The sequence below is a fragment of the Syntrophus buswellii genome, assembly GCF_046097065.1.
Lineage (GTDB): Bacteria > Desulfobacterota > Syntrophia > Syntrophales > Syntrophaceae > Syntrophus > Syntrophus buswellii.
This window is the reverse complement of sequence record NZ_CP175563.1, coordinates 2,913,289-2,970,959: the sequence shown is the minus strand read 5'-3', so window position 1 is coordinate 2,970,959 and position 57,671 is coordinate 2,913,289. Positions and strand designations below refer to the sequence as shown.

At 55.2% G+C, this 57,671-nt stretch carries 50 protein-coding genes and 2 pseudogenes (2 of these 52 only partly in view); 37 read left to right on the top strand and 15 right to left on the bottom strand.

Annotation, left to right across the window (positions count from 1 at the left end; translation table 11 throughout):
- From ACJ77P_RS13370 to ACJ77P_RS13360, 3 genes are all read left to right on the top strand, one after another.
- Positions 1-65, top strand: the 3' portion of a protein-coding gene (locus tag ACJ77P_RS13370; RefSeq protein WP_408999433.1) for an integrase core domain-containing protein. It extends 247 nt beyond the left edge of the window; 65 of the gene's 312 nt are visible here — the last part of the coding sequence; the start codon falls outside the window, past its left edge; its stop codon occupies positions 63-65.
- A 436-nt stretch (positions 66-501) separates the two neighbouring features.
- Positions 502-1,482, top strand: coding sequence for a GTP 3',8-cyclase MoaA (gene moaA, locus ACJ77P_RS13365; protein ID WP_408998523.1), 981 nt, complete (start codon positions 502-504; stop codon positions 1,480-1,482).
- A 253-nt stretch (positions 1,483-1,735) separates the two neighbouring features.
- The gene (locus ACJ77P_RS13360; RefSeq protein WP_408998522.1) at positions 1,736-2,635 is read left to right on the top strand and encodes an HD domain-containing protein; all 900 of its coding nucleotides are present in this window, start codon (positions 1,736-1,738) and stop codon (positions 2,633-2,635) included.
- A 112-nt stretch (positions 2,636-2,747) separates the two neighbouring features.
- Here the strand turns inward: ACJ77P_RS13360 and ACJ77P_RS13355 are convergent, their stop codons facing one another.
- Positions 2,748-3,260, bottom strand: a complete 513-nt coding sequence (locus ACJ77P_RS13355; RefSeq protein WP_408999432.1) for a lipocalin family protein — start codon at positions 3,258-3,260, stop codon at positions 2,748-2,750.
- A 209-nt stretch (positions 3,261-3,469) separates the two neighbouring features.
- Positions 3,470-5,407 carry a hypothetical protein gene (locus ACJ77P_RS13350; RefSeq protein ID WP_408998521.1) on the bottom strand — a complete coding sequence of 646 codons (1,938 nt, stop codon included), beginning with the start codon at positions 5,405-5,407 and terminating at the stop codon, positions 3,470-3,472.
- Positions 5,408-5,804: 397 nt separating this feature from the next.
- Between ACJ77P_RS13350 and ACJ77P_RS13345 the strand changes: the two genes are divergently transcribed.
- On the top strand, positions 5,805-6,335 hold the full coding sequence (locus tag ACJ77P_RS13345; RefSeq protein WP_408998520.1) for a cob(I)yrinic acid a,c-diamide adenosyltransferase: 531 nt from the start codon (positions 5,805-5,807) through the stop codon (positions 6,333-6,335).
- Between the two features lie 3 nt (positions 6,336-6,338).
- On the opposite strand, the gene yedF is transcribed toward ACJ77P_RS13345, so the two are convergent.
- The gene (gene yedF / locus ACJ77P_RS13340; RefSeq protein ID WP_408998519.1) at positions 6,339-6,974 is read right to left on the bottom strand and encodes a sulfurtransferase-like selenium metabolism protein YedF; all 636 of its coding nucleotides are present in this window, start codon (positions 6,972-6,974) and stop codon (positions 6,339-6,341) included.
- Between the two features lie 18 nt (positions 6,975-6,992).
- Positions 6,993-8,168 (bottom strand): aminotransferase class V-fold PLP-dependent enzyme, encoded by a 1,176-nt coding sequence (locus ACJ77P_RS13335; protein ID WP_408998518.1) that lies wholly within the window; start codon positions 8,166-8,168, stop codon positions 6,993-6,995.
- Positions 8,169-8,420: 252 nt separating this feature from the next.
- Between ACJ77P_RS13335 and malQ the strand changes: the two are divergent.
- Both malQ and ACJ77P_RS13325 read left to right on the top strand, forming a co-directional pair.
- Positions 8,421-9,929: pseudogene (malQ, locus tag ACJ77P_RS13330) on the top strand (4-alpha-glucanotransferase); the annotation flags it as partial.
- Between the two features lie 184 nt (positions 9,930-10,113).
- Positions 10,114-11,085 (top strand): Tim44 domain-containing protein, encoded by a 972-nt coding sequence (locus ACJ77P_RS13325; protein ID WP_408998517.1) that lies wholly within the window; start codon positions 10,114-10,116, stop codon positions 11,083-11,085.
- On the opposite strand, the gene ACJ77P_RS13320 is transcribed toward ACJ77P_RS13325, so the two are convergent.
- On the bottom strand, positions 11,066-11,413 hold the full coding sequence (locus tag ACJ77P_RS13320; RefSeq protein ID WP_408998516.1) for a cupin domain-containing protein: 348 nt from the start codon (positions 11,411-11,413) through the stop codon (positions 11,066-11,068). The genes ACJ77P_RS13325 and ACJ77P_RS13320 overlap by 20 nt on opposite strands.
- A gap of 2 nt (positions 11,414-11,415) precedes the next feature.
- The gene (locus tag ACJ77P_RS13315) at positions 11,416-12,618 is read right to left on the bottom strand and encodes a deoxyguanosinetriphosphate triphosphohydrolase (RefSeq protein ID WP_408998515.1); all 1,203 of its coding nucleotides are present in this window, start codon (positions 12,616-12,618) and stop codon (positions 11,416-11,418) included.
- Between the two features lie 373 nt (positions 12,619-12,991).
- On the opposite strand from ACJ77P_RS13315, the gene ACJ77P_RS13310 reads away from it, so the two are divergent.
- From ACJ77P_RS13310 to ACJ77P_RS13210, 21 genes are all read left to right on the top strand, one after another.
- Positions 12,992-13,450, top strand: a complete 459-nt coding sequence (locus tag ACJ77P_RS13310; RefSeq protein WP_367359433.1) for a FecR domain-containing protein — start codon at positions 12,992-12,994, stop codon at positions 13,448-13,450.
- Positions 13,447-14,091: an OmpA family protein gene (locus ACJ77P_RS13305; protein ID WP_367359432.1), complete on the top strand. Its 645-nt coding sequence runs from the start codon at positions 13,447-13,449 to the stop codon at positions 14,089-14,091. The genes ACJ77P_RS13310 and ACJ77P_RS13305 overlap by 4 nt, the downstream gene beginning before the upstream one ends.
- Before the next feature lie 495 nt (positions 14,092-14,586).
- Positions 14,587-15,435, top strand: coding sequence for a TorF family putative porin (locus ACJ77P_RS13300; protein ID WP_408998514.1), 849 nt, complete (start codon positions 14,587-14,589; stop codon positions 15,433-15,435).
- Between the two features lie 147 nt (positions 15,436-15,582).
- The gene (locus tag ACJ77P_RS13295; RefSeq protein ID WP_367359430.1) at positions 15,583-15,762 is read left to right on the top strand and encodes a hypothetical protein; all 180 of its coding nucleotides are present in this window, start codon (positions 15,583-15,585) and stop codon (positions 15,760-15,762) included.
- Between the two features lie 59 nt (positions 15,763-15,821).
- On the top strand, positions 15,822-16,367 hold the full coding sequence (locus ACJ77P_RS13290; protein WP_408998513.1) for a MerR family transcriptional regulator: 546 nt from the start codon (positions 15,822-15,824) through the stop codon (positions 16,365-16,367).
- A gap of 579 nt (positions 16,368-16,946) precedes the next feature.
- A complete protein-coding gene (locus tag ACJ77P_RS13285; protein ID WP_367359429.1) occupies positions 16,947-17,363 on the top strand; it encodes a hypothetical protein in 417 nt (138 codons plus the stop codon).
- A 68-nt stretch (positions 17,364-17,431) separates the two neighbouring features.
- Complete coding sequence (locus ACJ77P_RS13280; RefSeq protein WP_408998512.1) at positions 17,432-21,241, top strand: beta strand repeat-containing protein; 3,810 nt, start codon at positions 17,432-17,434, stop codon at positions 21,239-21,241.
- A gap of 697 nt (positions 21,242-21,938) precedes the next feature.
- Positions 21,939-25,289 (top strand): CHASE2 domain-containing protein, encoded by a 3,351-nt coding sequence (locus ACJ77P_RS13275; protein WP_408998511.1) that lies wholly within the window; start codon positions 21,939-21,941, stop codon positions 25,287-25,289.
- A 553-nt stretch (positions 25,290-25,842) separates the two neighbouring features.
- Complete coding sequence (locus ACJ77P_RS13270; protein ID WP_408998510.1) at positions 25,843-26,730, top strand: Rossmann-like domain-containing protein; 888 nt, start codon at positions 25,843-25,845, stop codon at positions 26,728-26,730.
- Positions 26,708-27,292, top strand: a complete 585-nt coding sequence (locus ACJ77P_RS13265; protein ID WP_408998509.1) for an FmdE family protein — start codon at positions 26,708-26,710, stop codon at positions 27,290-27,292. The genes ACJ77P_RS13270 and ACJ77P_RS13265 overlap by 23 nt, the downstream gene beginning before the upstream one ends.
- An 83-nt stretch (positions 27,293-27,375) precedes the next feature.
- On the top strand, positions 27,376-28,161 hold the full coding sequence (locus ACJ77P_RS13260; protein ID WP_408998508.1) for an energy transducer TonB: 786 nt from the start codon (positions 27,376-27,378) through the stop codon (positions 28,159-28,161).
- A gap of 26 nt (positions 28,162-28,187) precedes the next feature.
- On the top strand, positions 28,188-29,201 hold the full coding sequence (locus ACJ77P_RS13255) for a FecCD family ABC transporter permease (RefSeq protein WP_408998507.1): 1,014 nt from the start codon (positions 28,188-28,190) through the stop codon (positions 29,199-29,201).
- On the top strand, positions 29,192-30,058 hold the full coding sequence (locus tag ACJ77P_RS13250; protein WP_367359422.1) for an ABC transporter ATP-binding protein: 867 nt from the start codon (positions 29,192-29,194) through the stop codon (positions 30,056-30,058). Before ACJ77P_RS13255 ends, ACJ77P_RS13250 begins: the two co-directional genes overlap by 10 nt.
- Before the next feature lie 84 nt (positions 30,059-30,142).
- Positions 30,143-30,577 carry a TonB-system energizer ExbB gene (exbB, locus tag ACJ77P_RS13245; protein WP_367359421.1) on the top strand — a complete coding sequence of 145 codons (435 nt, stop codon included), beginning with the start codon at positions 30,143-30,145 and terminating at the stop codon, positions 30,575-30,577.
- On the top strand, positions 30,558-30,938 hold the full coding sequence (locus tag ACJ77P_RS13240; protein WP_367359420.1) for a biopolymer transporter ExbD: 381 nt from the start codon (positions 30,558-30,560) through the stop codon (positions 30,936-30,938). Before exbB ends, ACJ77P_RS13240 begins: the two co-directional genes overlap by 20 nt.
- Positions 30,939-30,951: 13 nt before the next feature.
- Positions 30,952-31,719, top strand: coding sequence for a DUF364 domain-containing protein (locus tag ACJ77P_RS13235; RefSeq protein ID WP_367359419.1), 768 nt, complete (start codon positions 30,952-30,954; stop codon positions 31,717-31,719).
- Positions 31,720-31,841: 122 nt separating this feature from the next.
- Entirely contained in the window at positions 31,842-32,936 is a 1,095-nt protein-coding gene (locus ACJ77P_RS13230) for an ABC transporter substrate-binding protein (protein ID WP_408998506.1), read from the top strand.
- Positions 32,936-33,820: a class I SAM-dependent methyltransferase gene (locus ACJ77P_RS13225; RefSeq protein WP_367359417.1), complete on the top strand. Its 885-nt coding sequence runs from the start codon at positions 32,936-32,938 to the stop codon at positions 33,818-33,820. Before ACJ77P_RS13230 ends, ACJ77P_RS13225 begins: the two co-directional genes overlap by 1 nt.
- A complete protein-coding gene (locus ACJ77P_RS13220; RefSeq protein WP_408998505.1) occupies positions 33,817-34,887 on the top strand; it encodes an ABC transporter substrate-binding protein in 1,071 nt (356 codons plus the stop codon). Before ACJ77P_RS13225 ends, ACJ77P_RS13220 begins: the two co-directional genes overlap by 4 nt.
- A 210-nt stretch (positions 34,888-35,097) precedes the next feature.
- Positions 35,098-37,176: a TonB-dependent receptor plug domain-containing protein gene (locus tag ACJ77P_RS13215; RefSeq protein WP_408998504.1), complete on the top strand. Its 2,079-nt coding sequence runs from the start codon at positions 35,098-35,100 to the stop codon at positions 37,174-37,176.
- 423 nt (positions 37,177-37,599) lie between these two features.
- Positions 37,600-40,269, top strand: a complete 2,670-nt coding sequence (locus ACJ77P_RS13210; RefSeq protein WP_408998503.1) for a GNAT family N-acetyltransferase — start codon at positions 37,600-37,602, stop codon at positions 40,267-40,269.
- Positions 40,270-40,410: 141 nt separating this feature from the next.
- Here ACJ77P_RS13210 and ACJ77P_RS13205 read toward each other — a convergent pair whose 3' ends face one another.
- The 3 genes from ACJ77P_RS13205 to ACJ77P_RS13195 are packed head-to-tail and all read right to left on the bottom strand — an operon-like array spanning position 40,411 to position 42,611.
- On the bottom strand, positions 40,411-41,616 hold the full coding sequence (locus tag ACJ77P_RS13205; protein ID WP_408998502.1) for an MFS transporter: 1,206 nt from the start codon (positions 41,614-41,616) through the stop codon (positions 40,411-40,413).
- Positions 41,613-42,176 (bottom strand): UbiX family flavin prenyltransferase, encoded by a 564-nt coding sequence (locus ACJ77P_RS13200; RefSeq protein ID WP_367359412.1) that lies wholly within the window; start codon positions 42,174-42,176, stop codon positions 41,613-41,615. The genes ACJ77P_RS13205 and ACJ77P_RS13200 overlap by 4 nt, the downstream gene beginning before the upstream one ends.
- 3 nt (positions 42,177-42,179) lie before the next feature.
- Complete coding sequence (locus tag ACJ77P_RS13195) at positions 42,180-42,611, bottom strand: hypothetical protein (RefSeq protein ID WP_408998501.1); 432 nt, start codon at positions 42,609-42,611, stop codon at positions 42,180-42,182.
- 245 nt (positions 42,612-42,856) lie between these two features.
- Between ACJ77P_RS13195 and ACJ77P_RS13190 the strand changes: the two genes are divergently transcribed.
- The 3 genes from ACJ77P_RS13190 to ACJ77P_RS13180 all read left to right on the top strand — a co-directional run bounded on the left by ACJ77P_RS13190 (position 42,857) and on the right by ACJ77P_RS13180 (position 46,168).
- Positions 42,857-44,302 (top strand): UbiD family decarboxylase, encoded by a 1,446-nt coding sequence (locus ACJ77P_RS13190; protein ID WP_408998500.1) that lies wholly within the window; start codon positions 42,857-42,859, stop codon positions 44,300-44,302.
- Positions 44,303-44,468: 166 nt separating this feature from the next.
- The gene (locus ACJ77P_RS13185) at positions 44,469-45,260 is read left to right on the top strand and encodes a Rossmann-like domain-containing protein (RefSeq protein WP_367359409.1); all 792 of its coding nucleotides are present in this window, start codon (positions 44,469-44,471) and stop codon (positions 45,258-45,260) included.
- A 92-nt stretch (positions 45,261-45,352) separates the two neighbouring features.
- Positions 45,353-46,168: an XdhC family protein gene (locus tag ACJ77P_RS13180; RefSeq protein WP_408998499.1), complete on the top strand. Its 816-nt coding sequence runs from the start codon at positions 45,353-45,355 to the stop codon at positions 46,166-46,168.
- 228 nt (positions 46,169-46,396) lie between these two features.
- Here the strand turns inward: ACJ77P_RS13180 and ACJ77P_RS13175 are convergent, their stop codons facing one another.
- Complete coding sequence (locus ACJ77P_RS13175; protein WP_367359407.1) at positions 46,397-46,606, bottom strand: molybdopterin-binding protein; 210 nt, start codon at positions 46,604-46,606, stop codon at positions 46,397-46,399.
- A gap of 374 nt (positions 46,607-46,980) precedes the next feature.
- On the opposite strand from ACJ77P_RS13175, the gene ACJ77P_RS13170 reads away from it, so the two are divergent.
- The 5 genes and pseudogenes from ACJ77P_RS13170 to tsaA all read left to right on the top strand — a co-directional run bounded on the left by ACJ77P_RS13170 (position 46,981) and on the right by tsaA (position 51,305).
- Positions 46,981-47,235 (top strand): hypothetical protein, encoded by a 255-nt coding sequence (locus ACJ77P_RS13170; RefSeq protein ID WP_367359406.1) that lies wholly within the window; start codon positions 46,981-46,983, stop codon positions 47,233-47,235.
- Between the two features lie 281 nt (positions 47,236-47,516).
- Positions 47,517-48,266, top strand: a complete 750-nt coding sequence (modA, locus tag ACJ77P_RS13165) for a molybdate ABC transporter substrate-binding protein (protein WP_367359405.1) — start codon at positions 47,517-47,519, stop codon at positions 48,264-48,266.
- 7 nt (positions 48,267-48,273) lie between these two features.
- Positions 48,274-48,960: pseudogene (gene modB / locus ACJ77P_RS13160) on the top strand (molybdate ABC transporter permease subunit).
- A 1-nt stretch (position 48,961) separates the two neighbouring features.
- Entirely contained in the window at positions 48,962-49,999 is a 1,038-nt protein-coding gene (locus ACJ77P_RS13155; RefSeq protein WP_408998498.1) for a transposase, read from the top strand.
- 472 nt (positions 50,000-50,471) lie between these two features.
- On the top strand, positions 50,472-51,305 hold the full coding sequence (tsaA, locus tag ACJ77P_RS13150; RefSeq protein ID WP_367359403.1) for a tRNA (N6-threonylcarbamoyladenosine(37)-N6)-methyltransferase TrmO: 834 nt from the start codon (positions 50,472-50,474) through the stop codon (positions 51,303-51,305).
- On the opposite strand, the gene ACJ77P_RS13145 is transcribed toward tsaA, so the two are convergent.
- The 3 genes from ACJ77P_RS13145 to ACJ77P_RS13135 form a co-directional block, all read right to left on the bottom strand.
- Entirely contained in the window at positions 51,283-52,443 is a 1,161-nt protein-coding gene (locus ACJ77P_RS13145) for an alkaline phosphatase (RefSeq protein WP_408998497.1), read from the bottom strand. The two genes, tsaA and ACJ77P_RS13145, sit on opposite strands and share 23 nt — an antisense overlap.
- A gap of 162 nt (positions 52,444-52,605) precedes the next feature.
- Complete coding sequence (locus tag ACJ77P_RS13140) at positions 52,606-53,043, bottom strand: hypothetical protein (RefSeq protein WP_408998496.1); 438 nt, start codon at positions 53,041-53,043, stop codon at positions 52,606-52,608.
- A 332-nt stretch (positions 53,044-53,375) separates the two neighbouring features.
- On the bottom strand, positions 53,376-53,753 hold the full coding sequence (locus tag ACJ77P_RS13135) for a winged helix-turn-helix domain-containing protein (RefSeq protein WP_367359401.1): 378 nt from the start codon (positions 53,751-53,753) through the stop codon (positions 53,376-53,378).
- Between the two features lie 184 nt (positions 53,754-53,937).
- Here ACJ77P_RS13135 and ACJ77P_RS13130 point away from each other — a divergent pair, with 184 nt between their 5' ends.
- Positions 53,938-54,498 (top strand): cysteine hydrolase family protein, encoded by a 561-nt coding sequence (locus ACJ77P_RS13130; RefSeq protein WP_367359400.1) that lies wholly within the window; start codon positions 53,938-53,940, stop codon positions 54,496-54,498.
- 35 nt (positions 54,499-54,533) lie between these two features.
- Positions 54,534-55,103 (top strand): nitroreductase family protein, encoded by a 570-nt coding sequence (locus tag ACJ77P_RS13125; protein ID WP_367359399.1) that lies wholly within the window; start codon positions 54,534-54,536, stop codon positions 55,101-55,103.
- Positions 55,104-55,254: 151 nt separating this feature from the next.
- Here ACJ77P_RS13125 and ACJ77P_RS13120 read toward each other — a convergent pair whose 3' ends face one another.
- Positions 55,255-55,656, bottom strand: a complete 402-nt coding sequence (locus ACJ77P_RS13120; RefSeq protein WP_367359398.1) for a response regulator — start codon at positions 55,654-55,656, stop codon at positions 55,255-55,257.
- Positions 55,657-55,739: 83 nt separating this feature from the next.
- Positions 55,740-57,671: the 3' portion of an FIST N-terminal domain-containing protein gene (locus ACJ77P_RS13115; RefSeq protein WP_367359397.1), read on the bottom strand. The gene runs 444 nt beyond the window's last position; the window shows 1,932 of its 2,376 coding nt (coding positions 445-2,376); the start codon falls outside the window, past its right edge; the stop codon is at positions 55,740-55,742.

Sequence of the window (57,671 nt, the reverse complement as noted above, 5' to 3'; positions counted from 1 at the left end):
GAAAACATCAACGACAGAGGACCTATTCTGAAATCAATCCTTCAGGAGCAGCCTTTGTATGTTAAAACAAGTGGGTCAAAAGTCCATTTCCGACTGAGGCGGAACAGGGATACCCTCCTATTCACCGGAACTTAATCTGGACGAATACTTAGACGGAAACCTGAAAAACAAAGTTCATTCTGGGAAGCAGATTCGCAACCAAGAAGATATTGAAAAAAGCCCCGTTCATTTATGCGGACTCTCGTTAAACGGCCTGCTCATGTCCGTAATTATTTCAAGCACCCAAGAGTAGCCTATGCTGCGTAACGAACTTCAGATGTTTAATCGCCGGAGTAACAATGGAAATTATTTCGTCTTTCCCAATAAATTATGTTATTCATAACTTGACATAGAAGATGGCTCTGGCTATATAAGCAACAGGTCAACAGCCGTGTCGGCTCACAAGTTTTGCCGTGCTTTAAACATACGACAGAGAAGGGTTGGTCAAAGAACGTGGTAAACATGTTGGATTCTTACAATAGGAAGATTAACTACCTGCGCATTTCCGTGACCGACCGCTGCAATTTGCGCTGCAGGTACTGCATGCCGGAAGAGGGCATTTCCAAACTTGAACACGATAAAATTTTAAGTTTGGAAGATATTGTGAGATTGGTCAAGGTAGGGGCCGGGATAGGCATCCGCAAAATCAGGCTCACCGGCGGCGAGCCGCTCATACGTAGTCACATTACCCAGCTGATCGCCGGCATTCGCAAAATCCCGGAAATTGACGACATCGCCATTACCACCAACGGAGTTTTGTTTTGCGGTATGGCGGAAGAACTGAAAGCCGCGGGCCTGGATCGGGCCAATTTCAGCCTGGATACGATGGTTGCGGAAAAATTTGAATTCATTACACGGCGCAATCATCGGACAGAAGTCAAAAAGGCGATTTTCAAAGCCCTGGATCTGGGCCTGGAGCCGGTGAAAATCAATACGGTGGTCATAAAGGGATTCAATGATGATGAGCTGCTGGATTTTGCGAAGCTGGCCTATGATTTTCCTCTGCATATCCGGTTTATCGAATTCATGCCGATCGGAGATGTTCTGTTCTGGAACAGGGACCGCATGATTTCTTCCGAAGAGATTCGGGAGAAGATTGCCCGGAGATACGAACTGGCTCCGACAAAAATCAGCAAGGGAAGCGGCCCGGCCGTGTATTTCAAGCTGGCAGGTGGTCGGGGTACGATTGGCTTCATTACGCCCATGAGCCATAAATTCTGTTCCGAATGCAACCGTTTGCGACTCACGGCCGAAGGAAAGCTGCGGGGCTGTCTGTACGACAAGCGGGAAATCGATTTAAAAGCGGCCCTGGAACATAAATCCGATGATGAGGACCTTAAAAAACTATTCATTCAAGCCATTTCCCTCAAGCCATCCGAACATCACATGAATGAGGGCTGGGGAAAGGACAACCTGCGCAAAATGAGCCAGATAGGCGGTTGAGCTCGGCCGTCCCCGGATCATTCGGCCCGATAAACATCCGCATCGTTGTAATGATTCCCTCCTGAATCCTTCCTTTTTTTCTTCCTTTCGGATAACTGTGAATCCCCGTTGTGCTATGTGTAATATAATCATTTGATTTGATTAAAGAAATGTTTCATTTTTGACTTTACCGCAACGGGAAAAAGATGTAGTACTGTACCCGTTCTGTTTGGTGCGATTGACACATTCATTGGAAGGAATTTTAATTACAGTCATGCGATGCGGAACGTTCAAGGAGCCAGGCCTTTGCAGAAACGACCAGATCCAATTGCTGGAGGCTGACCTGAAGGATCATATCAGGAAAGAGGAGGCCGGATACAGTGGAAAACGCCAGGGAGAGGGCAGTCTGTGGCATCATCTTGTCCGGGTGGCGCATTTAGCCGAAAAGCTCGGCCGAAGTGAAGGGCTTGATCCCGCAGTCTGCAGACTCGCTGGTCTCTTTCACGACGCCGGCAAATTCTCAGACGGAACGTATCATCAAGGTGATCGGCCGGAAGAGGAGCGCTCCGTGGAACTTCTGATCGAGTATGCGGGAAGGTACGGTTTGAATCAACAGATTGTGGACGATATCAGCCGGGCCTTCGGGCAGCTGTACCGGGACGAAGCGCATCCATCCGCCTTGACGCGGGTGCTGTTTGATGCCGACAATCTGGACAAACTTGGAAGCCTCGGGATCGCCAACTATTTTGTCAAGTCAGGCCTCAAGGGAAACGGCATATCCCCGGACTCGCTTTATCGTTTAACGGCGGAACTCACCTACGCACGGCACGCACCGGCATGTATGGCCACCCCGGCTGGATATGAACTGGCCAGCCGCAAGGCGCCGGAAACCTATCAGTTCATCCTGAACCTGCTGAAATCGCTTCGAGACGATGGCATTTTCAACTTTAGCGTCGAAGCGGTCACCTTCGACCATCTCATCCTCGATGTCGTATCACCGTCCGAATGCGAGTGCCGCGCTGACCTTCAACGCCGTCTCTGGAAAGTCAAAGGCGTCAAATGCCTTGAGATCCATGTGGAGCATTTCTGCCCGCATTGTGAGTCGCGGCATGAGATTCGATTTTGCACCCCGAAGCTCAGGGCGCGGCGGCCAGAGGGCGATGTGGCCGTTTAGCCGCAGGTCACATACGTTCCCCCATCACAATCTGTTTCTGAAAAAGGGGGACTCTCCCCACTCCGGCGGAGTCCGAAGCAACCGTTCCCTTCCCCCGCTGTCCGAAAAGAGATCAATGGTGATCGACAAAAATGAGCTTTCCGGTATCAAACCCCACAGACGAGGCTTTGGCGATCAGGGCCTCTATGGTCTCCTTCTTCAACGTCGGGGTTCTGGCCAGAATCCAGAGGTACGATTTGTCCGGGCCGCTTACAAGGGCGTACCGGTAATGCTCATGGTCAAGATCAAAAATGACATAGGAGCCGTAAAAGGGACCAAAGAATGAAACTTTCAGGTAGCCCTGATCCGATCTCTTAACGAAATAAGCCCTCCCCACGGCTTCTTTCCAGGAATGTTCCCTCCCGGAGTACCCGCGGTTTAATACCCTGACGCCTCCGTCATGGCGCAGACTGTACTCTGCCGTTACCCTGGTCAACCCCCGCTCAAAGGGATGATCCAGCCGTGCAATTTCATACCAGGTCCCCAGGTACCGATCCAACTGGAAGTGTTCAACGGGTTTCACGTTTTCGGGAATACCGACACATCCCATCAGGAGGATGGTCAAAACCAGGGCCAAGAATTTCATCGCTCCCCCGGCGGCCTTTTGAGCCTGGCCGGGCATTGAACGGCTGGATTCAAGGTGGATTTGAACGGTGATCCGCTCCTTCGTCTCGCGTTGACCCTGAGAGGGGATATGATTCTTCATCGGATTTCTCCTTCATTTTGAAGCCGGATTGGGGTAACGATCGATGTCCTATGCCTTCCGCCTTCGGAAATGGGCGTTCCAGGTCTGATTCACTCAGGCCAGTTCTTGCCCGGTTTTGCCCAGTCGTACCTGTCAAAGGTCCCGGTGCGGTAATCGTAGGTGGCTTCCAATGTGAGGAATTCCTCGTCATCGCTGAGATCGACCCCCGCCCAGTGCGTCTGCTTTTTCCCGGGATGAAAACCCATTTCCGGCTCAAGTCTGTCGGGAAGATCATCCCCGTCGAGATCCTGGTGTTCTTTCCATCCGTCGGGCCAGAAGGTGTGGAAATGATTGAAATGGGTAAACTCATGCATAACGGCGACAGCGAAGGTGTCGATATGCGTGTAACTGAAGTAGTTTCTTTCTGAAAGCGTTGAAGGTTTCGAGCGCTTGACCGCCGGCAGCTCCGCATAGAATGTTTTAGGAATCCAGGTATTTGTTTTCAGGTTGCATACGTTGATGGTTTTGTAGCCGGAATAATAGGGATTGAACTGGCCTATGACCCCCCTCTGGCGGCAAGAGCACTTTTCATGGGGAATTCCTGTGCAGTGATATCCGATTCGGACATTCTGTCCAAAGGGTCTCGCCGCCGGGGTCTGCTTCCAGTAATAAAACCAGTTGGGGTGCTTCCCCTCCGGATTGTTGGTTTCATCCCTGGGATAGAAGATCTGCACTTCCCGCGTCTCCTCTTTTCTGCACGAATCCACTTTCAGGGTCGCCTTGACGGTCTTTCTGCCGAATTCGTTGTTGTCTTCGGGCAGCCCTTCATAGACCACGGCGAACTTTCGCCCCTTTGGTGCCGGCAGTGTCGAGGCAGGAACGACGGTGCGGCGGGATCCTTCTATTTCCGGGATCGTCCATTCGATGAAATCTGCATAGTGCGCCGGCACTGTTTTCGCCTCAAGCTCCAGGGTCAGCCTGTTGGAATGTTCGCCGAAGGCATACCTGTCCTTGTCCCTGGGGCTGATAACGAGGAGCTCCACGGATTTCATCTCCTGGCACTCCTCGGCGGGCTCCCCCTGGACCCTGAGATACAGCGTCATCGTGGAACCGTGGCTGCAGCCGGGAGAGGGGCCCATCGGCCTGCCGATATCCCGGCGCAAAGTAAGCTCACCCTGTTCAAGCCATTGTTCAAATTCTGATTGGCTCAGCGTCCATGAGGCACGGGAGCATCCCGCTTTCAGATTCGTCCGGCCATCATCTCCCAGGAAGATTGCCGCAGGCGCTTCGGCCACGATGGTGATCCGGCCATCTTCCTCCGTTTCCGCACTGACTACGCCGGAATGGAATTGCGGGTAACGTTCGCCCCCGGAGATTTCATAGCCGGAGAAGTGGGTCCAGCCCGTGCAGGACGATGGTGAGTATGACCCCCGGCGCACACACTTTTTGCCGCCCATGCCCGACACATCGATCTTCGTTGACAGGGATTGAATCTCATACGCCTTTTGCCCATCGAACCTTCCTCTTGCCGGATCGTAGGTGTGCCCGACGATCAGGTTGCCGACAAATCGCTCTTTGATCGTGTAAAACAGGTCTGTCCGCACTTCATTGGAGAAGAGCTCTTTTTCTCCTCCATGGACGACGAGATACCCTTCCACGGCAACAGCCTCGGGAAGCTGAGGCTTTTCTGTGCCCGGAGGAAGAAGACTCATCCTGTTCTTCATCTGGAGGAACTGGCTGTTGATGACCTCGCGACGGCGCAAGACCTCTTCCTCCGGCGATTCCGCCGGCCGGATGGGCATGGTGCTCGTACCCGTTATTCCAGCGGCTCCCCGGTTCGCCCCGCCCATGAGCTGCAAGGTTTCGCGGTATGCCTCCATCAGTTTATTCAGGTCCGTTGTTCCTTCCAGCTGCTGTTCAAGCTGTCTTGCCCTCTGATCGATATCCGCCGGTGGCTGAGCGAACACCGCAAAGCAGAACAGGGAGAGGACCATTGTTCCGATTATCGAACAGAAGAGGGATGTTCTCAAGAGACTAAACGACATCATGCGCATATCCGTTCTCCGGGGCAAACAGGTGAAATTTCCGGGCCGCATAGGAGATGGCGGCCTCGGTTGGCGCGGATCGATTCGACGGGGGACTGCGGGGCAGCCCCGACTGGCAAACAGCCCGATGGCGGAGCCGGTCCCCGAGATTTTTTCATTATCAAGATTGATGCCTGATGGCCATCGGGCACCGGTGCAGAGATTAATTCCTTGAAAGATTGATTTCAACCATATATTCAAGCGGTCTGCATCATTCCTTATGGTGCGGGACGGGTGCGGCGGTAAATGGTCATTTCACGGAAAGTGACAGCGAGGGCAACCAGCGGAATTCAAGGCGGCCTGCTGAACAGGAGGCGGGTTTGAGGGAAAGGTTCTGCCAGGGGCATCGGGGGAAGAGGAGATGAAAGACGAGAAGCCAAGGGTTCTTCTTTTTACGGGAAGCGGCAAAGGGAAAACGACGGCGGCCCTGGGGATGGCCATCCGGGCCAGCGGCCACGGAATGAAGGTGAGCATTGTCCAGTTCATCAAGTCTGATTCAAAAACAGGGGAAGTGGCCGCCGTAAGGTATCTTCCCGGGGTGGAGCTGATCCAGACGGGGCTCGGTTTTGTCCTGCCCGAGGACGGCCCCGCATTCTTCCAGCACCGCGAGGCGGCGCAGCGGGGGCTTCAGCTGGCTGAAGAAGTGATCCGGTCGGGGTTGATCGATCTGGTCATCCTCGATGAAATCTGCAACGCCGTGGCCCTGAAGCTTCTGTCGGAGGAAGGGGTGATTGCGGTTCTCCGGCAGGCCGGCCCCCGCCAGATCATTGTCCTGACAGGGCGGGACGCCCCGGAGTCGTTTGTGGCCCTGGCCGATACGGTTACCGTCATGGAGGCGCACAAGCATGCCTTGGCGTCGGGGCGACCGGCACAAAAAGGCGTTGAGTATTGAGGCTCAGGGCCTTATCAGGCGGCCCGCCGAGGTCAGGACGTCGGCGATTTCGTACATGTTGGAAATCGTTCCCACGGCGAGCCGGTCGGTGAGACTGAAAAAGTTCAAGCAGGTGCCGCAGACCAGCATTTCCACGCCGGCTTGGGCCAGCTCTCTGATGTCCTCTAGGACATCGGAGCCGTTTACCGTCAGTTTGACCCCGGAATTGTAAAAGATGATTTTATCGGGAAGCGTGTCGAGCTCCTGCAGGGTATGGAAAAAGCCCCGCATCAGGAGCCGGCCCAGTTCGTCATCGCCCTGTCCCATGGTCTCGGAAGGAATCAGAATGACAGAGGGCGCGCAAACGGCGGTGCCGACCGCCTCCTGCCGGGCCGCACCGCCCGGGATGTCCTTGGGGGCGGCATGTTTCTGCGCGGCGTCAAGGCCGCTCTCCCGGGTCAGAGTGAGAGTCCACGTTCGGTCCTGCTCGTCCGTCACGGTCACCCGGCAGCCCTGGGACTTCGCCAGGCGCTTCACATTTTCCACGGCGGCCATGTTGTCCACCCGGACGGTCAGTTCCGCGGAGTGCTCCAGGGCCTTTTTGGCGAGGATGACAGGCTGCGGGCAGGCCAGTCCCCGCGCATCAATCATTTCCGGCATGGGCTATCCATCTCCTTTTCAGGTTTTCCGCCGGACCCGGGCTGCCAGTCGGCCGACGGCCTCAAGGGCGGCAGACACCTCGTCCTCCGTATTGAAGGCTCCGAGGCTGAACCTGGTGGTTCCCACGGGAAAGGTTCCGATGGTCTTATGGGCCGACGGTGCGCATTGGAGCCCGGGGCGGGACATGATGTTCTCCTCTTCATCCAGGGCGAGGGAGATTTCCGCTGGCGAGAGCCCCTGGATCGTGAAGGAAACGACGGCAATCCGGCGGGACGGATCACCCGGTCCATAAACGGTGACTCCCGGCATCTCTTCCAGGCCATGGAGCAGACGTTCCGCCAGCCGGATTTCCTCTGCCCGGATCTGCGGTACGCCGCGATTCAGAACGAAACGGACCCCCGCTTCCAGGCCGGCCAGGCCGACGGCATTGGGCGTGCCGGACTCGAATTTGTCGGGAAGAAAGTCCGGCTGTTCCTCGAACTCGGAACGGCTTCCCGTTCCACCCACCATGAGCGGACGGATCTTTTCTTCCAGTCCCTTCCGGATATAGAGCCCGCCGGTGCCCTGCGGGCCGTAAAGGGATTTGTGCCCCGTAAAGGCGAGGAGGTCAATGCCCAGATCCTCTACATCGACGGGATAGGATCCTGCTGTCTGGGCGGCGTCGACGCAAAAGATCAAGCCGTGTTCGCGGGCAATCGTTCCGACTTCCTTCAAGGGCATGAGCGTCCCGGTGACGTTGGAGGCAGAGGTCAGATAAATGGCGCGGGTGTTGGGGCGTATGCTCCGCGATAGGTCCGCCGGGTCCAGCTCGCCCGAAGGGGAGCAGGCAAGGACGGTCAGTTCCACTCCCTCCCTTTCGAGAGTCCGCAGCGGCCTCATGACCGAGTTGTGTTCCATGCTGGATGTGATGGCGTGGTCGCCTGGATAAAGCAGCCCCCGGATCGCCAGGTTCAGCGCCTCCGTGGCGTTTTTTGTAAACACCACCTGCAGGTCATCTTCAATGCCGAAAAGCTCTGCCACGCCTGCCCTGGCATCCATGATGATCCGTGCCGCGTCCAGGGAGAGCCGGTGTCCCGAACGGCCTGGATTCGCCCCGATATTGAGGAGGTAGTGCTCCATGGCCCTGAGGGTTTCCGCCGGTTTGGGCCAGGATGTGGCGGCATTGTCGAAATAGATGATGCTGTGCGGGGTCATCGGAACCTTTCTCGAAACCGTCTACCCTTGCCGGGCCGGGCGGTTTGAATCGTTTCACCGCATTGAAAATGTCTGCTCCTGGAAACGGCCGATACGATAGGGAACCTGATTGCAGAAGTCAAATGACGATTTGTTATGGAAGCCCCCTTTACATTCCATTCGGGAAAGTACAGGGGGAGTTGGGTATTGACGAAGAGGGGAAAAGCTCTTAGATAAAGAGGACCGAATCGAAAGCCGACGAAGGAGAGGACCGATATGATGAATGCAAGGGGGAGCGGCATTCTGCTGCATGTGACGTCTTTGCCTTCGCCCTGCGGCATTGGCGATCTCGGGCCTGGAGCCTGCCGCTTTGTCGATTTTCTGGCCGATGCCGGCCAGAGATTCTGGGAGATTCTTCCCCTATCGCCCACGCTAGGCAGTTACGGCCATTCCCCTTACAGCAGCTTTTCCGCCTTTGCCGGAAATCCTCTGCTGATCAGCCCGGAGCTCCTCTGCCGTGAAGGTCTGCTGAACCGGGTGGAGCTTGAGGAGATGCCGGCTTTTCCCGGAAACGTTGTCGATTACGGCAGGGCGGCAGCCTGCAAAGAAAAGCTCCTGTCACTGGCCTTTGAGCGCTTTCGGGGCAGGGGGCGGCCGTGGCGCGGAAGCTGGATCGACTTCACGGAACAGCAGGCCTCCTGGCTCGAAGATTATGCCCTTTTTGCTGCGCTGAAAGGGGAATTCCCCTCCGGGACCTGGGCGATGTGGCCGCCGGAACTTCGGGATCGAAAACCGGCGGCGCTCTCCAGGATGCGCCGGAAGTTGGCCCTTCCCCTGGCCAGGGAAAAATTTGTTCAATATATCTTTGACCGGCAGTGGTCTTCCCTCAGGGAGTACTGCCGTCAGAAAGGACTTCAAGTCATCGGCGATCTTCCCATCTACATGGCTTATGACAGCGCCGATGTCTGGGCAAATCCGGAACTCTTTTTTCTCGGGAAGGACAAAAAGCCTCTGGCGGTGGGCGGCGTACCCCCCGATCTCTTCTGCAAAACGGGACAGCTCTGGGGGAATCCCGTTTACCGATGGGATGTCTTGAAAGAAAGCGGCTATTGCTGGTGGAAGGAGCGTTTTCGCCAGGCGTTCCGGAATTATGATTGGCTGAGAATCGATCATTTCCGGGGATTTGTCGCCTATTGGGAGGTGCCGGCCGGTGCCGTAACGGCGGAAAGCGGCCAGTGGAAGAAAGCGCCGGCCGATGATTTTTTCCGGCAGCTCTATTCCGACTTCCCCTGTCTGCCGATCATTGCCGAGGACCTGGGGGCGGAATCCGCAGAGGTTTGGAAAATCATGGATCGCTACGATATTCCGGGAATGCGCCCCCTGCTGTTCGCCTTTGGCGATTCGCTGCCCGATCACCCCTGTGCGCCCCACAACATTGCTGAACATACCGTTGTCTATACGGGAACGCATGATCTCAACACGGTTCGGGGCTGGTTCTGCCGGGAAGCGACGCGTCAGGACAGGAAGCGGCTTTACCGCTATCTGGGGAGTCGCACCTCCGCCTCGAGGGTGCCCTGGGATTTGATCCGGCTGGCCATGATGAGCGCGGCAAGACTGGCGGTTTTTCCCCTCCAGGATGTCCTCGGGCTTGACGAAACCGCACGAATGAACCGTCCGGGCACGGTTCATGGGAACTGGCGGTGGCGTTTTCAGCCGGAAGACCTCGGTCCGCCCACTGTGGAGCGGCTTCGTGAACTGACGGAGATCTATGGGCGTCTTTGAAGGAAGACCCCGTGATGACCTGAGACACCGGTCGGATCGAAGGGTCAAGGCGGGCGGTCAAGCGTCGGCTGCAGCTGCTCGAGAGGCGTCCCGCCATGAAAAGACATTGACAAGGCCCATGAGTACATAATATGCAATACATCCTGAGAAAGATTTCCAATTGAAAACAACAAGGAGGGGTCATATGAACGTTTGCAGTAAGGGTAAAATGGGGCTGATCGCTTGTGCCCTGTTTTTTGCGTTGTTTTATCTTCTGTCGTCGGTTGCCGAGGCGCGCGTCGGTGGAGGACGGTCTTTCGGCAGCCGGGGGTCCCGCTCCTTCAGCAGTTCTCCTAGTTCTCCAAGCTCTCCGTCCCGCTCTTACAACACGCCTTCCCGTCAGTCTCCCTCTGCGGCCCCGCAGTCGCAGCCGGGAGGCTTCATGAGAAGCATGGCCGGCGGCCTTCTTGGCGGAATGGCCGGGGCGCTGCTTTTCAGCAGTCTCGGTTTCGGCCATGGCGCAGGCGGTTTTGGCGGCGGGATCGGCCTGATGGATATTCTGCTGCTGGGGGCGATTCTCTACGGGATCTACTGGTTTATCAAGAGGCGGCGGCAGGCGGCGACCGCCATGAATGCCCCGATGGCCTACGGCAGCCCGGACAACAGGGATGCCTTCAATACGGACTCCTATGCCCCGCCGATCCGGGACATTCCCCCGGCCGGTTACGAAGCCGGTGACGGACTGAGCGCCATTCGGCGGGAAGATCATTCCTTCGATGAGAAGCGCTTCAAGGATTCCGTTCTGGATAATTTTTTTTCGATCCAGGGTGCCTGGGCAAACCGGGATATGTCCGGTGTCCGGAACTTGCTGACCGATGACATGTACAAAACGATTCAGCAGGACGCTGATGAGCTTCGGGCGAAGCACAGGATCAACAAGCTCGACAACATCGCGGTCCGTTCCGTGGAGATTACGGAATCCTGGCAGGAGGGCGGCAGAGATTTCATCACGGTCAGATTTTATGCAAACCTGCTGGATTACACGGTGGACGAGATCTCCGGCGAGGTTCTGGCCGGGAGCAGGAAGGACCCTGTGAAATTTGTGGAGTTCTGGACATTTGCCCGGCCGTCGGGCAACAACCCCTGGCGGCTTTCCGCTATTCAGCAGGAAAGCTAGCCGGAAAAAAGACGGCCAGCCAGATCGTCTCCTGCTCCGGGTCGGTCCACTCCACCCGGTGCCGGGTATGCGCCGGGATCAGGAGCGAATCGCCCGGTTTCAGGGTTACGAGGTCGTCCGGTCCCGAAAAGCTCAGACAGGCTTTGCCCCGGAGGAGCAGGACCCATTCCTGCTCCTCCGAATCATACTGGAACCCGGGGGGACAGGCCTGTCCCCGGGAAATGATCCGCTCTATCCTCACGCCGGGCATGTTCAGCAGACTTGTGAATTGCTCTTCCGCGAGGCTGTCGGGGACCCCTTCAAAAAGATTCAACACCACCCTGCTCATCGTCATTCCCGAAATTCAAACATGACCTTTTCATAAGGCTCAAACATCATCATGTACAGGTCCATGACATAGCGATCCGTCATGCCCGAGATGTAATCCGCCAGGATCCTCCGTTTTCCCGAGGAGTCCGGCGCCTCGTCAAAGCGGATTTTGAACGTCCGGGGCAGCATTTCCGGGCATCGTTCCAGGTGGCGGAAAATCCGCCGGATGATGAGTTTGCCCTTTTCATTCATGATGCACACCTGCGGTTTCCGATAGACATTTTCAAAGAGATAGCTCTTGAGGGCGTCAAAGTTTTCCCAGACTCCGGCAGGGGCGGCCACAATATCTTCCGGGAAATTTCTGGCCTCTTCGACGGATGAAATCCCGTGCTGCTCGATATTTCGAGAAGTCTGTCGAATGACGGCAATGTTGGCCTCCTCGATCAGGGTGCGGACCAGGATCCGGGACTGGAGGATGGTATCGGCTTGGAGAATATCCGGGTATCTTGAACGGCAGCGTTCAAAAACGCGCCTCACCAGGGGGTTTTCCATGTTGCGCAGATCTTTGAGGCGCAGATAGCCGGCATTGAGGGCGTCTTCGAGGTCGTGGGCGCAGTAGGCCAGGGGATCGGCGATATTGACGACCTGTGTTTCCAGGGATGATTTGGGGAAGCGGTGAAATTCCGGAGGGGCGTCGGGGTGATCGTGAGTTGTGTTATGACGGGCGATTCCCTCGCGGGTTTCGAAGCAGAGGTTCAGGCCGTCGTAACGCTGATAACGCTTTTCCAGAAAATCCACGACCCGCAGACTCTGGAGATTGTGTTCGAACCCCCCGTCGTCCTTAAGAAGCTCGTTAAGGGTTTCCTCGCCGGCATGGCCGAAGGGAGGATGGCCGAGATCGTGGGCAAGGGCGATGGCTTCACAGAGGTCTTCATTGAGCCGCAGAGCCCGGGCGAAGGTCCGGGCGTGCTGGGCTACTTCCAGCGTGTGGGTCAGGCGCGTCCGGTAAAAATCTCCTTCGTTGATCAGAAAAACCTGTGTTTTGTGCTGAAGATCCTTAAATACCTTCGAGTAAAGAATCCGGTCCCTGTCCCGCTGAAAACAGGTGCGATAGTCGTCGGGCTCGTTGCCGTGCAGCGTTCGGCCAATGCTGTACGCGCTTTTTGTGGCGTAGGGGGCTAGCCTTTTTTCTTCTGTCGTTTCAATGAATTCCCGTGCTGTCATGCGATAGGGTGACCTTTTGTCGTTTCTTGAGGAAAAGTTTATACGCCGCCTGACGCTTTTGCAAGCGATACCTTGGAAAGGCTCTGTCCCGGAAAGGGTCATCGGTGCCGCCTTGAAAATTCCGGGGAACAAAATCGATGTGGGTCGTCTATCCATCGTTGGTATGAAATAAGCATTTAGAGTCCTGGTGATACAAATTTTTTTGAACGATGATCCTTTCTCGGGTGGGAGAAAGGATCGACAGCGATATGAAATCCTTCTGCTTCCTGGTGACATCTTCGATTTGCCGAGTTAATCCGCTGTTCTTATCCGTCTTCTCAAAAACCATGGGGATCTTTTCAGGGATTGCAGGGATTTCAGGGAGAGCAGGATCATGAGGTACTTTTTTGGCGTACTGTGTTTGATTTTATGTCTTGGCACAAATGCTGTTGCCGCATCGAATGAAGAAGCGGCAATCGTTAAAAATTGTTCGGGGACCGCATTCATTGTCCGGCAGCAGAGGACGCTTACGGTTAAGAAAAGCGAGCGGATTTATTCCGGCGACCTGCTTCGAACCGGTCGAGATGGAACGCTGGGGATCATCTTTAAGGACAATACCATTCTTTCCCTCGGACCCCGCAGTGAACTGCTGATTGAAGAATTTCATTTTGACCCATCCCGGGGAAAACTTTCGATCGTGACCCGGATGCTCAAGGGCACTGCCGCCTACGTCTCCGGCGTCATCGCCAGGTTGTCCCCTCAATCGGTGCGCTTTGAAACACCCTCGGCCACCATCGGAATTCGGGGGACCAAGTTCCTGGTGAAGGTCGAAGACGGTGGAGAAGAAGAATGAAACGCGCGGCAGTGAAGGCGACTTCATGGGTCATGCTTCTCTTTCTGGGGGCCTGCGCGGTCCCGGAGGTCAAAACAGAGGCTGTTCCTGTTCCTGACGCAGGCAGAACGCAAGTGGTTCTTATGCCCGACCCGGACGGAAAGGTTGGAGAAGTCACCGTCAGAAATAGAGGCGGTTCCCGGAAAATCAATCAAGCCGGGCAGATGGCGGAAGCAAAGGATGGGACCAGTGCCATTTCAACGCAGGCCCCCCTGGCCGAGGGGGATATTCACAAAGTGTTCGGCGCCGCTCTCGCCGCACTGCCGAAAAAGCCGGTCATCTTTATCCTTTATTTTAAAACCGATTCCACCGAACTGACGGAGGCGTCGCAAACAACGCTTTCCTCTGTCCATGCTGCCATCAGTGACAGGCAGTCGCAGGACATCAGCGTTATCGGCCATACGGATAGAACGGGTGAAAAGAGTTATAACGTTGCCCTTTCCCGCAGTCGGGCCTTGAAGATCAAAAAATTCCTCATTTCAAAAAGCGTAAATCCCTCCATCATCGAGGTCGATTATCACGGAGAAGCCGATCCCCTGATTAAAACCCCGGACGGGGTGGCGGAGCCTCGCAATCGAAGGGTTGAAGTGACCGTCCGATAATCCCGGATAAGGGAGAGCGTTCCAGTATTCTTTGACGGACCGGGGACGACCGGAGACATCGGCACCAATCTTTCTCCTCGCTGTTGAAACCCTCACCAAGTGTCCATCCGATTCCCATCTGAAGAGGATCCTGGCGTTCAGTGCCCTGCGGACGGGTGTCCAACCCGGAATGATTCCGTCCTGACCAGCTGCGGAATCTCCCTCTTCGTTTCGCCGCAGGCATCCCATCCTGCTGGCCGTCCTGTCCTCAACGTTTTTCTTCTTCCTGACGACACATTTCGGAACGCCGGCGTTCAAACCTACAATATTGTGGAGGGTTGTCCCGGAATTGTCCCAAATTTGTTCCTTTATGGGCCTGCAGTGGCGCTGCCGTGGAAATAAAAAGAATGATATCATGATCTTATCTTTAAGGCACGACATTCGCTGAATAGAAAGTCACGGTTTCCGGAACCATGTTCAGATACAAGAATCAAGAAATATTCTGGAGGAGGCATCATGAAAACGTTTTTAACAGTCAGAGGATTCTTCGTGATCAGCTTGTTGCTGTCCGGTCTTTTCCTGCTCTCCGCGACGCCGCTGTGTGCCGAGGAGGAAAAGCCCACGGGAGATTTTTCCCTGTCGGCATTGTCCGGGTATATATGGCGGGGGCAGGAACTCAGCCGGGACAGCATCGTCGTTCAGCCTTCCATGACCATGGGCTACAAGGGGTTTTCCGTTAATGTCTGGGGGAACCTCGACACGGACCCCTATGTGGCGGACTCCGACGATGACAGCACAAACTGGACGGAAACGGATGTGACCCTGTCCTATACAAAGACTCTCGGACTCTTCAATCTCGGTGGAGGTTACATCTACTACGCTCTTGCCGGGTCCAATGAGAATGGGACGGATGTTCATGATTCCCAGGAGATTTACGTTTCCGTGGGTCTGAATACGCTCCTTTCACCGACATTGACGGTCTACAAGGAAATCAGCTATTACCACCAGTGGTACTTCCTGCTGGGAATCTCCCATACCATCGAGTTGAACAATCGGGTCTCATTGAAACTTGCGGCCTCGGCGAGTTACCTGCACAGCGAAGATGAGGAGACCTATCCCGAATATAACGGAGATGCCGAACCCACCAGGGGTAAATTCAGCAATCTGCATGACGGGACCTTAACCGCCAGCCTGCCCGTCAAGGCGACTCGGTATGTCACGGTAATACCCATGATTTCCTATGTCTTTCCCCTTTCGGACGATGCAAAGGACGAAATGAAGGGAAGGGGGATACAGGGTGAAAAACCGTCCGACCGCGACAGTTCCTTCCTTTACGGCGGTGTGACCCTGAGCTTCACCTTTTGATGAAGATCCGCCGGGAAGGGGGGTATGCCGGCGGAGATCATCCTTTTTAAAAAATATGCCTAAAAATGCTTGACCTGTCTATCGCTTTACAGTTTAGGATAGCTTTCTCTCCGGCCGGAAGAAATAGCGTCATGGAGGATGGAAAAGATGAAGGGAGCTGTAACGATAGCGGAATGGATAGACCGCTTCCGAGCGGTAGGGCTTGACGAACTGGCGATGCGGAAGTGGCACCGCCTCTTTGAAGAAGAGAACCCCGAAGGTCATCAGAGGTTCCTGGAATGGCTCGGCGCTTCGCCGGAGCAGATCGCTGATATCCGAAAAATGTAACCCGGAGTCAACCGCCCCGGTCCTCAGCCGGACCGGGGCGGAACCCTTGATGAGGGCCCATGTACCTGATTCGTGAACTTGCTGGAATTTTTGGCCTTTCCCGAAGCACCCTGCTTTACTATGACCGGGTCGGACTCCTTTCCCCTTCGGCACGATCCGAAAAGGGGTACCGTCTTTACTCCGATGCCGACCGGGATCGTTTGTCGGCGATCTGTTCCTTCCGAGAGGCTGGTTTAAGCCTGGAGGATATTCGGAAGATCATCTCTTCCCGGAAGAGCGACACGACGGAGATCCTTCTTCGGCGCCTTTCGGCTCTGAGCGGGGAGATCCAGGAGTTCCAGGCCAAGAGACGCATGCTGGCCGGCATGCTGAAAGCCCGTGCGCCGGGAGACATCCCTTCCTCCGTCGACAAGAACCTCTTCGTCGGGATGCTGAAGGCCGCTGGACTGGATGATGCGGCGATGCGGCGGTTTCACAGGGCCTTCGAAGAACGCGAGCCGGAGGCGCACCATGCCTTTCTTCTTTCCCTGGACCTTCCGGAAAAAGAGGTGCTCCGAATCCGCAGATGGGCCGCAGGCCTGTCCCGGGAAAGGCGGATGGGTTAGTTCAGCCCCCCTTCTCCCATCCCGTTAGACGTCTCCTTTCTCCCCGCTGTGAGAGATTTTCTTCCTGACGTGATGATTTCTCCCGCGTCTTCCTGATGGATTGATCCCCCTCTTTTTTTTTGAACTCCGACTAAGGCTTTGAGGCCGGTTACGCACAAACGGAAACGGCCACAGCCAAAGCTTCAGAACCTTCTCCCTTCCCGGGCGCTCGAGCCGCCAGGATGACTGTTTCGTCCCTCGTCCCTTTCGGGCAAGCATGACCAAGGCATCCGAGGCAAGATTGCGGCGCTTTTCCTAGGCCATATCTGAACGATGGCGCCATTTCTTCCTAGGCCAAAATTACGATATCTCTTAGTAAAAATAAGGTATTACCTGAATTGACAATCCCTGGAAGTTGTGTCTTTATTTTTTTTCATAATTAATATGGGGTTTCCGGTTCTGTCTTCTGTGCGGCGGAGGAGGGTCGGCGTTCTCCCGGGCGGGCGCTCCCGGGGAGAACGCTGTCGATCTGACTCTTCAACCGACAGCGGGACGCGGAGATCCCTCCAACCCGAGTTTTCACTAAGGAGGTTTTCCAAAATGCCAAAGGCTCGTCGTTCCCTGCTGTTCATGTTTCTGTTCTTCTTCGTCTGCTCCTCCCCTTTTCTCCTTTCCGCTTGTGAGAACAGGGCAAAGGAGGAGAAGCTGAATTTCACCACGGAGTACCAGGCTGTGTTTATGGCTAACGGTCAGGTTTTTTTCGGTAAGATCGAGAACGCAGGGGCGGCTTACCCGCTGCTGAAGGAGGTTTATTATATCGGCCGCCAGGCGGCTCCGGAAGAAAAGGAAGTGAGGAGCATCCTGATCAAGCGGGGCAGCGAATGGCACAAACCGGAGTATATGTACATCAACCGGCAGCACATTGCGGTGATTGAGCCCGTCTCGCCCGATTCCAGGGTGGCTCAGCTTATCAAGGAAGCGAAGACGGCGAAGCCAGCGGAAGCTAAGCAGCCATGAGGAGGAGAAAGTACCAGGCAACCGTTTCATGTTGAAGGTTATCCATTTTTGCACGTAAGGAGGGAGCCATGAAGGGTATGTTAAGGAAAAGGGGTGGGGCCTTAAGCCCGGTTTTGTTTCTTCTGCTATTCTGGCTGTGGATCATCTCCGGCCAGGCGGCCGCCGCAACGAACGCCACATGGTCGTTGGGTGGAGATGGTGTCTGGAACAATCCGGCCTATTGGGACATCGGGATGGTTCCTAACGGAAAATACAACGCTTTCATCATCGACGGCACATCCACTGTGACGAGCAACATCAATGTGGCTGTTGAAAACCTGACGCTTGCTTCGGGTAACGGACTTATCGTACAGGACGGGACGTCTTTTTCAATCTCAGGCGGGACAGGGATCGTCACCAACGACGGGACGATCAGGATCGCCGGAAACGGGACTGACACCAGGTTTTATGTCGGCAGCCCCAATGTGACCCTGACGGGTTTCGGTACCCTGATTCTCGATCCGGGCAATTCGGCTCAGCGAAGCCGGATCGGTTCCACCAACATCAACTATGTCCTCACCAACGACACGAACCATACCATCATGGGTGCCGGTTACATCGGGGAGGGCAACATGGGGCTCGTCAACCGGGGAACCATTGTGGCGAATAACACGGCCGGTCCCCTATACATCTTCCTGAACGCTGCGGGGGCTGTGAATGAAGGGACCCTCAAAGCGACGGGCGGCGCCGGCCTTCATCTCGTCGGCCGGACGTTCGACAATGCCACGGGTTTGATTCTCGCCGACGGAGCCGATTCCTATGTCGGTCTCAGGGAAGGCGCCGAAGTGAAGGGAGGAACCTTCACCACGACCAACGGCGGTGTGATCGCGACCCTCAACAGCGGAACGATTGACGGGATCACCCTTTCCTCCGGTTCCTCGTTTCAGGGCTGGGACGGCACCAACACCTATCTGCGAAAAACCATTACCAATTCCGGGACGATGACGATTGCCGGCAACGGGATCGATACCCGGTTCTACGTCAACAGCGCCGATGTGATCCTGACCGGTGCGGGAAAGCTGGTCCTCAATCCGGGCAATTCGGCGCAGCGAAGCCGGATCAGCTCCACCAACAGCAACTATGTCCTCACCAACGACACGAACCATACCATCATGGGTGCCGGTTACATCGGGGAGGGCAACATGGGGCTCGTCAACAGGGGAACCATTGTGGCGAATAGCACGGCCGGTCCCCTCTACATTTTCCTGAACGCTGCGGGGGCTGTGAATGAAGGGATCCTCAAAGCTGCGGGCGGCGCCGGCCTTCATCTCGTCGGCCGGGCGTTCGACAATGCCACCGGTTTGATCCTTGCCGACGGTGCCGGTTCCTATGTCGGTCTCAGGGAAGGTGCCGAAGTGGAGGGGGGAACCTTCACCACGACCAACGGCGGCGTGATCGCGACCCTCAACAGCGGAACGATTGACGGAATCGCCCTTTCCTCCGGTTCCTCGTTTCAGGGCTGGGACGGCACCAACACCTATCTGCAAAACACTCTTACCAATTCCGGGACGATGACGATTGTCGGCAACGGCAGTGATACCCGTTTCTATGTCGACAGCGCCGGTGTGACCCTGACCGGTTCGGGGACGTTGGTTATGAATCCGGGCAATTCGGCACAGCGGAGCCGGATCAGTTCCACCAACGGCAATTTCGTTCTCACCAACGATACGGATCATACGATCCTGGGCTCTGGCTGGGTCGGCGAGAACAACATGGGACTCGTCAACAAGGGGACCATTGCGGCGACCAATGCCGGCGCCCCTCTGTACATCGATGTGAACAGCAGGGATGCCGTAAATGAAGGGACCTTCAAGGCGACGGCCGGTGCCGGCCTTCATCTCATGAACGGCTACTTCGACAATACCAAGGGGCTCATCCTTGCAGAGGGGAGCGGCTCTTATGTCGGCCTTGTGGACGGCGCCATGGTGAAGGGGGGCACCTTCACCACGACCGGCGGCGGTGTGATCGCGACCCTCAACAGCGGAACGATTGACGGGATCGCCCTTTCCTCCGGTTCCTCGTTCCAGGGATCGGACGGCACCAATACCTACCTGCGGAACACCCTTACCAATTCCGGGACGATGACGATTGCCGGCAACGGGAGCAACACCCTCTTCACCCTGAACAGCGCCAGTGTGACCCTGACCGGTTCGGGGACGCTGGTCATGAATCCGGGCAATTCGGCTCAACGGAGCCGGATCAGCTCTTCCGACGGCAATTTCGTTCTCACCAACGATACGGATCATACAATCCAGGGCTCCGGCTGGATCGGCCAGAACAACATGGGCATCGTCAACAAGGGGACCATTGCGGCGACCAATGCCGGCGCCCCTCTGTACATCGATGTGAACAGCAGGGATGCCGTAAATGAAGGGACCTTCAAGGCGACGGCCGGTGCCGGCCTTCATCTCATGAACGGCTACTTCGACAATACCAAGGGGCTCATCCTTGCAGAGGGGAGCGGCTCTTATGTCGGCCTTGTGGACGGCGCCATGGTGAAGGGGGGCACCTTCACCACGACCGGCGGCGGTGTGATCGCGACCCTCAACAGCGGAACGATTGACGGGATCGCCCTTTCCTCCGGTTCCTCGTTCCAGGGATCGGACGGCACCAATACCTACCTGCGGAACACTCTTACCAATTCCGGGACGATGACGATTGCCGGCAACGGGAGCGACACCCTCTTCACCCTGAACAGCGCCAGTGTGACCCTGACCGGTTCGGGGACGCTGGTCATGAATCCGGGCAACACGGCTCAACGGAGCCGGATCAGCTCTTCCGACGGCAATTTTGTTCTCACCAACGATACGGATCATACAATCCAGGGCTCCGGCTGGATCGGCCAGAACAACATGGGCGTCGTCAACAAGGGGACCATTGTGGCCAACAATGCCGGCGCCTCTCTGTACATCAATCCCAACGCCAAGTTGCTTGACAACCGGGGAACCCTCCGCGCCGAAAGCGGTGCGACGCTGGCTGTATTGGATGGATTGAAAAACTACGGGAGCAGCACGCTGACCGGCGGCACGTACTACGCGGCCGGCACCATCAAACTTCCCATTGCTACGGCGGGTATCGTAACCAACGCAGCGACAATCGTGATGGATGGGCCGACATCCGCCGTTCTCCGCTATGCCGACAATACCGATGCCCTGAAGGGCTTTGCAACCAATGCGGCGGCCGGGGACTTCACCATCAAGAACGGGCGGGATTTCACCACGGCCGGAGCGTTCAGCAATGCCGGGCAGATGAGCTTCGGAACGGGCAGCGATTTCCAGGTCGGCGCCGCGGGCAGCCTGCAGGATTACACCCAGAGCGCCGGGATCACGACGGTTGATGGCACGCTTTCAGCGAGCAGCGTGGCGATCAATGGCGGGATCCTGAAGGGAACGGGAAGCATTACGGCAAGCGTAATCAATAGCGGAGGTACCGTTGCTCCCGGAAACTCCCCCGGGACCCTGACCATTCATGGAAGTTATGAGCAATCGGAGTATGGAACCCTGGCGATTCAGCTTCTCAATTCAGGTCCTGGCAATTACTCTCTCCTTGACGTGAACGGCTCGGCAAGTCTGGGCGGCGCTCTTGCGATTTATGTCCTGTCGAATGCGATGATTTCTGACGGCGACACCTTCACGGTTCTGACCTCATCGGGAATTCTAGGCGATTTTGCCTCCATCTCCGACAACTCGGCATTCATTGATTTTACATGGAGTATCTATGACGGCAAGGATGTGATCCTGACCGCCCACGGAAACGCCGTACCCATTCCGGCGGCTTTCTGGTTCCTGGGATCCGGGATTGTCGCCGTCCTCGGAATAAGAAAGAGGATGGGATGTTAATCCTGTAAGAGGGGAATTAAAAGCAGGGGGCGACTCGGAATGGAGCGCCCCCTTTTTTTATATCTGCGCACCGCATCAATCCCTCATCGGGCACGTGCCGGCCTTGAGCACTTCGATTCGGGCAAGGGACCTCTGAACAGAACGGAGCGCATGGCAATGCCGTCCGCAGGAGGGTGGCGCACCCGGGACCGGCGGTTTTTTCTCGTTCAGGGCCAGCCTTATTCCGTGTCGGGGATATTCCTTTGACCCGGTACCGGAGCCATAGAGAACCATGGAAGGACTCAGCGGGGATGATTTTTTTATCTTTACATGAGAAGCCATTAAAGTTTTAACGCGCCGGGCCGATAAGGGATATAAAAACCGGCAACAGTGTGCAACGAGGTTGCAGCCGGGACCTCGTCGCACGGAAGAGACGATCCTCTGACCAGAACCGCGGAGAAGATCCCCGAATCAGTCAATCGGCGGGTTGAACTTGTCCTTTGCCGACAAAGTGATTTTCCCCGTATGCTTTTTGCTTGCCTGTATGTAAAAAGATCTTCCGATTCCAGAGCAAAGGTGGCGGTAAAAAGGCCGTCTGCGCGGTCCAAAGAGGAGCCGATGCGGGTGCCGTCAAGGGGCGCTTTGATATGGAATTGGACGAGTGGAATCATGAAGCTGCACAACACACAGGACTGAACAACCCGAGAACAAAAAATCGATGAAGAGATTGAGGCCGATTCCCAAAAACATCTGGCCGGATCACAAACGATTGCTCTGTTATGGCCTCATCGTTACGGCCCTGTTTTCCCTCCTCTACCTCCTGGATCCCCCTTTTCTCCGCTTTCTTGAACTGCGGTTTTACGATGCGGTCCTCCGTGAAAACCCGGTTGACAAACCTTCTGCGGATATTGTGATTGTCGATATCGATGAACGCAGCCTCCAAGAGTTCGGGCAGTGGCCCTGGCCCCGTCATCGTGTTGCGCGCCTGTTCAGAGAGATCAACGCGCAGGGCCCTTCCGCCGTCGGGGTTGATCTTCTGTTTGCCGAACCGGACCGGACATCATTAGCTTCTGTTCTTCAGGATATCAAGGAGACATACGGAGCCTTTCCCCGCATGGACCATGTCCAGCCCGCGGTCATGGACAACGACGCCCTGCTGGCGGAAACCCTTCATTCCGGTCCTTTTGTCCTTGCAAGGAAATTTTTATTTCAGAATGAAGCCGTCAGCTCAAGAGAATGTGTGTCTCATCCGATTTCCGTTGCTCTACTTGGAGATGCGGACATCCAGCCGGAAAACCGGCCCTTTTACAAGGCCTCCGGGGCCGTCTGCAATCTGCCGATTTTTGATGCCGCCGCTTCGTCAGTTGGTTTTATCAATGCCTCCTTCGACATCGACGGGCTGATGCGTCGCATTCCCTTGATGATGCGGTGCGAATCCGGCTCTTCCGGTGAGGAGTATTTCCCCAGTCTCGTCCTGGCTGCCATCGTGAAGCACATGAAGCTTCGTCAGGTGTTTGTAAAATTGACTTCCACGGGAACGCCCTGTGAAATTCTCCTGGGAGACAGGGCAATTCCCGTGGATGGGCGCGGCAACATGCTGATTCATTTTCGGGAACAGGAAAAGGTCTGCCCTCATGTTTCCGCCTCGGACCTGCTGTCCGGTCGCCCAACGGACATCTCTCTGAAGGGGAAGATCGTCTTTGTAGGCACATCCGCCACCGGCCTTGGAGAGCGAACCATCACGCCCGTCCATTCGTATCTCCCGGGTGTGGAAATCCACGCCACTGCGGCCCAGAACATTCTCCAGTCGTGCTTCATCAAAAGCCCTCCCTGGATTTCCGGCCTCGAATTTTTTGTCATTCTCCTGGCCGGGGTCCTGTCGACGGTCCTCTTTGCGAAAACCAGCGCGAGGGGAAGTCTTCTTTTCGCCTTTGCCGCCCTGATCGGATTGAGCGCTCTTTCGTGTTTCGCCTTTCGCATCGACGGCATTGTCGTGTCTCCTCTCGTCCCCCTGCTGACGGTTGCAGCCAATTTTTCTCTTCTTAATCTCTCAAAGTTCTGGCAGGCTGAACGGAGCCTGCGCCGGAGTGAAAATCGGTATCGCTCCATTTTTAATAACGCCCTCGAAGGAATCTGCCAGATTGCTCCGGACGGTCGCATGGTAGCGGCAAACCCGGCTCTCGCGCAGATGATGGGATTTCAAACGCCGGGGGATTTTCTGGCCGCTGTTCCGGATGTCTCTTCGATTCGCCTGGTCCATCCCGATGATGGGCGGAAGATTCTCGAATCGCTTCTGAAAGATGTCGAAATCAGGGGCTTCGAGACGGAGGTTTATACGGGAAAAGGAACAAAAATCTGGGTGTCCATCAACGCGGGGACGGCGAAAAACAGCGGAGAACTCACCTGCTATGATGCTTCGATTGAAGATATTACCGAGAGAAGGAGATGGGAGGAAACCCTGCGGGAATCCCGGCAAAGGCTTCTGGATATCATAGAATTCCTGCCCGATGCGACTCTGGTCGTTGACAGGAGCGGCCGGGTGATTGCCTGGAACCGGGCGATGGAATTCATGACGGGGATTGGAAAAGAGGCTATGCTCGGCAAGGGGGATCGGGAATATGCCCTGCCGTTTTACGGAGACCGGAGACCGATCCTGATCGACCTCGCCCTTTCGCAGGATGAAGAGATAGCGGTGCACTATACGGCCATCCGGCGGAAAGGGGATATCATCTTCGGCGAAGCCTACGCTCCGAACCTCCCTCCCGGCGATGTTCACATATCCGCTACGGCCTCTGTGCTGCGGGATTCTGAGGGTTGCGTCATAGCCGCCATTGAATGCATCCGTAACAATACGGAACGAATGCGGATGGAGGAGCGGCTGAGAAGGGCGGAGAAAATGGAATTTCTGGGCACAATGGCGGGTGGAGTGGCGCACGACCTGAACAATGTCCTGGGCGTACTGGTCGGTTATGCCGAGATGATGATTCTCGAGATTCCGGAGGGAAATCCTCTGAGGCGTTATGCCATCAATATTCACCAGTCCGGTGTCCGTGGCGCTGCGATGATCCAGGACCTGCTGACCCTGGCCAGAAGGGGGGTCGCGGTATCCGAAGTCTTCAATCTGCGCGATCTGGCATCCGTGTATTTCAATAGCCCCGATTTTGCCGGGCTGAGGCAGGACCATCCCCAGGTATCCTTTCGGACGGATATATCCAGTGACCTGATGAATGTGAAGGGATCGCCCACCCACCTGTCGAAGGCACTGATGAACCTGGTTCCGAACGCGGCCGAGGCGATTTCGGGGCAGGGAGAAGTCGTTGTAAAAATGGAGAATTGTTATCTGGAGACACCGGTCAAAGGGTACAGCGAAGTGAAGGAGGGGGATTATGTCGCCCTGTCTGTATCCGACACCGGCCAGGGGATTGCGTCTGGGGAACTGGAGCGGATTTTCGAGCCGTTCTACACGAAAAAAACCATGGGAAAAAGCGGGACAGGCCTGGGATTGGCCATTGTCTGGAGCACCGTCAAGGATCACGGGGGATACATCGAGGTGACGAGCCAGGAGGAGGTGGGAAGCGTTTTCACCCTCTATTTCCCGGCAACGCGGGAGGGGCTGGCACAGAGCAAGGAGCAGATCTCCCTCGATCAGTGTACGGGCTCGGGAGAAACCCTCCTGGTGGTCGATGACAACGAAGGTCAAAGACACCTGGCGGCGAGCATATTGGCCAAACTGCACTATAACGTGGTGACCGCTTCCGGTGGAGAGGAGGCAATTTCCTACCTGACGTCCCAGAAGGCGGATCTGCTGCTCCTGGATATGATCATGGACCCGGGAATCGACGGCCTGGAGACCTACCGGCGAATCCTTGAAATTCACCCCCATCAGAAGGCGCTCATTCTCAGTGGATATTCCGAGACTGAGAAGGTGAAAAAAGTCCTGGAACTCGGGGCCGGGGGATTTCTTCGAAAACCTTATTCCCTTGAAGGGCTTGGTCTGGCGATTAAGGAGGAGCTGTCTAGGCCAACAGGGTCGGCTGCTGTCGGTCCAACAGCACGGTCAGCAGAATGAGAAGCGCCTTCCGTGTGGCGGATTTCCAATTCGGGTCAAAGGAAAGGCTGTAATCGTCCCATCCTGAAACGATGTTCGTGAAAAAAGTTGCCGCTCCCGCCATCCCGGCTTAATGGGTTCTGCGCATAACTGACGCGAAATATTTCCGCAAATCAATTCCTTATTAATTCTTCAAATACCCTCATAACATTCAGAAGCGACAGATCGATTTCATTCTTGAAGTTGCTGATACGCCCTCCGCTCCAAAGATCCCTTCCGAGAAAAGGCCATTCGTCATAGTTATTTTTAAAGGAAAAGAAGGAATATGCTTGACATTATGCGCGAGAAAGCATATGCCCAACGGCACATATATTAAAGACCGCATATGCTATGCGCTGCATGGACGATTCAGCCTTTTTTTCCAAACGAGAGTGATGAAGGAAGGTATGCCGTCAAATCGGCGAAACGGGACACTTCCTGTCGTCGAGGAGAACAGCGGATGCCAGGGGTAAAGGGGTGTGTGAAATCGTCGGTCAGGTTCAGCGATGTAAAGAAATCTGCAGAGGAGGAGAGTGTGACCGGTCATTTTAATCAAAGCAATTCATTGTCCATCCTTAACGAAGCAGCGGATGTTCTCCGCTGTCATTATGGAGCCGCCATGGAATCTCTCTTTGTTGAGAGGCTGGTGGTCGGCGTTTTTTTTACGGGCGTAAAACTCTCCAACGGTTCCGGAGGGGTTGCCTACACGCCGCCCGAAACGGTGGCGGATGCAGGCCGGCAGATTCTGCGGGAAGATTTCCCTCCCATTTCCGGGATGCCTGTACAGGACGTTTTGTCCGGTACCCTGTCAAGTCCCTTTGCCCATATCCTTCGGCTGGCGGCGATCAATGCCCTCTCCGTGCCCCTTTTCCGGGAGGAACGATATGTTCTGGCGGAGAACACGGACCTCTCGGATGTCTCGCATCTTTTTGCCGAGCGGCGGATCTGCATGGTGGGGGCGATCATTCCACTCCTGAAACGCCTGAAGGAACTGGGGGCCGGGAAAATTCAAGTCATTGATTACAAAAAGGAAAGTCGGAGCGAAGTCGAATCGGCCTGTGGGGAATTTGTTTCTCCGGAGCATACGGCGAAAACCCTGGCGCAGTGCGAGACGGCCGTTTTTACCGGGGCGACCGTCGCCAACGGTACGATTGAGTCTCTCCTCCAGCTTGTTCCGCGAGAGGCCGTCGTGGCCGTTGCGGGACCAACGGCGGGCTTTGTCCCGGGGCCCCTCTTCCGGCGCAGGGTGGCCCTGGTCGGAACCGCCATCGTGACGGACAGCGATGCGGCTTTGGAGATCATTGCCGAGGGAGGCGGCGCCTATCGGCTTTTCGGCCGCTGCTTCAAAAAGATCAATGTGCTCAACGAGGAACGGATCGAACAATTAACGAGGAGAGACAATGACCGAAGAGCAACAGGCTAGGGATCAGTACGCCATACTGCTGGAAGAGGCGGGGCGCTTTCATGGAGACATCTGCGGCGGCATTCAGATCGGAACGAGGATGACCATGTGTGCCCTGCGAAAACTGGGCATTGCGGATCCCAAGGGGGCGGATGGGAAAAAATTGATGGTCTTTGTGGAAATCGATCGCTGCGCGACGGATGCGATCATGGCCTTGACCGGATGCAGACCGGGAAAAAGAACCATGAAGGTCCTCGATTACGGGAAGATGGCGGCAACCTTTGTAAATCTGGAAACGGAAAAAGCGGTGCGGGTGACAGTCAAACACAAAAGAGAGGACGGCGAAGACGGCGGAAGTGAAACCGACTTCGGAAGCCTCAGCGAAGAGGAGCTTTTGTCCGTCACCGAGGTCGAAGTGCCTCTGCGTCCCGAAGACATGCCCGGCAAGCCCGTCCGCTACTACCGGTGCGCCCTTTGCGGGGAAGATGTTCTCGATGGGCGGGAGATGAACGGTGAGGGGGCAACGCTCTGCAGGCCATGCTTTGAGAAAAAGAAGTATTATTGCGTAAAGACGGAAGGTTGAGCGGGTAAGAGGCGATGCGCACGTGCTCTTCAGGTATGGAAGCGGGGCGATCGAACTGCGGGGAGACGAACTCTGTTCCAACAATGACGGATCGGCAAATCCGCACCTGCAAGGGAATGCTCCTGTCCCTTGTTTTTCATGCCTTTTGCGTCGCGGTGATCCTGTTTTCCGGGAACCTGTCCGCTCAATATTCCGAGACCCCAAGAGTTTTCCTGACTTTGGAGCCGCCGGGCGGGAGTCTGGAAGAAAGCCGCCAGGAAACGGCGGCCGGAAAAAAGACTCAGAGCCTCCCGATCCGAGAGAAACTCTCCCGGCAGAGCCCGATCCGCAAGGCACGTTCATCTGATCCCGCTCCGGCAGTGGACAGGGCCTCCGTTGAACCGGCGAAGGATGCCGTTCCCCTGCTTGACAAGACGCCGGTTGAGACGGCCGCTCCGCTAAAGGCTGTTGGTTCCGGCGCCCATGAGGAAAGCGTTGCATCTGTTGCAGGCGCCGGAATCGGAGCGGGAAGCAGCAGTCGCATGAGGAACGGTGCAGACGGCAGTGAGGGAGCGGGAAAGGGCCGCGAATCCGGGGAGGGGCTGAAGAGCCGCTATTTGAGGGAACACTTTGCCTATATCCGCGACCTTATATTGAAAAATCTCACGTATCCCCCGATGGCCAGGAAGAACGGCTGGCAGGGAAAAGTGAAAGTGTCATTCATGATCCGGGAGGATGGAAAGGTGGAAACCATAAGGATTGTTGAAAGTTCGGGATACGTCGTGTTGGACAGGAACGTCGTGGAGACGATTCGTGAGGTCCAGCCCTTTCCGAAGCCGCCTGTGCGGGCGGAACTCGTCATTCCCGTCACCTACGCTCTGAAGACATGAACCATCAGACGGCAGATCCTCGATCTATGAAACGCAATCTTCTTTTTCCGATGCTGTCGCTTCTTCTCGTTCTTACGGTGGCCTTTTCGCTGACCCTTGGCAAATATCCTATTATGCTTAATGATATCGGAAACTTCTTCCTTATGAAAATGTTCGGTGCGGGCAGCATGGACCCTGAACGATACAGTCTTCTGGAGAGCCTGCTCCTCGAGATTCGGATGCCCCGGATTATCGCGGCCATCCTCATCGGTGCTTCGCTTGCCGTAGCGGGGACCGCCTTTCAGGCCATGTTTGTCAATCCCCTCGTGTCGCCCTCCCTTCTTGGCGTTCTGGCAGGGGCCTCATTCGGCGCAGCGTTTGGAATGGTTTTTTTCAAAAACTGGATTGCCGTGCAGATCCTGACGTTTCTTTTCGGTTTTCTTGCCGTCCTGTTCTCCGTGGGCATTGCCCGGATCCACAAAGGCAATACCATCCTTCTTCTCGTGCTCGGCGGCGTCATCAGCAGTGCGCTTTTCACTTCCCTTTTATCCGTCATCAAATATATCGCCGATCCCTACAACCAGCTGCCCGCCATCACCCAGTGGCTCATGGGCGGTTTGTCCCTCGTGGATGGGAAAAGCCTGCTGGCTGCCGGGATTCCTCAAACGGCGAGCATCGCGCTCGTCATCCTGTTTTCCGGGTATCTCAATGCCCTGAGCATGGGGGATGAAGAGGCGCGGTCGCTGGGCATTCCTGTCGAGGGGATCCGTCTGGCCCTCATCTTTCTGGCGACGCTGATGAGTGCGCTGACCGTCGTGCTGGCGGGAATGATCGGCTGGGTGGGGCTCATCATTCCCCATATCGCCCGGATGCTGGTGGGGCCCGACAATAAGATCCTTGTTCCGGCAAGCGCCCTCATCGGGGCCATTTATCTGATTGTCGTCGATGACATTTCGCGGATGATCTTCACGGTGGAGATCCCCATCGGAATTACCACCGCTCTGATCGGCATCCCCTTTTTCGTAATCATTCTGAGGAAGGCAAAAAAAGGATGGAACTGAAATCCCTGATCGAAGTGGAACATATTTCTTTCGGCTATACCCGGGAGATCGTGCTCAGTGACGTCAGTTTCGCCATCGGTGAAGGTGAAATCGTGACCCTGCTGGGGCCGAACGGTTGCGGGAAAAGCACCCTGATCAAGATCATGCTCGGTCTTCTCCGTCCCGCCAATGGCGATGTTTTCCTTAACGGCCGAAATATCGGACAGATAGGTTCAAGAGCACTTGCCAGAAAAATCGCTTATGTCCCGCAGATCCACAGGAGTTCCTTTCCCTATACCGTGATGGATGTGGTGCTCATGGGGAGGATTCCCTACAAGCCGTTCTTCTTTCGCTATTCGAAGACCGACCAGCGGATCGCAGGCGATGCCCTTGAGAGGCTTTCCATTTCACATCTTGCGGACAGGGCGTACACGGAAATCAGCGGCGGCGAGAGGCAGTTGACCCTCATTGCACGGGCCCTTGCCCAGGGGGCAAAGACCTTCATCATGGACGAACCGGCCAGTGGTCTCGATTACGGGAATCAGCTGCGGCTCCTCGATCAGATCATCAAATTGTCCCGGGAAGGATACACCTTTATCAAATCGACGCACTCTCCCGAACACGCCCTCTGGATCGCGGACCGTGCCATTCTGATCAAGAACGGCGCCATCGCAGCGGACGGAAAATGCGACGAGATCATCAGTTCCGAGAATCTCTTTTCCCTTTATAACGCCAGGGTCAACGTGCTGAAGCTCACAGGATCCCTGCGGGTATGCGTTCCCCAGACCATCTGCGGCTGTGCGGGGTTCGGCCATTCTCCAAGGGTGCTGGACGATTCGGACAGCCCACTTCCCTGTGCGGTCATTCAAGGGGCATGAGGCGATCCGGGCGCAGGCGGTTTGGACATATCGATTTTATGAACCAGCTATTAAAACGTTAAGCCATCAGGAAAGAGGACAAGAATGGAATGGCTGAAAGAAGCAGTGGATTACGGAATTATCTGGTTCCTTGTTTTCTTGAGCTTGATCTCTGTGGGGATCGCCATCGAACGGCACCTTCTCTACAGAAAGATTCAGCTTGAGAAGTTTACGGACCGGAAAACCCTCGAAATGGAGCTGACCCGGAAGCTGCACCTCATCGCGACGATCGGCAGCAATGCCCCCTATATCGGTCTGCTCGGGACCGTCTGTGGGATTATGCTGACCTTTTACACTCTGGGCAGGGATGGATTTCTGGATACGGGGAAAATCATGGTCGGCCTCGCCCTGGCCCTGAAGGCGACCGCTGTGGGGCTTTGCGTGGCGATTCCCTCCGTGGTTCTTTACAACCTGCTCCTGCGCCGGGTCAAGGTTCTTCTGATGAACTGGGAGATTCAACATGGAAGAGAAGGAGTTTGACTACATCAACGTCATTCCCCTGGTGGATGTGATGCTGGTCCTGCTGACGATCGTTCTGACCACCTCGACCTTCATCGCCACCGGAGGCATTCCGGTGAGCCTTCCCAAGGCATCCCAGAACCGGATGGAGACGCTGAAGGTTCGCACCGTAGAAATCGACCGAAACGGTCAAATCTATTTTTCCGGTCAATCGGTCACCCTTGAAGCGCTGGCGGATGGCATCCGGTCGCTGGACCGCGGCAGCCCCTTTATGATCCGGGCGGACCGGGACATCCCGCTGCAGAATTTTGTGGATGTCCTGGATGTCGTGAAAAATTCAGGATTTCGGCAGGTAAGCCTCCAGACGGAGACAATAAAATAAAGGAGTTCACAGCATGGACATTCTGGAGAATATTCTCAAAACCGTCAAGGAAGATGCACCGGTCCAGGAGGTGAGAAGAGGGCTCTCCTGGACCGCCGTGGTGAGCAGGCGCTGCGGTCTGGCCTCGACCATGGCGCAGGGGGGCTGCAGCCACGAGGATGGAGGGGGACTGGAGGGCAATCTTACGGAGATGAGCGCCCTCGGCCTGGCGCGCTACGGTCTCAGCGGCGGCATGGCAAGGGCATCCCTGGGACTAGCCGTCATCAATTCCCTCATCGATGTGGACCCGAACCGATATTCCGATGTCGAGGGGCTGAAACTGGTCAAGGATCTGGGCAAGGGGAAGAATATCTCCGTCATCGGTCATTTCCCCTATCTCGATGCGCTGGCCAGAGAGGCCAAAAATCTCTGGATCATAGAAAAGCGGCCCAGGGTGGGAGATTATCCGGAAGAGAGCGGAAATGATCTTATCCCGCAGTCGGACATCGTCGTCATCTCCAGTACGACCCTCATCAACGATACCCTCCCCGGCATTCTCAAGCTCTGCAGAACAGGGAGCGTCAAGATGCTTCTCGGGCCATCGACGCCCCTCTCCGAGGTGCTCTTCGATTACGGCATCGACATGCTCGCCGGGAGCGTGGTGACGGAAAAGGACGTCGTACTGAAATCGGTGAGCGAAGGGGCTTCTTTTCTTCAGCTCAAGAAGAATGGCGGCGTTCGCTTTGTGAGCATCATCAGGGATTACGACGATATCGTCCGGAGGCTTGCGGGAGCGGAATGAGGAGAGGAGAACCTCCAGGAGCAGGGGGAATTCTTTTGAAAAGGGCAATTTCTGCGGCAGGACGGTACAGACAATATAACTTGAAGGAGGTTCAATCAATGAAAAACAGGAGGATTCTTTTTATGTTGGGTATTTTGTTAACCGTATTATTCGGCGCCGGTATCGGTAATATCCCCCTTTATGCCGGGGATCACAAAATCATCACCGACATGTGCGACAAAAAGGTCGAGGTGCCGGTCGAGCCGAAGAGAATCGCCTGCATGCACTGCGTGTCTCCGGAAAAGATCATGACCCTCGGCGGGGGCAATTCCATACTCCTGATGGCACAGCAATCACCTTGGGCCTACCGGCTCTATCCGGAGATCAAAAAAGCTCAATCCAATAAGGGCGTCACGCCGGAGCAGCTGCGGGATATGAACGTTGATTTCGTACTCTATACCCCCGGGATGACGAAAGAGTCACCCTATAGCAAGGCCGGTTTGAAAACGGTCTGTACCTTCAACGTCGACACTAGACCCGGGAGCCTCGATGAATATCGGCAGAACTTTAAACGGCAGATATCCTTTTTCGGCGCTCTTCTTGGACCGGACGCGAAAGCGAGGGCGGATCAATATAACCGCTATTTCGACCGGAAGGTCCAGCAGATCCTCTCCATCACCTCAAAGATCGAAAAGAAAAACAGGCCCAGGGTTTATTACGGCGGTCTGCACGGCAGCCCCCTGGGCAGCCAGGGAAACGGCAGCGTGATGCACTGGAACACCGAGGTCGCCGGCGGCAATTACCTGCCGGCGGCGCTGGATGACAACCATGCCACGGCGACCCTGCAGCAGGTGCTGTTGTGGGATCCGGATATTATCCTCCTGAGCGGCTATTTTGATCCCTCGGATGATCTGAAGAAGAATCCGGACTGGGCTTCGCTGAAAGCCGTCAAAAGCGGGAAGGTTTATCATCTCCCCCGGGGGATCTACACCTGGGATCATGCCAGCGGCGAGGGCGTGCTCCTGATGATCCATCTGGCCAAGATCTTTTACCCCGAACAATTTCAGGACTGGGACATGATTCAAGAAATGAAGGCCTTCTATTCCGAGGTGTACGGCAAGGCGGTAACGGATCAGGATGCGGAAAGGATCCTGAACTGCCTGCCCCCGCTCTCGAAGGAAGAAGCTGCGGTAAAGGCGGGTGAAGCGGTTCCGGGAACAGCTCCGGAGCAGGGTTAATGCCCCTTGTTGCTTTGGAAGGGAAATCCGTCCATGGCGGAAGAGGAGAAGCGGCGGGTGATCATTCGATGGAAAACAACAACTCTTCTACAATCCAGGGAAAGAATCAAGCGAAGTCCGACTGGATAGACAGGCAGAATTTCTGGAATGGACGGGCTCGGGAGTTTTCGGAGCATGCCGCCTCCACGGGATATCCTGCGGCTTTTCTCCGGATTATGAAACCCCGTAAAAGCTGGACAGTGCTTGATATGGCCTGCGGCGGCGGGACGCTTGCGATCCCCCTTGCCCGAAAGGTGAAAGCCATTACCGCCGTCGATTTTTCGGAGCGCATGCTGGAGATCGTTGAGCAGCGGTGTTGCACAGGCGGCATTGCGAATGTGAAGACCCTCCTGGGACGGTGGGAGGACGATTGGGACCGCCTGGGGATAGGCGTTCACGATGTGGCCATCGCTTCCCGGTCGCTTCTCAGCGAAGATGACGGCGGCTCCATAGCCAAACTGGACAGAATTGCAGAAAAGGCCGTCTATATCTCCACGCAGGTCGGTGACGGTCCCTTCGACAGGAAGCTGCTGGAGTCGGTGGGAAGGGAGTTCAAACAAAGGCCGGATTATATCTTCTATGTCAACCTTCTCTATGAGATGGGGATTCGGGCGAACGTCACCTTCATCCCCGAGTCGAACCCCAATTCCTGGGAAAGCCCTGAAGAGGCGTTTGAAGATCAGCGGTGGATGCTTCAAGGAATGACCGATGAAGAGGAAGAGAAACTCCGGACATACCTGGGGCAGTGCCTGGTTCGAGTCAAGGGGCGCTGGCGGTTGCCTTATTCAAGGAATTATTGCTGGGCGGTTCTGTATTGGACGAAAAACGGAAGGGGCAAAGGATGAGAGGACGGACGGCAACAGTGCAGGGCATGTGGAACCGGTTTTTTTGGGCACTGACCTTTTTGCTTCTGGCGGTCCTGGGCTCTGCAGGGTCTTCGCAGGGCAGGGAAATTACCGACATGTTCGGGAAGAAGGTGTCCGTACACGATGTCCCGCGGAAGGTTTACAGCACCTCTCCACCGGTCACCTACATGCTCTATGCCCTTGACCCCGCCATGCTGGCCGGCCTCAATTTTCCGGTCCGGCCGTGGGAGAAGCGCTACCTTCGGGAAAGCATGCAAAGTCTGCCGGTTCTGGGGGGGTGGTTCGGACAGGGAGCGATACCGAATCTGGAGATGATCCTGAAAATCAATCCCGAGATCGTCGTGACTTCCTCACAAGATTCCGCCATGAAGACCAAGGTGGATGAGGCGATGAAGCGGATGCCCATGCCCGTCATTTCCGTTTCCCTGAATTCGCTGGCGGATTATCCCGGTGCCTTTTCCTATCTCGGCGGGGTTCTCGGCCGCCGGGCGCGGGGGGAAGAGCTGGCTGCCTATACCCGCAAAGTGCTCGCACAGATGTCCGCCCTGGCGGCCTCGATTCCACCTGGAAAGAGGGTTTCCGTGTACTATGCCGAAGGCGTCGACGGACTGAGCACGGAGTGCGATTCCTCGCCGCATGCGGAGCTTATTCCTCTGGTTGGAGGGCGGAATGTCCACCGCTGCCGGTCCTCTAATCCCATGGGGATGGAAAAGGTCGGGTTCGAACAGGTCCTGCTCTCCAATCCGGAGGTGATCCTGGTCATGGAGGACGTCTTCTACAGGAAGATCTTTTCGGATCCTCTGTGGCAGCGGATCAAGGCCGTACGGAACAAACGGGTCTATCTCATTCCCAGGGAACCTTTCAACTGGTTCGACCGGCCGCCGTCCTTCATGCGGCTTCTGGGGGCTAAGTGGGTGGCGGGCTGTTTGTACCCGACCATCTACAGAGCGGACATGGTCAAGGAAACGCAGGATTTTTTCAGGGTTTTTCTTCAGGTCAACCTCACGCCGCAGGAGGTTCGAGCCTTGATTCATCGGCAACAATAATCAACAAAGAAGAAAGGAGATGAAGATTCACGGGGTGCACTGCCTGCTGTCCGCCTGGACCCGCCTGCAAACACGGGAATACGGGGCTTGCGCCGCCATGCAGGCAGGTCAGGGAGTTGGAGAGCCGTTTTGGATATGGGGTGTCCGGGACTTCAAATAAAATCATGAAAGGAGGATGTTGCAGTGGTTGGAGCAAGACATTTATGGGTAATGATTGCGTCTTTGTTTATTCCTATTTTTTTAACGGTTCCTTTTGCCTACTCGGGAGCTTCCGACAGTGGATTTCAGCCCTTTGATCTGGGGGAGGTGGTGGTTTCCGCCGATCGGGAAAGGGAAAAAAATATCGCCATTACAAACGAGATCACGGCGGACGATATCAAGGCGACCAACAGCCATACGGTTGCCGAAGCCCTGTCGAGAGCCCCGGGCGTCCGGGTGACGACAGGAGCAAAGAATCAGGCCACCGTATCGATTCACGGTTTCGATCAGAGCCAGATCCTTTTTATGATTGACGGAGTTCCTTATTATGAGACCAAATTCGGCATCCTCGATCTGAACAGCATCAGTACGGATAACATCGCCAGGATCGAGATCATCAAGGGAGCGCCTTCCGTCCTCTACGGTGCCAACACGATGGGGGGCGTCGTCAACATCATCACAAAAAAACCGACGGAAAAACCCTTCACCAGCGCCTCGTTCGAAGTGTCGGGAAACGACACCTACCGGGCCTCCGCTTCTCACGGCATGAAGGTGGGCATGTTCCATTACTGGCTTAATTATATGTATGAAAAATCGGGCGGCTGGGATCTGTCGGACGACTATCCTGTAAAAGAGGGGACATTGACGGATTTTCACGAGTTTCCCTATAATAAAACAACGTCTGCAAAGGTTTTCGAAGACGGCGGCAAACGCTATAATTCCGATTATGAAACTCAGAATCTAAGCGGCCGCTTCGGAATCGAACCGAACAAGGATTCTCAATACTACATGACCCTCTTCTACCGGACGAAGGAGAAGGGGGTGCCGTCCAATACGGAAGGCAACCAGGTATGGGCCCGCCCCGTTTTCTCTCAGTTTTACGCAAGCTATATCCCCGACTACGATGAATGGGGGGTCGATCTGGATGGCCGCCAGCGCCTGTCCGATAAGCTGGTGCTCAAAGGGAAGCTTTTTTATCACAGGCATAAAGACAGCCTTTATGCCTATGAAGACCCGTCGCTTGACGATGTGCTGGCCAAGAGCCATTATAAAGACTACCTTGCGGGCGGATCGCTCATTGTAGATTTTCAACCCGTATCATGGGATTCGGTCCGCCTGGGCTTGAGTTACAGAGGGGATTCCCACAAGGAAGTGGCGGATGAATATCTGCCGTACGAGAAATACCGGTCCTACACGGGTTCGATCGGACTGGAAAATGAATTTACCCTGATCAAGAATCTTACGGTCGTTGCGGGGCTCAGCTACGATTGGTATGAGGTGACGGAGGCCAAAAGAAACGTCACGAGTACGGAAACAGCAACCTATGGCGATTATCTCGGGCAGGAGGATCTTTATCAGCCAAATGACGATGATATCAATTACATGATCGGAGCCAACTATCTCTTTTCCGATAATACCAAGATCTATGCCTCTGCAGCCAGAAAGAGCCGGTTTCCGACTCTCAGAAGTCTCTACAACAAGCTCGATGCCAATTGGGGAGACCCCCATCTGAAATCCGAGAAGAGCAACAACTATACAATCGGGGCGTCCAGGCCCTTTGGATCTTTCATGAGGGCCGATTTCGCCCTCTTCTGGCATGACATCAAGGATAAGATTTCGTCTACCGGGTCCGCAAAAACGGGTGATTATCATCCGATAAACATCGATGGCGTGAGAACGATCGGTTACGAAGCGGGAGTCGAACTTTATCCCGTGGATAAACTGATTCTCCGGGCCGATTACACCTATACCTATGCAAAGGATAGAAGTGAGGACCGGGTCAGCGATGATGTAACGGGTATCCCCAGGAGAGCGTTCAACCTTTCGGCTCAGTACACGCTGCCTTCCGTCAACACGAAGATGGATTTCAATGGCTCCTATGTGTCTCACGTCTGGACCAACGTGACGCCGGGACAGGAAGATTCGTTGGACAGTTATTGGCTGTGGAACGCCAAGGTCACCCAGCCCATGGGGAAACACGTTGAATTTTATGTTGCGGCGAACAACCTTTTCGACAACTATTATGAATGGGGAGACGGTTATCCGGCACAGGGGCGCAGCTTTTGGAGCGGCGTTTCCGTCAAGTTCTGAAGCGTTTCATCTGGAAACGAATGACCAACGCCGGGCTTGATGAGGTCCCGTGTGCCGGTGCGGAAAACCCATGATATGCCGGGACGCCGATTGTCCCGGCTGCGTTCAGGTTTCAATACCGAAGATGATTTTTCTTGCGTAAATCCGTCATAAATGTACCATCTTTGCGTATAACCCCCGTGTGGTTTTGTAACCATGGGAACACTCGACCCTCCGGGCGAAGGCGACAAAAATCGCCTTCGCCCGGAGGTCCGCCTGGAATCAAGGCGAGCAGGGAGGAAGGGTCGAAGCGGGGGGGATTCCACTCCACATTCTTCACCTTCGACATGATCCATGTAATACCGATGGAAGGCATCGGCGGAGGGCATGAACGGAGAATCGCCCGGCAGCTCCTGCCTGGCAAAGAGCAGAGGAGACGCATAGATGGGTCACATACAGACAATGTTCGATCCGGCAACGATCGCCCTGGTCGGGGCATCGGAAAAACGCGGTGCCGTGGGAAGATCGATTCTCGAAAAACTTCTGAATTCCGGAAAAAGGCGCATCTACCCGGTCAATCCGAAGGCGGAGTCCCTGCTCGGGATCAAGAGCTATCCTGATATCGCTGCTGTTCCTGAACAGATGGACCTGGCGGTCATTGCCGCACCGGCCCGCTCTGTGCCCCGGGCGCTGGAGGAATGCGGAGCGGCCGGCGTAAACGGCGTGGTCATCGTCTCGGCCGGATTTCGTGAAACCGGCGAAGAGGGCAGACGACTGGAACACGACATCAACAGGATCGGCAAGAAGTACGGGATGCGCATCCTGGGTCCGAACTCCGTCGGTTTTATCAGGCCTCCCCTCAACCTGAGCGCCACTTTTCTTAAAAACACCCCCCCGCCAGGCCGTATCGCTTTCATCTCTCAGAGTGCGGCCCTGGGAAGCGCCATCCTTGACTGGGCGGCCGACGCAGGGATCGGTTTCAGCCTGTTCGCCTCCCTCGGGGACATGATCGACATCGACTTTGCCGATCTGATCGACTTCCTGGAGGAATATGACGAGGCTACAAGAAGCATTCTGATCTACATGGAGAGTGTCGGAAATGCGCGGAAATTCATGAGCGCGGCGCGTGGGTTTGCCCGCCGCAAGCCCATCATCGTTTTGAAGCCCGGCAGATACGGCGAAGGGGCCGGGGGGGCTGACTTTCAGCTCGCCTCCATGGCTGGTGACAGTGCCGTCTACGGTGCGGCGTTCCGGCGGGCAGGCGTATTGAGAGTCAAGGAAATAGCGGAACTCTTTGATGCGGCGACGGTCCTTGTTTCCCGGAAGTTTGCCCGAGGTCCGAGGGTCGCCGTCATCGGCTCCGCCGGTCCCTGCGCGGTCACCATGGATGCACTGCTCGAAAAGGGCGGGGAACTGGCCAATCTTTCACAGGAAAGCATAGACCGCATCAACACCGTCATGCCGCCTTACTGGAACAAGGCGAATCCGGTTTATCTGCATGGAGGCGCCACCGTCGAACAATATGCGGAGGCACTGGCCATATGCATCCAGGATGAGGCGGTGGACGGTGCAATTGTAAACTATGTGCCCCTCATTAATGCCCCCTCCGATCAAGTTGCGCAGGCGATCGTGAAGGTTGCTGAAAAAAACAGAAAGCCCGTCATCGCTGTATGGATGGGCGGAAAAGTGGTTCAGGAGGGCAAAGGCATTTTTTCCCGGAACGGCATCCTGGTTTATGACACGCCGGAAGAGGCGGCCAGAAGCTACATGAATATGTACAATTACAGGCGGTACCTCGATCGGCTGTATGAAATCCCCGCCGCGCTGCCCGAGCAGGAAGCGCCTCCGAAAGAACGCCTCAACGCGCTGATCGGCAATGCCCTTGCAGAGGGACGGACGTTGCTCAACGAACAGGAGTCGAAGGAATTTCTCGCCGCTTATGGAATTCCGACGGCGATGCCCCAGGTTGCCCGGAATCCTGAAGAGGCTGTAGCCATCGCCGAAAAGCTGGGATATCCGGTCGCTCTCAAGATTGTCTCGCCCGATATCTCCCGCAAAAGCGAGGTGGATGGCGTCATCCTGGGGATCGACTCCCGGGACGAGCTGCCGGGTGCCTGTGAAAAGCTGGTCCGAAGAGTGAGGAAATGGGCCCCGGAGGCGACGCTCAGTGGCGTGGCCGTGGAAAAGATGGTGAGCCGCGTGGAGCATGAACTCCTCCTGGCAGCAAGGAAGGATACGGATTTCGGTTCGGTCATCCTCTTCGGGTCGGGTGGGCCCATGGCCGGGGCCGGAAGGGATTATTCCGTCGGCCTTCCCCCGCTGAACAAGACCCTGGCGTCCATGCTGATCCAGGACACCCGTGTGTACAAGATGATGCGGAATTCCCGCGAAAGCTCAGCGGCAGATATTGCAAGGCTTGAGGAAGTGCTGATCAATTTTTCCAATCTGATTGTCGACTTTCCGGAGATAGCGGAAATCGTGATCAATCCTTTTGCGGTATCCCCGGAGGATATGGCCGCCCTGGATGCAAGGATAACGATCGAAAGAGATCCTCGCCCGGACGGTCCATCGGCCTATCCTCATCTGGCCATCAGCCCTTACCCTACAAAATACATTCGGTCCTGGCAGATGGAGCCTGGAACGGAAGTGGTCCTGAGGCCCATCCGGCCGGAAGACGAACCTGCGAAATCCGAGATGCTCCTTTCTTCTTCCCCGGAATCCTTGAGAACCCGGTTCTTTCACACGGTAAAGGACATTCCCCGCAAATTGCTCATCTACTTTGTCAACGTCGACTACGATCGGCATATGTCGCTGATTGCCGAGGTTCAGGAGGAGAAGAAAAAAAGGATGATCGGGGCGGCGAGCCTCGTCATGAATGCGGATATGACCTCCGGGGAACTGGCCGTTTTCGTGCACGACCGGTACCAGGGAAAAGGACTTGGAAAGAGGCTCTTGGAGTCCCTGATTGACATCGCCAGGGATAAATCTCTTCCGGAGGTGCACGCGGAGGTCCTTTCGGAGAATGCAACGATGCTGGGAATCTTCAGGCGCTTTGGCTTTACCGTCCGGCAGCTTCCGGGGGGCTCCAGCGAGTGCAGGTTGAATTTGGGCTGATGGGTACGGATTATCCTTATTTTTAACATGCTCCAGAGTTTTTCTCCGCCGCGGGAGGCTTTGACGGATCAGGAAAGGCGAAGGCGGAACCGGACCGCCGGGGGCAGGGCAGTTTGCCGGGGGTGGCAGGCTGCAAGAGCTTCAGGGATCTTCCCGTTGCCTTCGGAACGAGGGGTCCGCCAGTACCAGCACAAGGGTGAAGAAGGGAAAGAGGGCCAGTCCCCCCAGCAGCCATTCCAGGGGTACGGATTCCGCGATTTTTGCGAAGAGAAAAACGAGAACCCCGCCACATCCCCAGACGAATCCGCCCAGAAAAGAGGAGACCGTTCCCGTATATCCGGGGGCCCGTTCCTGCGCCATGCTGATCAAAAGGGAAAAGGGGAGCATCAGGAAAAACCCCAGCAGAAACACCATGAGCAGCTGTGCGGCGCCTGCCGGCGGCATCGCGTTGAAAAGCAGCAGGAGAACAATGGGGGGGATGGAGGAGAGAAGAATCACGAAGAATCGCCCCGTCTTGCGGGCCGAGAGGCTGCCGGCCAGCGGACCGAGGGCGCAGCCCAGGGACAACAGAGAGAGGAAGAGGCCTGTTCTAGTTACGGATGCCCCGTGCTGGCGCAGAAGGATGGGCAGAAAGGCATAGAGGTTCATGGCGATGATGCTGACGGCGAGGGCAAAGAGGAAAAGGGGTAAAATCGGGGGAAGAATCTTCGCAAGGGGATAAGAGAAGCCTTTCGCCTGCAACCGCTGGCGGCTCCCGGGATTCGGGAGAATTTTCAAAAGCCACACGGTGGCCAGGATGCCGGGAAAAGAAATCAGGTAAAACTTTTCCATACCGAAGTGCGTAACGAAGAGGGAAATGAGGGAGGGGCCGGCAACAAACCCCAGCGAAGTAGCCAGGAGAAGGAAGGAGATGACCAGGGATCCGCCGTCGGGATGGATGGCCTTCACGGCGGAAAAGGACGCCGGATGGAAGGCGCAGATCCCGATTCCGGCAAGGAGCAGGAACAGGACCAGAAATCCGTAATTCGGAGCGGAACCCAGCCCGCCCATCCAGAACCCGACCCATAGAGGGGAAAGACACAGGAACGGATAATATCCCAGCCGGTCTTCAAGCCAGCCGAAGATGGGTTGCAGCACCGAATTGAAGAGCGAGAAGACGGAGACCAGGGCGCCTGTTTCCGTGAGGGAAAGCTTCATCTCCGTCATGAAAAGGGGAAGGAGAGGCGCCAGGATGCTCGTGTAGGACGTGATCAGGAATTTGACGACATAAAGCGGGACATTCCTCACGGGGGGGGGGCCTTGATCCGCGGCCTGCCGCCGCTGTTGCCTGCTGTTCGCCCGGCTCATCCGCCTTCCCATCTCCGGAACAGATCGTGTTCGATGCCGAGGGAGTCGAGAATTTTTCCGATGGTCTGATGAATCAGGTCATCGATGCTCAACGGCTGGTGATAGAACGAAGGAATGGGGGGCAGGATCTGGGCGCCGCACTCCGCTGCCGCCTCCATAAGCCTGAGATGGCCGAGATGAAGCGGCGTTTCTCTCACCACGAGAATCAGTCTGCGTTTTTCTTTCAGGGTGACATCGGCGGCACGGATCAGGAGATTCTCCGTATACGAATGGGCGATGCCGGAAAGGGTCTTGATGGAACAGGGGATGACGACCATGCCGCAGGTCAGGAATGAGCCACTCGCCAGGGCCGCGGCCATATCCCGGTTGTCATACCAGCGGGAAGCAAGGGCCGTTACCTGGGAGAACTGAAAGGGCGTTTCGATTTCAATAGTCTTCCTTCCGGACTCGGAGACGATCAGGTGGGTTTCCACGTCCATCTTTCTGAGGACTTCCAGCATCCTGATCCCGTAGATGACGCCGCTGGCGCCGGTTATGCCGATCACAATCCGCTTTGCCATTCTTCAGACCTTTCCCCTTTCTTCATCCGGGACGTTCAGATCTTCCTCGAGGTACTGCACGATGTATTCCGTCAGCAAATCGATGTTCCGCAGAACCAGGCCGATTCCTTCGCCGTCGAGGTTGTCCCAGTGGATGCCGGCCGTGACGACGACCCGCGTTTTGAAGACCGAGGAGAGATGTTCAGACGCCTTTTTTACGACTTCGTCTTCCTTGTGGCCCACCACGCAGAGCACGGAGGCGGTGGCGCCGGTCCTGCCGGGGTCTCGAAGGCTCGGCCGCGGCTGGGCCAGCGCGACGGCTCCGATGTGCGGCCGTTCGCCTCCCCAGATCGAGACGAGCAGATCCTGTCCGATCCACTGCGCCGAGGCATCCAGATCATACCGGCCTTCTTCCGTCCTGAAGAGGATCCCGTTCAAAGTTCTTGTTGCCCGCAAGAGTTTCCCCCTTCAACGCTTCCGCGAAAACCATTGCGCCACCGGTTCCGTGGAGCCGCTTCCCTTAGCTTTTTCCCGTATAACGAAAATTCAAAGCAATGCAAGACTTTTTCTGTTTACAATTGGCCGTGTGTCATCTATGAATATCTTACTTCGCTGAAAGCGGTCTGGATGGCCTTATCCCTGACAGGCTCCCATCCTGAGAGAAGAAAAATGCCCAAAAAAAAAGAGAAAGGATTACGACCATGAAGTGGACCATCAGACTGTTTGTGCCCCTTGTTTTTTTCTTCTTTTTGAGTTCCCCCGGCTGGCCCGCCCAGGCCGCGCCTGATCCGCATAAGGCCGATCGTCTCGTGGACCTGAACGCCTGCATCGACTACCTGGAAAAGACGGGGAATCTCGTCCGCGTCAAATCGGAGGTCGATCCGGTCCATGAGCTCGCCGGCATTGCAAAGAAGTTCGAGGGGAAGAAGTGCGTCCTTTTTGAAAAGGTCAAGGGGAGCGCCTTCCCGGTATTCATGGGCCTTCTGTGGAACCGCGATACGGTGGGCTCCCTCTTCAACGTCCCCAAGGAGAAGGTCCCCTTCGTCATAGGCCAGGCCATCGGTGCGTGGAGAAAGGACAAGGAGGCGCTGCCGTCGAAGGTTCTCGATAAGGGACCGGCCAACGAGGTTGTCGTGACCAAGGGTGTCAACCTCTACGATCTTCCCGCCCCGGTCCATGCCCTGCAGGACGGCGGACCCTATTTCGACTCTTCCGTGGTGGTGGTGAATGATCCGGCGACGGGAAAGCCCAACATCTCCATCCACCGGATCATGATCACCGGCAAGGATCGCCTTACCTTCCTGATCGATCCGGGAAGGCACCTGGGGGCCTACCTTGAAACGATGGAAAAGCAGGGGAAACCCCTTCAGGTGACCATCAACAACGGCGTCGGGCTCGCCCCCTGGCTGGTTTCTTCCGTACCGGGAACGGGGCCCGGAAAGGCGACCATTGCAAGCCATATCGTCGGCAGGCCGATCCATTTCATCAAGGCGCAGACCGTCGATGTCCCTGCCTTTGCCGATGCGCAGTTCGTGATCGAAGCGGAAATCATCCCTCACGTCCGGGAGACGGAAGGCCCCTTTGCCGAGGTGACGGGATATTATGGAAAACAGGACAAGCGCTGGGTCATGCGGGTCAAGGCGATCACCCATCGGAAGAATCCTGTCTTCCATTCCCTGCTCTCGGGCCAGGAAGTCTGGAATGCCGTCGGCTTCACCGCCGAGGCGAAGATCTTCGTTACGGTGAAACAGAAGGTTCCTGACCTTAAAGCGGTTTACCTTCCCCCGGGGGGATGCGGGTTTTATGGCGCCGTTCTCCAGCTGACCAAGAGCAGGGAGGGCATTCAGAACGAGGCCATCCAGGAGGCGTTCAAGGCCTTTCCATCCCTCCAGTGGGTTGTGGCCGTGGACGACGATGTCAATATCTACGACCCGATCGACGTCGAATGGGCGATTACGACGCGCTTCAACGCCAAGAAGGGATTTATCGTCCTGAAAGATCAGCCCGGCCATATCCTGAATCCCATGGTTGAGGACGGCCTGGTCACCAAGGTCGGCGTGGATGCAACGGCCCCGTATCCCCGCACCTCCGCCTTTGAACGGGTGAAATTCAAGGATGTGGATCTGGGGAAGTTTGTGATCCAATAGCGCCGGCGCCTGCGGATCTCCCCGGCGGGACTGCCTGGAAACGGATTTGATGCAGAAAGAAAGCAAAACGGGATGGCCTGAAGCGGGTAGTCATCGCCATGAACGTTCTTGCATTTTCCTGCGCCGATCCGTCTAGCCATTTCATGAAAGAGGCGTGGACTGAAAATTGGGATTCTATGAAGAGATGATCCGGCGCATGGCCGCCGATGCCGATCCGGCGGCGGTGATCGAGGATATCAGAATTTATGTCAACTGGGTCCTGGTCAAGACCGGGAAATGGTCTCTTTCGACCTACTTTCATAACATGCCCGGTTTTAACGAGCCGATCGGCATGGATGCCTGGATGGGGGATTGGATCGGCCGGCCCGCCCGGGCGGCAGCCCTCGAACTCCTGGCAAGCCGGAAGAACCTCAGGCGCAGTGTCGGAATGGCTTGCCTCAAGTCCCTGCTCCCGGAACCTCCCGTGACGATTGAAGGAGGGGCCATGGAACTCTTCGAGCCGGCCATAACAGCCCGCGTACCGAGTTGTTTTATCGGCTACTTCAAAAAAGCGGCCCTGTGGCGGGAGCAGGGCTATCCCGTCACGATTGTGGAGCTTTTTCCCCGCCCGGGGGATATCCATTGGGAGCAGGCTGACCAGGCGCTCCAGGACGCCGAACTGGTCTTTATGACCGGCTTGACCGTTGTCAACGAAACCCTCGAAGCCGTGATCCGCCGGACGCCGTCCGCCCGGATGAGGATCCTCATGGGTCCCACCGTACCCGCCAGCCCCGTGCTCTTCAGTTATGGCGTTGATGTACTGGGCATTACTTCTATCGACGATGTGGAGCTCATGTCCGGCTATGCGTTGCGGGGTGGGGGAAGTATCGCCAACGCCCCGTCCGGGGCGCTTCGAAGCCTCAATATGGCGAGCGACCTGGATGAACTCCGGGAGCGGATTGCCGCCTTGGCGCATTGAATTCCCCTTGGCCTTTCGGATGATGCCGCCGACGCCGTCGACGGATGAGAGCGCCGCGGGCCGCGGATAAAGTTCATTCAAGGAGAGAGGATATGTGGCTTGACCGCCTGGTTGAATGGCAGGCACAGGGCATCCCCTGTGCGATCGTGACGATTATTGACGCCCAGGGATTCACACCGCGCAAGACGGGGGCCAAAATGGTCGTGACTGAAGATGGCCGGAGCGCCGGATCGGTGGGAGGCGGCACGTCCGAGCAGCAGTGCATCGAACTGGCCGCCAAGGCCATTGCTCATCGGACCTGCCTGATGCAGCGCTTTGTCTCTCCCGTTGAAGGGGGGGAATGGATGGCAGAGGATCGTCCCCTGGGGGCCTGCGGGGGGACCATGACGGTCTTTATCGAACCGATTGTGCCCGAGCCTGAACTGGTCATCTTTGGCGCCGGCCATATCGGGCAGTGTCTGGCGCGCCTGTGTGCCGTCATGGAAATGTCCTATCGCGTTTATGATGACCGGCCGGGAATTCTGATCCCCGATCGTTTCCCCGGGGCCGGGGTCCTCGTCTGCGCCCCCTTTGACAGGATTTCCGAGAATATCGAACTTACGGCCATGAGTTACTGCGTCATCATGACCTATGGACACGACCATGACGAGGTGGTTCTGGAACAACTGCTTCCCTGCAAGGAGATCCCCTATATCGGCATGGTGGGCAGCCCGAATAAGGCGCGCGTGCTGATCGAGAACATCCGGGGGCGCGGCGGAGAAATTGATGAGCGGCTCTACTGTCCGGTGGGGCTGTCGATCGGGCGCAATCAACCCCAGGAAATTGCCCTGTCCATCCTGACCGAAGTCGTTCTTCTCTGCCGCGGCGGCAATCTTTCTCACCTGCGCCGTGACTGGACTTCAACGTAAAGGATCCTGGCTCACCGGACTGGATCCATATTCCCTTTTAAAAAGAAAAACGGCTGTTCCCAGGCAACCCGAGGGGACGATTACAGATCTCCCTCAGCCTGATGTGGTCATTGAGGCCGGCATGGCCAAAAGAAAGGTTTCGCAGAGATGTTTTGTTCTTCGTCCTGGGGACATCTATCCCGAAGGCGAAAGAAATAGAAGCCTTCGGGAAGATGTCCCATCATGTGATCATTCTGCGCCTACAATGATGCTGCTTGTCTTGATGATGGCAAAAGCAGCCGCCCCGTCTTTCAGGGCCAGGTTGTCGGCGCTCGTGTTGGTGATCACCGCCGCGAGAGACGGTCCGCTCTTCAGAGCGATGACGACTTCGGTATTTACAGCCCCCTTCTTGACGCTTGACACGGTAACGCTCAAAACATTCCTTGCACTCAGTTTCATGACCCTTACCTCCATCAGTATTAAATTTTGACAGTAAAAAAACACAGATCACGATCGAATATCTTCCAATTAATTTTAATGATTTTAAGCAACAAAACATCCATATCGGAAAGAAACCTTTCCAATGGCGTCCCGAACATTCAGGACATCGTTTTATGTTCTTCTCCGAGCTGTATGACAAAAGGGCTCGAGCGAAAAACGCGTCATGACAGTTCTCTTGCCTGTGATGGTGTGATCAGGAATATCCTTGACATTATATCATTCATAAGATAAGCGGGGCATGAATTATGTTATTTCAGGCATAAAAGGATTCTTCTCTTATGCAATGATGTCCGGCCAACCTGATCAAAAGACGCTCTGATGGAGTCATGTGAATGCCTGAAAAAATATCTGCCCCGAGATATATGCCCAAAAAACTTACGGTATCAGGTTTGGTAAACAACCCTCTTCGCCTTCGCGTGGAGGATCTGCGACAGATGGAGGTTGTTGAACTTAACAACCTCAAAAGGTTCTACTCTATCGGTATGGGAGATGGGATTGCAGAGAAATATCAGGGTGTTCTGCTTCGTACACTGACGCATTCAGGCGGGCCGGTGTGGGGAATTGGAGTGAAGTCGGGCAGGGCTTGAAAAGAAAAGGGTTGAGCGGCGGGATTCCGGGAGCATTTAAAGATGACCCGTCGAATTTTCCCGGATGCTGATCCGCATCATCAGGGAGTGCAAATGACCTTGATGCCATGGTGGTTTCAGCTTCAAGGGACTTTGGAACACCTTGCACGGTGTCTTCCTTCGCGGGTTGTATTTGGGTTGAATATGCGTTATGCCCTGCATAATTTGAATCTGAGACTTCTGAAGTAAGGCGGTCAGAAAATCCCCCTTTTTTTAAAAATTCATTTAGGAAAGGATGAAAGATGAAGAACTGGACTATCAAACTCTTTTTGGCGGTGTTTTGTTTCGTGTTTTTAACCGGGACAGCCCTTGCGGGTGAAATTAAAATATCCGTGGCGGCCAGCCTGACGGATGCAGTAACGGACATTTCCAAGGAATTTACAAAAAAGAACCCAGGGGTTTCATTTCAACGAAACTTTGCCAGTTCCGGGGCATTGGCAAAACAGATCGCGAACGGCGCCCCCTGCGATGTCTATTTCTCCGCCAATGTGGAGTGGATGGACTTCCTGAAAGAAAAGAACCTGGTCGATGCGCGGCATGTTTCCACCTTTGCCTTCAATGAAGTGGTCTTTGTGGGCAAGCCCGGTCTCAAGGTGAGCGGCATGCAGGATGTGGTGAAACTGGGGAAGGTCGCCATCGGCAGCCCGAAGAGCGTTCCTGCCGGCCAGTATGCCATGGAGGCGATCAAGAGTGCGGGTTTGGAGAAGCAGCTGGAAAAAAAGCTGGTCATGGCGAGAGATGTTCGGGAATGCCTGATGTATGCCGAACGCGGTGAGGTGGATGGGTCCTTTGTCTATAAGACGGACGCGATGATGGCCAAGAATGTGAAGATTCTTTTTGCCGTGCCCCAGAACTATTACTCGAGAGTGACCTATCCTGTAGCGCTTACAGCTGCGGGAAGCAAAAATGCCGAAGCGGTGGCATTCTATAATTTCCTGAAAACCGCCGATGTAAAGAAGATTCTTGCCAAATACGGGTTTGCGGTGAAGTAATTTCCACATGCCCGGTTTTACATCGACCGATTATTCGGCAATCCTGCTGTCGATCAGAGTGGCCATTGTGGCCACTCTGATTTCTCTTCCCTTTGGTTTTGCCGTTGCCTATCTCATGACCTTCCGGAAGTTCCGGGGGCGGGTCGCCCTGGATGTCCTTGTCAATCTTCCTCTGACATTGCCGCCTGTCGTCGTTGGCTATCTTCTGCTCCTCCTTTTGGGACAGCAGGGCTGGGTCGGGAAGATGATCCTCCAGCCCCTCGGGATTCAGCTGATTTTTACCTGGAAAGCGGCGGTCATCGCCACGGCGGTCTTGGGCTTTCCCCTGATGGTCCGGTCGATGCGGACAGGAATGGAAACCATCGATGTGCGCCTTATTCAGGCTTCCCGGACCCTCGGAGCAGGCTGGTTTCACAATGTCCTCACGGTGATCCTGCCCCTTTCCGTCCGGTGAATCATCGCCGGCTCCGTTCTCATGTTCGCCCGGGGACTGGGTGAATTCGGGGCGACGATCATCGTCGTGGGAAACATCCCCGGGGTTACCCAGACGATCCCCCTGGCGATTTATGAATACATCAGTTCCCCTCGAGGCGACGAGATGGCCATGGCCCTCTGCTTGGTGTCCATAACCATTTCCGTAGCCGTGCTCATCTTTCACGAATGGTTGGGGAGAAGAATGATTCGGACGGACTGACATGGAACTGCGTGTGGACACAGGAAAACAGTTTGGCACCTTTTTCCTGGAGGCGAACTGTACCGTTGCAGTGGAGCGGATCGGCCTGGCGGTCACGAAGGAGGGCATCCCGGTGAAGTGCTGGACGATGCCGGGCAACACCTCGGACATGAAGACCGTGGAAAAGGTCAAGAGCGATCTTCTCGGCTGGAAACGGGGCCGCTGCGTCTGGGTCATGGACCGTGGGATGAGTTCCGAAGAGAATCGCCTGATCCTGCAGAAGGCCGGCGGTCATTACATCATCGGCGAGAAGCTCCGGGACAATCAGGAGATCCACCGCGAGGTTCTGGCCAAGCGGGGCAGGTTCACTTCCGTTCGGGAAAACCTGGAGATCAAGGAAGTGATCATTGGCGACGGGGAAAAGCGCCGCCGCTTTATCCTGGTTCACAATCCGGATGAAGCCAAAAAGGATCAGGCCACTCGCGAGAAGACCATCAAAAAGATTGAAGAAGCTCTGAAGTCCATCAAAGAGCAGACCGGACACGGTCACACGAAGAACGTCTGCGCCCTTCTGTCCCACCGGACCATGGGCAGATACCTGCGGCAGTTGAAAACCGGGCGGATCAAAATCGACAAAGGGAAGATCAGAGAAGAGGCCCATCTGGACGGGAAATACATCATTTCCACCAGTGACGACACCCTGAGTCCTGAGGATGTGGCACTGGGGTACAAACAACTGATGGAAGTGGAGCGGGCTTTCCGAACCCTGAAAACGACTCTGGATCTGAGACCTGTTTATCACCGGAAGGATGAACGGATCGAAGCCCATGTGTTCCTCTGTTTCCTGGCACTCCTTCTGGTAAGGGTTGCCGAGAGGAAAACGAACATGCCTTGGGACCATATCAAAGCTCAAATGGAGCGCCTTCATCTTGGAGAATTTTTTTCAAAAGAAGGACGGGTATTACAGACCACCGAACCGACACCGGAACAAGTCAACATCCTAAAACTACTAAAGATATCTCCACCGCAACGTATTCGGCATATCCAGGTGACCCCTTAAAAATGTAGGCAAACGCCAAAAATTCGACAACGACTTATAACGATAATTTTACTTAAGAATTTCAATTTTGTTTACCTACCGCTGTCGAAGGCGGGTGACCGTTACCCGAAAAATCGCCCTTGAGTTTCAAGCTTTTGATATTAATAGAAACTTTTCTTTAGGGTTGGGAGTACAAATAAAGTGGCGCTCTCTGTCAACAAAAACATGTGAATATAAAAACATAGGAATATGTAAACATAAGAATATGGGAACACAAAAAATTCCAATTCCATCTCAAAAATGCTATCAAGCCGGTACACTGCGTCATGGTTTCTGGAAATCCGGGCGAGGAAGATCGCCATGGAAAGCGGGTACATAAGGCACATTCATGGAGATGGCCGGGGCAAAATATCGTGGTGGAATGTTTGATCAACAAACGGTAAAATCATGGAAATTCTATCTGTCATCACTCCTTGGGCAAGGGAGGAAGGCTATGAAGGTTATCATGAGTTCCATTGAGCTGCGGCCGATTGGAATCGTGTGCTCATCGGAAGCCTCCACGGCAAACATTTCACTTCAGGGGATTTCTTCGGTTATCGAAATCTTCCCGGAATATGCGGCTGCCCTGGATAAGATCAATGAGAACTCCCATCTGTGGGTTCTGTCCTGGTTCCACGAATCCCGGCGGGACGTTCTTACGGCATCTCCTGAGCGGGTGAATCCCCGCGTGCCGAAATACGGGGTTTTTGCCTTGAGGACTCCGGTCCGGCCGAATCCGATCGCCCTGACCCTCGTACGGCTGGAAGGAAATGCGGGGAACCGTCTGTTCGTCGACGGGCTGGACGCCGTGGATGGAACCCCCATTCTGGATATCAAACCATACTTCGAGCAGGATATCGTCTTTTCTCCCCGCACTCCGGAGATCGTGCCGGCTTGCCGGCAGATGAGGGAAAGGCACATGGAAAGAGAGGCCTTTGCCCACCACCGTGAGATCTGTGCCGACCTGCACATTGCCGTGAGGATGGGATTGTTCGTGGAGGAACGCTGGGGGAAGCTGAATAACGATGAATTGATTGTAACAGTGACCGGTTCCGCCTGCCTCGCCGATGTCCTGCAAGGGCTGACCCGGGCCCGCCTGGCCAATCCCCCGCGGTTTGCCTTTCAGCCTTCCGGAGAAAGGTTCTGCAGCATCTGGAGAAAAAAAGGGGAACAGATTTCTCTGACCTGGCTGGGCGAGACAGACCCTGACCGCATGAAGTCACTTTCCGACGAGGAACTGTTCAAGATCGAAGGAACTCCTTCCGTCATTTCAGGGCATCGGCCATGATCCCGTAAAGGTCGGTATTGTCGATGGCGCGGCCAAGGCGCTCACTTCCCGGCCCTGAACTCCAGATGATCGTGTCGACCCCCGTGTGTTTCTTCCCCGTCCATGCTGTTTCGACCTCGCCGTCGGCGTCCTTCCCGGTTGAAAAAGGGCCTGTAATGGCGAATCCGCCCGTTTCGTGGTCGGGAACCACGATCAGAAGGGTTTCCGCCTTGCGCTTCGGGTCCTGATCCACCCACGCCCGGACAACGGCTACGGCTTCGTCGAAGGCCAGAACTTCACCCACCTGGTAGGGAAAATTGTTCTCGTGGTTGGCCCTGTCCACCAGAGAGCCTTCGATGAGAAGAAAAAAACCGGCTTCATTCTGTTCCAGGACCCTCAGAGCGGCCGTTGCCATCTCCCGCAGCCGAGGTTCGGCTGATTCCGGCTTTCTGATGTATTCCGGGGTAAGGGTATGGTCGGAAAAAAGCCCCAGGAGTTTTGTCGCACCCTCCTCAACGGCTTTTTCCAGTTCTTTCCGGTCGGCAACCACACGGTATCCCCGCTCCTGAGCCAGGCGCAGAAGATCTCCGGCGGTCCCGCATGGATCGGCCTCCTGCGCTGTCAGCAGAGCTTTACCGCCGCCCAGAAGCACGCTCACATGTGACTCTTCGATGTACTGGCGGGCGATTTCCTTCCAGCAGCGGCGGAAGGGGACATGGGCGCCGAAGGCGGCGGGGGTTGCGTCGGTGATTGCCTCTGTCGCAACAAGGCCTGTGGATCTGCCGGATTTCATGGCCAGCTCCAGGATGTTCGGCTGATACGGGCGCCCGTCACGGTGATAGCAGACTTCACCGTTGGAGAATTTTTCTCCGCAGGCCCAGGCTGAAGCTGCGGCTGCCGAGTCGGTAATGACGCCGCCGGCGGCAAAGGTTCTCTGGTATCCGATCTGATCCAGGGTTTCAAAAGAGAGGGGAAGAGGATTGCTCCCATGTTTGGAAATGCGGGCGGCTGTGACATTGGCCAGCCCCATCCCGTCGGGAACAATGAGAATGATATTCCTTGCCCTTCCGGAGCAGGAGGAGGCGGGCAGGATGAAGAAAATAATGACGAAAATGACAATGCGGGACAGATGGACTTCATCAACCGGAGATCTCGTCATCAGCTTCCCGCCTAGCTCCTGGATTATTTGACTTCCACCGCGAACGATATCAGCCAATCACCAAAAGAACAAGATTTAAGATCAGGGCTGAAAAAGGCGGTTGATAACGTTTCGCCTCTGTTGCGCCATCCCGATAGATGAATTGTTTGACCGGAAGGGGAATTATGCGCTGACCTGGTCCTTCAACAGTGATTCCCGTTTAGTCCCGTTGTGTTGATAGTAAACGCTGGACCGCGATATTCCAAGCAGTTCAGCCTGACGGCACACGGCAATGTCAAGATCCTTTCTTTTGATAAGCGACACGCGCTCCTTGTGGCTCAGATCCAGATTCTGTCGCAGCCAGTTCAGTTCTTTCTGAAGTTGATCAACCTGACGGTTGAGGCTTTGGATCTGCCTTTCCTTCTCCTGGTCATCGTCCTTCTTACGATTGGTGAAAAGATCCGGCATCCGCCGGGTAGCAATGACTTTCCAGTTGCGGACCTGCACCGGATGAATCTTATAGCGATCGGCGAGTTCAGCCGATGTTTTCTTGTCCCGAATGGCTTCCAGAACGACCTTGGCTTTAAAGGACGGGGTGTATGTCTTTCGTTTGTGTTGCATGTAAGTTTCTCCTTTTTCTGACTCAGCTTTGAAAAAAATTTTCCCTGCAGCTGTAAAAACAGACCGCCAGAGTCCATATCCCACTCTGAAGCCCGATGAGTCGATGGCCTAGTGGATGAACCGGCAACTCAAAGTGGTCTTTTTATGTCATAATGTAAGAATAAGAGGTTGATTGTAATAATGAGTCATATAATGTAATGATAAGTAAATCAACAAGAATTGTTCGAGTCATTATGACTTTATTGACATAACGATAGGCAAGGCTTATGATAGAGAAATGCAGGGGATTTCAGGTATTTGAAAGGCAGATTACTTCTTAATAGGAAGAATTGTTATGAACTTTTTGAAGATTCCTGTTTTTTGTCGCTGTCAGGGGTGCACAGAAAGGATAACTGCTTTGTCCGCTCAGCGATCAGGGAAGTGATTTCCTTTTCAAGCTGGTCGAAAGCCTCCAGCAGTGCTGTCGCCTGTTCGGTAAGATGCATTCCCTGTTTTTGCGATTCAATAACCACCAAGGGGATTCCCAGCCGTTCCTCGGAGGCCTTCAGCCTGCCCCATGCCGCACGATAGGACATATTCAGCTTTTTAGCGGCTGCATTGAGGCTTTTGCATTCCGCAATCGTCTTGAGCAGTTCATATCGTCCCTCGCCGAATAGAACACGGCCATTCTTTTCCAGCCATACTTTATGTCGGATGTTCAACGATTCCATCCTCTTCTTCTGAAATTTGTGGGCGAACCAATATGTTATTTATGCCATAGAGCAGGCGGAAAATCAAGACAAAGTCAAGCAGGAGAGTATTTTGAACAGGCGTGTTTTTGGCTTGACTTCCAGGATGACCTCCTTTTATGCTGCAGCTGTTTTGTATGAAATGATCTTTAAGGAGCCCCTGCTTATGAAACCTGCAATCGTTGTTATCGACATGGTCAAGGATACCCTGGATTCTTCCCATCCCCTGCCCATTACGCCTTTTGCCCGGGCCATTGTGCCGATGATAAACCATCTGACGGAGGAAGCCCGGAAACGTTCGATCCCCGTCATCTTTTCCACCGACAGCTTTCTCGAAGGGGATTTCATTTTCAAGGGAAAGATGAAAGAGCACAGCATCCGGGGCACTGAAGGCGCTGAAGTCACCGACCGGCTGGTTCAGGCCCCGACGGATATCTGGCTCCCCAAACGCCGCTTCAGCGCATTTTTCAAGACGGATCTCGATCAGACACTGCGTCTGCATGGTGTAGACACCCTGGCCGTCGCAGGCATCAGCACCAACTGGTGCGTCCTTTCCACGGTCCTGGATGCGCTGGCCCATGATTTTGCCGCCTATTTCATCGAGGATTGCTGTGCTGCCCACAAAGAGGAAGTCCATGAGCAGATCCTGAACATTTTCCGCAATAATCCACTTTATCCGATTTTCCAGGTTATGACCGCCGACGAATTTCTGCAAAAGCTGAACTGATGTGGTGAAATCTTTCACCGGGAAAGGAAGAAGCCATGATGCTCCAGGAACTGGTTTTGAAGAACAGGAGTTACCGACGATTTGAAGAAAGCGAACGAATATCCGAAGAAACGCTGAAAGAACTTGTGGACCTCGCCCGCCTTTCGCCTTCGGCGGCCAATCTCCAACCGCTCCGGTTTGTCCTTTCCGCGGATCCTGACAAGAATGACCGAATCTTTCCCTGTCTTGCCTGGGCCGGTTATCTGAATGACTGGCCAGGCCCTTCGGAAGGGGAGCGCCCTGCCGCGTATATCGTGATACTGGGAGATACGTCCATTGTCCACTCCTTCGGGTGCGACCATGGAATTGCCGCGCAGAGCATCCTTCTGGGTGCGGTGGAGAAGGGACTGGGGGGATGCATGATCGCTTCGATCAAGCGGGCGGCCCTGCGGCAGTCCCTGAACATCCCGGAGCAGTACGAAGTCCTCCTTGTGCTGGCTCTGGGCAGGCCGCGGGAGAAGGTTGTCATTGAACCCCTCGGACCGGATGGCTGCATCCGATACTGGCGGGATGAGGAGGGCGTCCATCACGTTCCCAAGAGGCCCCTGGAAGAGCTTCTTCTCTGAAGCTCCCTTCCGACCGTGAAGGGCAGAAGGCTCAGCGGCCTTGAAGCTGTGAGGCAAAACCCCGATGTCGGCGTGGGGACAGCGACGAAGCGGTCTTAAAAAGGCGCATGTTAACGTCGGGATTGGAGCCGGCCGCTGCAGAGGGAGGGGATCACGTCAGGTCGTACTCAAAGATCTGCCAGCGGTCGATTTTTTCGAAGGCATCGTCGACGGCTTTGAAGAGCGTCTTGAGCGAAACAGGTTTGATGAAAAAATCATCGAAGCCGGCGCCCCGGCATTCCAGAAGCCCGTAAATATTGCTGTAACCCGTCAGGGCATTGATGATGGCAATCTGATTGTCCTTGCGGATTCTCCTGCAAAGATCGATGCCGCTCATGCCGGGGAGATTGAGATCCAGAAACATGACCATGACACTTTCCCTGGCGAGAACCTCCAGGGCCTTTTCCGCGTTCTCCGCCGTGATCACCTTGTAATCGCGCATGCTCAATGCCTCCTGCAGCATCGAAAGAATCTCAATCTCATCATCCACCAGGAGAATCTTCGGTTCAACCATGTCTTACCTCTTCACAATCCAATGAAATCTGTTGTTTGCTTATTCTTGATTCTATGTGTTCCTGTTCAAGCCATAACCATGCATCAGGACGGATCCGTTTCTTCCGTCTCGTCTTCATGCAGGTTCATGATCTTGCCGATTCCCGCATAATCCTTGAAAGAACATTCTTTCACGGTTAAAAGCTTCTGGGTGATCATTTCCATCCGTTCCGTCTGTCCCTTTATGATCTGCAGTTTCTGATGGATTTTCGGATCCAGGGCCGGGTCGGCAAGGAGCAGTTCGGTGTATCCGGAAAGGATCTGAAGGGGCTGGTTGAATTCGTGACAGATCGTTCCCGCCGTCTGCAGTATGCTTTGCAGCCTCATCCGCTGGAGGCGCTCCTGCTCCGCATGCTTTTGATCCGTGATGTCCTGCATCAGGATCAGTGCGTGCTCCACATTCTGCAACTGGATCCGTTCCGCCGACAGAAGGCAATGGCGGATCTCTCCCGTTTTGGTTCGTAACGGGACATCGAGGTTTTGCACGGAACCTTTTGCAATCATCATGTTAATGACAAGATTACGCTGTTCCGGATAGACGTAAACATCAAGCTTTCTTGAGGTTTTTCCCACCACCTCCCGGCGCGTAAACCCGAGGTTTCGCAGATAACTTTCATTGACTTCAACGATTTTTCCGTCCTGAAACGTGATGATGGTCATCATCGTCGGAATGCCTTGAAACGCTTTGAGGAATTTTTCCTCGCTGATCCTGAGGACCTCTTCAGTTTGTTTGCGATCGGTGATATCGGTCATGCTGGCGACAATGCCGCCCGGAGTCCCGTCGGCTTTGTGAAAAAGGGCTTTATGGATGATGGTATGCAAGAGGGTGCCGTCTTCGGCGTGGATCGTGGATTCATAAACGGCCCTGCCGCCCTTCTGAATCAACTCTCTGTCCAATTGGCGATGAAGGTCGATCTGATCGACCTGATCGAGATTCTCGACGGATGAACCCAGGATCTCTTCCCTCCGCAGATTGAAATATTCCTCGAAAGCCTTGTTGCAGCCGAGGTATAGTCCCTGTGGATCCTTGTAAAAGACAGGATTCGGGATGTTGTCGATCAGGATCTGGAGAAAACGGATCTGTCCCGCCAATTCCTCTTGCAGAAGCTGTTTCTCCGCCAGGCGCGCCTCCAGCATCCGGTACAGGATCCGGTTTTCCTCCGCCACTTTGGCGGCATAGGACAGCTCGTTGCCCAAGAGGAGGATCACAATGGCCTCGTTGTTGTGGCGGCTGACATGATCCGCGTTCGTGCCCTGTTCGCCGGCACTGTAGAAACCCGCCAGGGGAACACCGGGCATGGCAGTGGTGATCGCGGCCAGTTCTTCATTAATCCTGCTTTTCAGAAGATTCATCCTCAGGAAGCATGAGCAGACCAGTATGGCGGCAGGTTCGGTGATGCCGGACTGCATCAGTGCACTCTGCAGCGTGTCCTTTCCCGCCGCGGCCACTTCGTCCTCGATGGCTTCCATCAGGGCCAGAGCGGTTCCCTCCTGCACCGGGTGGGCGAGTTTTGCTCCGCCATTCGGCGTTAGGGTGTGAGGGACGAAAATCGTGTACTCCCCCAGAGCATGGCGCATTCCGAAGGGCCGCGCTATCTGTTCAAAGAGATAGTTTCCTTCCAGCTCTTCCCTGGGGATGCCGTGAAGTTCCGAAAAAACATCCGCGGCCGGTCTATGGTCCAGTTCAAGAACTTCACGGCCCCTGCATTTTGTGGCAACGACTCTCTTCCCCGTGGGGTGGAACCCGTGGCCCATGGCAATACCGAACTTAAGCCCCGTTTCGAAGACCGCCAGAACCATGCTGTCAGAGTAGGCTCTGTTTCCGTAAAAAACGAAATTTTCCTGCCCGGTTGTTCCTGCGGGATCGACGGCGCTGCCTCCGAAAAAAGAGATGCATCCCTGAGAAAGGCGTTTGAGTTCTTCCAGGATTTCAGGGCTGTAGGAATCCGAGGCGGCCGTGCATCCCGGTGAAAACAG

Bases quoted from the DNA above. Each gene is read 5' to 3' on its own strand.
- moaA (WP_408998523.1), top strand. From the start codon at position 502: ATGTTGGATTCTTACAATAGGAAGATTAACTACCTGCGCATTTCCGTG.
- ACJ77P_RS13360 (WP_408998522.1), top strand. From the start codon at position 1,736: ATGCGATGCGGAACGTTCAAGGAGCCAGGCCTTTGCAGAAACGACCAG.
- ACJ77P_RS13355 (WP_408999432.1), bottom strand. From the start codon at position 3,260: ATGAAATTCTTGGCCCTGGTTTTGACCATCCTCCTGATGGGATGTGTC.
- ACJ77P_RS13350 (WP_408998521.1), bottom strand. From the start codon at position 5,407: ATGATGTCGTTTAGTCTCTTGAGAACATCCCTCTTCTGTTCGATAATC.
- ACJ77P_RS13345 (WP_408998520.1), top strand. From the start codon at position 5,805: ATGAAAGACGAGAAGCCAAGGGTTCTTCTTTTTACGGGAAGCGGCAAA.
- yedF (WP_408998519.1), bottom strand. From the start codon at position 6,974: ATGCCGGAAATGATTGATGCGCGGGGACTGGCCTGCCCGCAGCCTGTC.
- ACJ77P_RS13335 (WP_408998518.1), bottom strand. From the start codon at position 8,168: ATGACCCCGCACAGCATCATCTATTTCGACAATGCCGCCACATCCTGG.
- ACJ77P_RS13325 (WP_408998517.1), top strand. From the start codon at position 10,114: ATGAACGTTTGCAGTAAGGGTAAAATGGGGCTGATCGCTTGTGCCCTG.
- ACJ77P_RS13320 (WP_408998516.1), bottom strand. From the start codon at position 11,413: ATGAGCAGGGTGGTGTTGAATCTTTTTGAAGGGGTCCCCGACAGCCTC.
- ACJ77P_RS13315 (WP_408998515.1), bottom strand. From the start codon at position 12,618: ATGACAGCACGGGAATTCATTGAAACGACAGAAGAAAAAAGGCTAGCC.
- ACJ77P_RS13310 (WP_367359433.1), top strand. From the start codon at position 12,992: ATGAGGTACTTTTTTGGCGTACTGTGTTTGATTTTATGTCTTGGCACA.
- ACJ77P_RS13305 (WP_367359432.1), top strand. From the start codon at position 13,447: ATGAAACGCGCGGCAGTGAAGGCGACTTCATGGGTCATGCTTCTCTTT.
- ACJ77P_RS13300 (WP_408998514.1), top strand. From the start codon at position 14,587: ATGAAAACGTTTTTAACAGTCAGAGGATTCTTCGTGATCAGCTTGTTG.
- ACJ77P_RS13295 (WP_367359430.1), top strand. From the start codon at position 15,583: ATGAAGGGAGCTGTAACGATAGCGGAATGGATAGACCGCTTCCGAGCG.
- ACJ77P_RS13290 (WP_408998513.1), top strand. From the start codon at position 15,822: ATGTACCTGATTCGTGAACTTGCTGGAATTTTTGGCCTTTCCCGAAGC.
- ACJ77P_RS13285 (WP_367359429.1), top strand. From the start codon at position 16,947: ATGCCAAAGGCTCGTCGTTCCCTGCTGTTCATGTTTCTGTTCTTCTTC.
- ACJ77P_RS13280 (WP_408998512.1), top strand. From the start codon at position 17,432: ATGAAGGGTATGTTAAGGAAAAGGGGTGGGGCCTTAAGCCCGGTTTTG.
- ACJ77P_RS13275 (WP_408998511.1), top strand. From the start codon at position 21,939: ATGAAGAGATTGAGGCCGATTCCCAAAAACATCTGGCCGGATCACAAA.
- ACJ77P_RS13265 (WP_408998509.1), top strand. From the start codon at position 26,708: ATGACCGAAGAGCAACAGGCTAGGGATCAGTACGCCATACTGCTGGAA.
- ACJ77P_RS13260 (WP_408998508.1), top strand. From the start codon at position 27,376: ATGACGGATCGGCAAATCCGCACCTGCAAGGGAATGCTCCTGTCCCTT.
- ACJ77P_RS13255 (WP_408998507.1), top strand. From the start codon at position 28,188: ATGAAACGCAATCTTCTTTTTCCGATGCTGTCGCTTCTTCTCGTTCTT.
- ACJ77P_RS13250 (WP_367359422.1), top strand. From the start codon at position 29,192: ATGGAACTGAAATCCCTGATCGAAGTGGAACATATTTCTTTCGGCTAT.
- exbB (WP_367359421.1), top strand. From the start codon at position 30,143: ATGGAATGGCTGAAAGAAGCAGTGGATTACGGAATTATCTGGTTCCTT.
- ACJ77P_RS13240 (WP_367359420.1), top strand. From the start codon at position 30,558: ATGGAAGAGAAGGAGTTTGACTACATCAACGTCATTCCCCTGGTGGAT.
- ACJ77P_RS13235 (WP_367359419.1), top strand. From the start codon at position 30,952: ATGGACATTCTGGAGAATATTCTCAAAACCGTCAAGGAAGATGCACCG.
- ACJ77P_RS13230 (WP_408998506.1), top strand. From the start codon at position 31,842: ATGTTGGGTATTTTGTTAACCGTATTATTCGGCGCCGGTATCGGTAAT.
- ACJ77P_RS13225 (WP_367359417.1), top strand. From the start codon at position 32,936: ATGCCCCTTGTTGCTTTGGAAGGGAAATCCGTCCATGGCGGAAGAGGA.
- ACJ77P_RS13220 (WP_408998505.1), top strand. From the start codon at position 33,817: ATGAGAGGACGGACGGCAACAGTGCAGGGCATGTGGAACCGGTTTTTT.
- ACJ77P_RS13215 (WP_408998504.1), top strand. From the start codon at position 35,098: ATGATTGCGTCTTTGTTTATTCCTATTTTTTTAACGGTTCCTTTTGCC.
- ACJ77P_RS13210 (WP_408998503.1), top strand. From the start codon at position 37,600: ATGGGTCACATACAGACAATGTTCGATCCGGCAACGATCGCCCTGGTC.
- ACJ77P_RS13205 (WP_408998502.1), bottom strand. From the start codon at position 41,616: ATGAGCCGGGCGAACAGCAGGCAACAGCGGCGGCAGGCCGCGGATCAA.
- ACJ77P_RS13200 (WP_367359412.1), bottom strand. From the start codon at position 42,176: ATGGCAAAGCGGATTGTGATCGGCATAACCGGCGCCAGCGGCGTCATC.
- ACJ77P_RS13190 (WP_408998500.1), top strand. From the start codon at position 42,857: ATGAAGTGGACCATCAGACTGTTTGTGCCCCTTGTTTTTTTCTTCTTT.
- ACJ77P_RS13180 (WP_408998499.1), top strand. From the start codon at position 45,353: ATGTGGCTTGACCGCCTGGTTGAATGGCAGGCACAGGGCATCCCCTGT.
- ACJ77P_RS13175 (WP_367359407.1), bottom strand. From the start codon at position 46,606: ATGAAACTGAGTGCAAGGAATGTTTTGAGCGTTACCGTGTCAAGCGTC.
- ACJ77P_RS13170 (WP_367359406.1), top strand. From the start codon at position 46,981: ATGCCTGAAAAAATATCTGCCCCGAGATATATGCCCAAAAAACTTACG.
- modA (WP_367359405.1), top strand. From the start codon at position 47,517: ATGAAGAACTGGACTATCAAACTCTTTTTGGCGGTGTTTTGTTTCGTG.
- ACJ77P_RS13155 (WP_408998498.1), top strand. From the start codon at position 48,962: ATGGAACTGCGTGTGGACACAGGAAAACAGTTTGGCACCTTTTTCCTG.
- tsaA (WP_367359403.1), top strand. From the start codon at position 50,472: ATGAAGGTTATCATGAGTTCCATTGAGCTGCGGCCGATTGGAATCGTG.
- ACJ77P_RS13145 (WP_408998497.1), bottom strand. From the start codon at position 52,443: ATGACGAGATCTCCGGTTGATGAAGTCCATCTGTCCCGCATTGTCATT.
- ACJ77P_RS13140 (WP_408998496.1), bottom strand. From the start codon at position 53,043: ATGCAACACAAACGAAAGACATACACCCCGTCCTTTAAAGCCAAGGTC.
- ACJ77P_RS13135 (WP_367359401.1), bottom strand. From the start codon at position 53,753: ATGGAATCGTTGAACATCCGACATAAAGTATGGCTGGAAAAGAATGGC.
- ACJ77P_RS13130 (WP_367359400.1), top strand. From the start codon at position 53,938: ATGAAACCTGCAATCGTTGTTATCGACATGGTCAAGGATACCCTGGAT.
- ACJ77P_RS13125 (WP_367359399.1), top strand. From the start codon at position 54,534: ATGATGCTCCAGGAACTGGTTTTGAAGAACAGGAGTTACCGACGATTT.
- ACJ77P_RS13120 (WP_367359398.1), bottom strand. From the start codon at position 55,656: ATGGTTGAACCGAAGATTCTCCTGGTGGATGATGAGATTGAGATTCTT.